The following is a 57,671-nucleotide window of genomic DNA, read 5'->3' as shown; positions in this document are numbered from 1 at the left end:
CCCTGACCGCGGTGCTGGGCGGCGTCGCGCTGGGCATGCGGCTGATGCTCCCGGACGTCTTCGACGTCTACCGGTTCTGGTCGGTCGGTTCGCTGGCGGGCCGTGAACAGGCGCCCCTGGCACTGCCGTTGACCGCGATCGCCGTGTCCCTGCTCGGTGCGCTGCTGCTGAGCCGGGCACTCAACGCCCTGATGCTGGGCGAGAGCGTGGCCCGGACACTGGGCGCGGGCGTGGGCCGGGTGCGGGCCGCGGCGCTGGTGCTGATCACCGTGCTCAGCGGGGCGGCGACGGCGGTGGCCGGGCCGATCCTGTTCGTCGGACTGATCGTGCCGCACCTGGTACGCAGACCGGCGGCGGGCTCGGTCCCGTGGCTGATCCTCTACACGATGGTGCTGGGCCCGATCCTGCTGCTGGCCGCCGACATCGGGTCGCGGGTGCTGCTGCCCACCGGTGAGGTGCCGGTGGCCGTCGTGACCGCGTTCCTCGGCGGCCCCATGCTGATCTGGGCCGTTCGCCGCTACGGGGCGGGGTCGCTGTGACCGCACTCGGACCGGGAGCCGGACGCCGCACGGTGCTGCTCGTCGCGGTGATGCTCACCCTGATGCTGGGCCTGGGACTGCTCGGGCTGTGCTACGGCGCCTCGTGGTCCTCCCCCGGAAGGGTGTTCGCCGTGCTGACCGGGGCGGAACACTCCGTGGTGATCCGCGACTGGCGGTTGCCGCGGGTGCTGGCCGGGCTCGTCTTCGGCGCCGCACTCGGGGTGGCGGGGGCGCTCTTCCAGAACCTCACCCGCAACCCGATGGGCAGCCCGGACGTCATCGGCCTCGACGCGGGCGCCTACACCGGCGCCCTGGTCGCCCTCACCGCGCTGTCGGGCACGTCCGCCCAACTGGCCGTCGGCTCGGTAGCCGGCGGGCTGGCCGTCGCGGCGGCGATCTACCTGCTGTCGTTCGAACGGGGCTTTTCCGGGATGCGGTTGGTGGTCATCGGAATCGCCGTCAACGCGATGGTGACCGCGGTCAACTCGTGGATCGTGCTGCGTGCCGAGCTGGAGGTGGCGATCGCCGCCGTCGGCTGGAACGCCGGATCGCTCAACGGCGTGGGCTGGGCCGACCTGGGGATTCCGTTCTCGGTGATCGCCGTGCTGCTGATCCTGATGACCACGAGGGCGCACGCCATGCACCAGGCATCGCTCGGTGACGCGATCGCGGTGACCACCGGGGTCGGGCTCGACCGGCTGCGGCTGCTCATGGTGCTCGTCGGCGTCGGCTGCACGGCCACGGTGACCGCGGTGGCCGGCCCGATCGCGTTCATCGCCCTGGCCGCCCCGCAGATCGGCCGCAGGCTAGCGGGCGCGGCCGGCGTACCCCTGCTCCCGGCCGCGCTGAGCGGAGCGGTGCTGCTCCAGGGCGCCGACCTGATCGCCCAGATGCTGCTGGCGCCCGTCGCACTGCCCGTCGGCGTGGTGAGCACCGCGATCGGCGGCTGCTATCTGATCTGGCTGCTGACCAAGGAGGTGAGGCGCGCGTGACCGCACGCCTGACGGCGCGGGAGATCACCCTGCGCCACGGAGACCGGACGGTGGCCACACGTCTGAGCCTCGACATCCCCGACGGCGCGTTCACCGCCGTCGTGGGCCCCAACGGCTGTGGCAAGTCGACCCTGTTGAGCGCGCTGGTCCGGCTGCTGCGCCCGGACTCCGGGCACGTGGAACTCGACGGCCGAGACCTCGGCGGCTACGCGGCCAAGGCACTGGCCAAGAGACTCGGCTTCCTGCCGCAGGACCCGCTGGCACCCGACGACATCAAGGTCCGGCAGTTGGTGGGCCGGGGTCGGTTCCCGCACCAGTCGATGCTGGCGCTGTGGTCGCGGGACGACGAGGCGGCCGTCGACGAGGCGATGGCCGCCGCCGGAGTCGAGGACCTGGCCGGCCGGCCGGTGCAGGAGCTGTCCGGCGGACAGCGGCAGCGGGTGTGGGTGGCCATGGTGCTCGCCCAGCAGACGCCCTGCCTGCTGCTCGACGAACCGACGTCGTTCCTCGACATCACTCATCAGTACCAACTGCTCGGCCTGCTGGCCGGACTGCGCAACGAGGGCCGCACGGTGGTCGCGGTCCTGCACGACATCAATCAGGCATGCCGGTTCGCCGATCACCTGGTCGCCATGAAGGACGGCCGGGTGGTCGCCGAGGGCGCCCCCGGGGACATCGTGGACGCCGCGCTGATCAAGGACGTGTTCGACCTGCCGAGCGTCATCGTCCCCGACCCGGTGACCGGCACACCGATGGTCGTTCCCACACTTCAAGGAGAGTAAGTTGAGCCCCACAAGCGTGCCCTCGGACGGCCTTCTCGCCCTGACCGGGGCCCAGTTGGGCATCTGGAACGCGCAGCGCCTCGAACCCGACTCGCCCTACTACGTGGTCGGCGACGTGGTGGAGATATCCGGCACCGAGCCGGTCGACGCGGCCGCGCTGGCGGAGTCGGTCCGGGCGACCACCGAAGAGGCCGAGACCCTGCGGCTGCGGGTGTACGACACCCCGGACGGGCCGCGCCAGGCGGTGAGCGGGGAACCGGTCGGGCTGCCCGAGGTGATCGACGTCAGCGGTGCGGCCGACCCCGTGGCCACGGCACGGGCGCTCGTCGAGGACGAGCGGGGGCGGGCCGCCGAGGCGTGCCGGGGGATGGTCGACCGGGCGCTCTGCTCACGTACCGTCATCAAGCTGTCGGACCACGAGGTCTGGTACACCCAGCTGGGCCACCACCTGGTCTTCGACGGCTACACCGCCTCCATGCTCGCCCGCCGCACCGCCGCCCACTACACCGCCCTGGTGCGCGGGACCGAGACGCCACCGTCGGCCTTCGGCCGCTTCGCCGACCTCGTCGCCGCCGACCGGGCCTACCGGGACAGCGACCGGTCCGCCGAGGACCGCGCCTACTGGGTCGAGCGGTTCACCCCGCTGCCCGACCTCGACGATCCCGGCACCGGCGCCTCCTCGCCCGGCCGCACCCTGACCGCCCGCGCCGTCGTCACCCCCGACGACACGGCCCGGCTGCGCGCCTTCGCCGACCGGGTCGGCGTCACCTGGGGCGAGGCTCTGATCGCCGCCTACGCCGCCTTCCTGCACCGCATGCTGGGCCGCACCGACGTGGTGTTCGCGCTGCCGCTGATGTGCCGGGCCGGCTCGACCGAACTGCGCACCCCCGCCATGGCGGTCAATGTGCTGCCGCTGCGGGTGACCGTGCGCGCCGGGGACGACCTCGTGGAACTGAGCCGGCGGGTCGCCCGCGCCATGCGCGAGATGCGCGACCACCAGCGGTACCGGGGCGAGGACCTGCCCCGGGACCTCGCGGCGCCCGGTGCGGGCGCGCTGCTGCACGGACGCGGGATCAACCTCAAGGCGTTCGACCTGGCGCTCGACTTCGCCGGAGCCGCAGGGGTGATGCGCAACGTCGCGGGCGGTCCGCCGGAGGACATGGGCCTCAGCGTCCTGCCGACCCGCGACGGCGGACTGCTGCTCGGCTTCGAGGTCGACGCCCGCTCCAAGGACCAGGACGCGGTCGACGGCCTGCTGTCCGGGCTCCGGGCACTGCTGTCCGGGCTGACCGAGGGCCTGCCCGTCGGACGGATCGCCCTGGCCGACGACGTGGACCGGCTGCTGGGCGACTGGTGCCCGCCCGCACTGCCCGGCACACCGGTGGACGTGCCGGCCGCCTTCGACGCGATGGCCGCCGCCGGCCCCGGGCGTACCGCCCTGGTCTGCGGGGACGACCGGCTGTCGGCGGCCGAACTGGCGGACCGGGTGCACCGGTCGGCCCGAGCCCTGCGGGCGCGCGGGATCGGGGCCGACGACGTGGTGGCGCTCGCGCTGCCGCGCTCCGCCGACTCGGTCGTCGCCCTGCTGGCGGTGCTGGACGCGGGCGCCGCGTTCCTGCCCCTGGACGTCGCACACCCGCCCGAGCGGCTGCGCGAGCTGATCGACGACACCCGCCCCGCACTGGTACTGACCGCCGGTGCGGTCGACGGACTGCCCTGGAGCACCCTGCGCGCAGAGGCCGCCGGGCTGTCCGGCGCGCCCCTGACCGCCGGCGAACTGGCCGCGCCCCGGCACCCCGAGCACCTCGCCTACGTCATCCACACCTCAGGGTCGACCGGACGGCCCAAGGGCGTGCTCGGCCGGGTCGGCGGCCTGGCCGCACTGCTGCACCACCAGCGGTCGACGGTCGTCGCCGAGGCCGAACGGGCCACGGGCGGACGGCTGCGCGCCGCCCACACCTACTCGTTCGCCTTCGACTCCGCCCTCGACCATCTGGTGTGGCTGCTGTGCGGGCACGAACTGCACGTCTACGACACCGAGACCACCCGCGACGCCGACGCCCTGCTCGCCGCGTACGCCCGCGACGGCATCGACATCGTGGACACCACACCGTCGATGGCCTCGCCCCTGGTCGACGCCGGCCTGCTGGACCTGAGGCCGGCACTGCTGGTCCTCGGCGGCGAAGCCACACCGTCCGCGCTGTGGCGGCGGGTCGCCGGCTCCGGGATCACCGCACGCAACATGTACGGGCCGACCGAGGCGACCGTGGACAGCACCACCGCGCGGATCGACGCCGGCGAACCGACCATCGGCCACCCGCTCGCGGGCACCCGGACCTACCTCCTGGACAGCGCACTGCAACCGGTGCCGCACGGCACGGCGGGCGAACTGTACCTGGCCGGACCGCACCTGGCCCGCGGCTACCTCGGCAGGCCCGGGGCGAGTGCCGAGCGCTTCGTCGCCGACCCGTTCGGCGCGCCGGGCGAGCGGATGTACCGCACCGGCGACCTGGCCCGCTGGGTGCCCGGACGGGGCCTGGAGTACCGCGGCCGGGGCGACGGACAGGTCAAGATCCGCGGCCACCGGGTGGAGACCGGCGAGGTCGAGGCGGCGCTCGCCGCGGTGCCCGGGGTCACCGCGGCGGCCGCCGCGGTGCGGGCGTCCGGACTGGTCGGCTACGTCGTGTCCGCCTCGGTCACCGGGGACGAGGCCCGTGCCCACCTGGCCGGGCGGCTGCCCGGGCACATGGTGCCCGGGGCGGTGGTGGTGCTGGACCGGCTGCCGGTCACACCCAACGGCAAGCTCGATCGCGCCGCCCTGCCCGCACCCGCGCTGCCCGGCGGCGGCCGGGAGCCGAGCACCGGGCGGGAGCGGCTGCTGTGCGCGGTCCTCGCCGAGGCGCTCGACGTCGAACGGGTCGGCGTGGACGACGACTTCTACGCACTCGGCGGGGACAGCATCACCGCGATCACCGTCAGCAGCAGACTGCGGGCTGCGGGCCTCGGACTGCGACCGAGGGACCTGCTGGCACGCCGCAGCTTCGCCGCCCTGGCAGCCTCCGCCGAACTGCTGGATGAGACCGCCGAGCCGGTGGACGACCCGGTCGGGTCCGTGCCCGCCCCGCCGATCGTGCGCGACCTGCTCGACCCGCATCCCGACGTGGACGTCGTCGCCGGGTACGCGCAGTGGACCGCTCTGCGGGTCGACGGACTCGACCACGACGACCTGGTCACGGGCGTGCAGGCCGTGCTCGACCACCACGACGCCCTGCGGCTGCGGGTGGCCGACGGCCTGGAGACGCTGCCCCGCGGCCTGGTACGGGCCGTCGTCGGCGAGGCCCACGGCGAGGACGTGCCGGACCTGGCCCGGCGACTGGCGGGTGAACTCGACCCGCGGTCGGGCGACCTGCTGAGGGCAGCCCTGCTCCGTACCGGCGACGACACCCCGGACCGGCTGGTCGTCGTCGTGCACCACCTCGCCATGGACGGTGTGTCCTGGCGGATCCTGCTGCCCGACCTCCACACGGCCTGCACGGGCGGCTCTCTCGCCCCGGTCGGGACGTCCTGGCGGCAGCACGCCCTGCTCCTCGCCGCCCAGGGGGAATCCGGCGCACGGCGCGGTGAACTCGCCCACTGGCGGACCGCCCTCGACTCCGCGTCCCGGCTGGGCGCCCGTCCGCTGGACCGGACGCGCGACACGGTGGCGACCGCCCACCGGTCGGTCACCGTGGCCTCGGCCGAGGCCACCGAGGCGCTGCTGACCACCCTGCCCGCGGCGTACCGCGCCGGTGTCGACGAGGTACTGCTGGCCGCGCTCGTGCTCGCCCTGCGGGGCTGGGGCGTGCGCGGCGACGCGGTGACCGTGTCGATGGAGGGCCACGGCCGCGAACACCTCGACCTGTCCCGCACCGTCGGCTGGTTCACCAGCGAGTACCCGGTGCGCGTCCCCGCCTCCGACGGCGTGCGGCAGGTGCTCCGCGCCGCCAAGGAGGCCCGGCGCGCGGTCCCCGACGGCGGTGTCGGCTACGGCGTCCTGCGTCACCTCGATCCGGAGGCCGGCAGTGAACTCGCGGCCACCCCGCCACCGGACGTGCTGCTCAACTACCTGGGCAGGTTCGCCCCGTTGACGGGAACCGGATGGCGCCTCCCGGAGCGCGACGCCTTCTCGGTGATCGAGCCCGACGCCAAGGCCCTGGAACAGGTGCTGGCGCTCAACTGCTTCGTCCACGAGGAGGACGAGCCGCGGCTCGCCGTCGAGTGGACCGCCGCGACCGGGGTGCTCGGCACCGACGCCGTGGAGGCCCTCCAGCAGTCCTGGGCCGCTGCCCTGGACGCGTTGGCCGCGCACGCGCTCCACACCCCGGGCGGGCTCACCCCGTCGGACCTGCCGCTGGTCGGCCTCGACCAGACCGCCATCGACGCCCTCGAACGCACCGGCCGCATCGCCGACGTACTGCCCGCCACACCCCTGCAGCTCGGGCTGTCCTTCCACACCCTGGCCCGCGACGACCACGACACCGACGTCTATGTCGTCCAGGCAGTGACGACCCTGGCCGGCGAGCTGGAGCCGGACCGGATGGCCGAGGCCGCGCGTGAACTGCTGCGCCGCCACCCCGCTCTGCGCGTGTACCTGGCCACGGCCGGGGACGACGTGGTGCAGGTGATCCCCGCCGAAGTCGCCCTGGACTGGCGGGAGGACGACCGGTTCCCCGAAGCGGCCCGCGCCGATCTGGAGCGCCCCTTCGACCCGGCCCGGCCGCCACTGATCCGCTTCCTGCTGTCCCGGTCCGGGCCCGCCGAACACAAGCTGGTGATCACCAATCACCACGCCCTGCTCGACGGCTGGTCGATGCCGCTGGTCGGCCGCACCCTGCTCGCCATCTACGCCGAGCTGAGCGGTGGCCCCGCCGCACCCGCCGCCCCACCGCCGGCGGAGTACTTCCGGTGGCTGGCGGGCCGGGACCGGGAGGCGTCGCTCGCCGTGTGGCGGGACGCGCTGGCCGGCATCGACGACGCGACACGGCTGGCACCCGCGAGCACCGGGACCGGCGTCGAACGCCCCGGCCGCGAGAGCGTCGCGCTGGGCCGCGAGTTCAGTGACCGGCTGCGGGCGTTCGCCCGCGAGCGGGGAGTCACCCTGACGACCGTGTTCCAGACGGCGTGGGGCCTGTTGCTGGGCAGGCTCACCGGACGCCGCGACGTCGTCTTCGGCTGCCCGGTGTCCGGGCGGCCCGCCGAGGTCGACGGCGTCGAGTCGATGATCGGCCAACTCGGCACCACGGTCCCGGTACGCGTCAGGCACACCCAGGACCAGACCGCGCTGGACCTGATGGCACAGGTGCACGCCGAGAGCGTCGTACTGGCCGAGCACCACCATGTCGGCCTGCCCGGGATCCAGCGGGCGGTGGGCATCGGCGAGCTGTTCGACACGATGCTGGTCATGGAGAACTTCCCGCTCTCCGGCCGGAAGCGCACTCCGCTCGCCCCCGGACTCGACCTGGCCGGGGTGGACATCACCGACGCCACGCACTACGCGCTGACCGTCGTCGTGATCCCCGACGAGGAGATCACCATCGGCCTCGGCCGCCAGCCGCGCGCCTTCGCCGCGGCGACCGTGCGCGACTACGGCCGCTGGCTCCACAACCTCCTGCGGGAGATCGTGGACGACCCGGACCGGCCCGCGATCCGGCTGCCCGCACTCGACGCCGACGAGCGGGCGCGGATGCTGCGGACCGGCACCGGAACCGTCCCCGCCAGGACCCGCGGTCACTGGCTGGAGGAGTTCGCCGCCTGGGTGCGGCGCAAGCCCGATGGCGAGGCCCTGGTCTGCCGGGACCGCAGCCTCGGCTACGCCGAGCTGGACCGGCGGGCCAACCAGGTGGCCCACGCGCTGATCGAGCGCGGGGTACGACCGCAGGACCCGGTCGCGGTCCTGCTCGGCCGCGACATCGAGATGACCGTGGCACTGTTCGGCGTGGCCAAGGCGGGCGCCGTGTACGTACCGATGGACGCGAGCTACCCGCGCGAGCGGCTGGCCTACATGTTCGACGACATCGCCCCGGCCGCGGCCGTGACGGCCGGCGCCGAACTGCCCGTCGACCGCGATGTCCCGGTCCTGCGGCTGGACGACCCGGCCGCCCTCGCGTCCGTACCGGACACCGACCCGGCCGAGGCCCGTGCCGGGCTCACCGAGGACGCGCTCGCCTACGTCATCTACACCTCCGGGACCACGGGGCGGCCCAAGGGCGTCGGCGTGACCCACCGGGGTGTGCCCGACCTGATCGCGCTGCAGGAGGAGGTCGTCGGGGTCACCGAGCACGACCGGTACCTGCACTTCGCGTCGACCGGCTTCGACGTCGCGTTCTGGCAGACCATGGTGCCCCTGCTCTCCGGCGGCACGTCCGTGATCGCGCCCGAGGAGGTGCGTGTCCCCGGCGACGAACTGCTCGACTACATCGTCGAGCACCGGGTGACCGGAGTGAACCTGCTCCCTTCGTTCCTGGCCGCGATGCCCGACGGCCGCACCGTCGGCCCAGACGTGTTCTTCGTCGTCGGCGCCGAGCGCCTCGACCCCGGACTGGCGCGACGCTGGGGCCGGGGCCGCCGGGCGCTCTTCAACGCCTACGGTCCCACCGAGGTCACGATCAACTCCACGACCTGGCACTACGACCCGGACGACGCCGGGCCCCTGCCGATCGGCCGCCCCGACCCCAACGTCCGCGCGTACGTCCTCGACGGCGGACTCCAGCCGGCCGGTGCCGGTGTGACGGGCGAGCTGTACCTCGGCGGGCCGAGCCTGGCCCGCGGCTACCTTGGCCGGCCCGCCCTGACCGCCGCCGCCTTCGTGGCCGACCCGTACGGCCCGCCGGGCGAACGGATGTACCGCACGGGCGACCTGGTGCGGTGGCGGCCGGACGGACAGCTGGTCTTCCTCGGCCGCGCCGACCACCAGGTCAAGATCCGTGGCTTCCGCGTCGAGCTCGGCGAGATCGAGTCCGCTCTGACCGGCCACCCCGATGTGCGCGCCTGCGCCGTGATCATGCGGGAGGGCAGGCTCGTCGGCTATGTCATCCCGACCGACGACGCCCGCCTGGACCCCGCAGGGCTGCGCGAGTATTTGGCCGGGGAACTGCCCGACCACATGGTGCCGACGGCGCTCGTGCCGATCGACCGGCTGCCGCTGAGCCCCGGCGGCAAACTCGACTCCGCCGCGCTCCCGGCCCCCGGGACCGCGGCCACCGCGCGGCGCGAACCCGCCACCGAGGCGGAGGCGGTGCTGCTCGGGGTGTTCCGCGACGTCCTGGGCACCGACGACATCGGCCCCGACGACAGCTTCTTCGACATCGGCGGGGACAGCATCGTGTCGCTGCAACTCGTCTCGCGGGTCCGGCGCCAGGGGCTCGGCCTGACCCCGCGGGACGTCTTCGAGGGAGCGACGGTCGCCGGGATAGCGGCGCGGGCGCGCGCCCTCGACGGCGGTGCGGCACCCGCGGTCGGGGACGCACCGCTGACCCCGGTCATGCGGGACCTGCTGCGCCGGGCGGGGGCCGCCGCGGACGGATTCTGCCAGTGGGTGGAGATCTGCGTCCCGCCGGGCGGGGACGAGACGACCTGGCAGGCCGTGCTCGACGGCCTGCTGGCCCGTCACGACGTGCTGCGCGCCCGCCTGTCCGGCGACATGCTGCACATCCCGCCGGCCGGCGCGGTGACCGGTGCCGAGGTGCTGACCCGCGTACGCGCGGCGGACGACCTGCGAACCACCGTCGACTCCGCGATCGCCGCCGCCCGGGAGTCGATCGACCCGCGCACCGGCCCCGTGCTGCGGGTGATCTGGGTGGACGCGGGACCGGACCGGCCGGGCCGGCTCGCCCTCGTCGCCCACCACCTGGTCGTCGACGGTGTGTCCTGGCGCATCCTGCTGGACGACCTGGAGCACGCCCACTCCGGCGGATCACTGACCCGGCACGGCCAGTCGTTCCTCGGCCGGGCGCGCTCGCTGCGCGACGCCGACCGGCGGGCCGAACTGCCGCACTGGCGGCGGATGAGCGCCACACCGGCCCTCACCCGTCCCCTCGACCCCGCCCGGGACACCGTGGCCACGGCGACGCACCACGAGATCGCGCTCGACGCCGAGTCGACCCGTGCCCTGATCACGACCCTGCCTGCCGCCCACCGCACCACCCCGGACGCCGTGCTGCTGACGGCGCTCGCCCGGGCCGTGCGGGCCTGGCGCGGGACGCCGGAGGTACTGGTCGCGCTGGAGAGCCACGGCCGCCCGCGGGAGGTCGACCTGTCCCAGACCGTCGGCTGGTTCACCGCCGTCCATCCTCTGCGGCTCGACGCGGGCGACGACGTGATGGCCGTCAGGGAGCGGCTGCGCGCGCAGGGCGACGGCCTCGGCCACGGCATTCTCACCGCGGCGGGCCTCCTGGACCCCGTGGAACCGGAGATCGCCTGGAACTACCTCGGCCAGTACCCCGGCGCCCCGGACCGGGAGACGCCGTGGCAGGCGCCCCCGGACGCCGACCCGCTCGGTTCGGGCGGCTCCGACGCGATGCCCCTGCCGTACAGCCTGATGATCAACGCTCTCGTGCGCGACGACGCGCTCGGGGTCCGGATCACCTGGCCGTCCGCGCTGTTCACCGCCACCGAGGTCGAGGACCTGGCCGGGCACCTGCGGACCGCCCTGCTGCGGATCGCCGCCGCACCGGAGATCGGGCCGCTCGGCCGGGACCGCCCGGTCGCCGGCGTACAGCCGCTCACCCCGCTGCAGGAGGTGATGCTGCGGCACTCGCGCACCGAGCACCCGGACCCGTACACCGTGCAGTCGGCGTTCTCCCTCGCCGGCCGGCTCGACACCGACGCCCTGCGGGCCGCGGGCGACGACCTGCTGGCCCGTCACCCGAACCTGGGCGCCGTGTTCCCCGCCTCCCTGGCGGTGATCCCCACGTCGCCCCGGCCCGACTTCCGCGTCTGCGACGGGTCGGCCGACGAGGTGCTGGCGGCCGACCTCGCCGAACCCTTCGATCTCGCCCGGGGCCCGCTCCTGCGCCTCACCGTGATCCGGCGCGGCCCCGAGCGTGCCGACCTGGTCCTGACCAGCCACCACGCGCTCTCCGACGGCTGGTCGGCCCCGCGCATCCTCACCGAGCTGTTCGCCCTCTACACGGCGCGGGTGCGCGGCGGAGCCCCGGACCTGCCCGCCCCCGTGCCGTTCGCCGACTACCTGAGCTGGTGCGCCGAGCACGAGCCCGACCTCGGCGCCTGGGCGGCCGAGCTCGACGGCCTGCCCGAGGGCGACTACCTGGGCGGCGGCGAACCCGGTCCGGCCTGGCAGGAACCCGAGGTCATCGAGTTCGACGCGGCGCTGGTGGCCGGCCTCACGCGCCTCGCCTCCGGGCGCGGTCTGACCCGGAACACCCTGGTGCAGGGCGCATGGGCGGTGCTGCTCGCGCGGCGGTCCGGCCGTGCCGACGTCTGCTTCGGCGCCATGGTCTCCTGCCGGCCCCCGGAGCTGGAGGGCGTCGAGGAGATCATCGGGCTGCTGGCCAACACCGTGCCGGTCCGGGCACGGCTCGACGGCACACTCGCCGACACCCTCGGCGAACTCCAGTCCCGGCAGCGGGCGCTGATCGAGCACCACCACGTGGCCCTGCCCGACCTGGAACGGCTGACCGGGCGGCGCAGGCTGTTCGACAGCCTGGTGGTGTTCGAGAACTACCCGGTCGATCCGGACCGGCTCCGTGCGCCCGCCCCCGGGCTCACGGTCGTCGGCACCCGCTTCCGGGAGTCCACGCACCACCCCGCGACCCTGACCGTCATGCCGGACGGCGACGGCTGGACCGGCGTGTTCGCCCACCGGGCCGGTACGGACACCGACGGGCTCGCCGAGGAACTGCTCGACCTGCTCCGCACCCTGGACAAGCACCTCGACAACGACGTGCGCGAGCTGCTGGAGGGCCGATGAGCGGGAATACCGCGCCACCGGCCGGGCGCGTGGACAAGCAGCTGCTGAGGACCGCGTTCATTCTGGTGCTCGGCACCTTCATGGCCACACTGGACGCCACGATCGTCAGCGTCGGCATCGACGGCCTGGCCCACGAGTTCGGTGCCTCCGTCGCCGGGATCCAGTGGGTCACCACGGCCTACCTGCTGGCCGTGGTCGCCGCCGTGCCCGCGTCCGGCTGGCTGGCCGACCGGTTCGGCGGCCGGCGGACATGGCTCGTCGCCGTGGGCGTCTTCCTCCTCGGCTCGGTCCTGTGCGCGTCCGCCTGGTCGGTGACCAGCCTGATCGTGTTCCGGGTGATCCAGGGGCTCGGTGGCGGGCTGCTGCCCGCCACCGGGCAGGCACTGCTGGCCCGGATCGCGGGCCCCGGCCGCACCGGGCGGGTGATCAGTGTCGTCGCGGTCGTCCCGCTGCTGTCACCGGTGCTCGGCCCGCTGGCCGGCGGCTCCATCCTCGCGGTGGCGCCATGGCCGTGGCTCTTCCTGGTCAACCTGCCGATCGGCGCCGTCGCGGTCCTGCTCGCCCGCCGCCATGTGCCCGCGGTCCCGCCGTCGACCCGGCGGACGGCGTTCGACCTGCGAGGAGCCCTGCTGCTCTCACCCGGCCTGGCCGTGCTGGTGTTCGGGCTGACCGAGGTGGCCCACGGCCGGACCCTCCCGGCCGCGGCCGGCGTGACCGGGGGGCTGGCGATGCTGGCCGGCTTCACCGTGCACGGGCTGCGGACCCGCCGCACACCGCTGGTCGACCCCCGGCTGTTCGCCCGGCCGCCCTTCGGAGCGGCCGCCGTCGCGCTGCTCGTCCTGGGTGCTTCGGTGTTCGGCACGATGTTCCTGCTGCCGTTGTACTTCCAGACCGGCCGTGGCATGTCGGCGTGGGAGGCCGGACTGCTCCTGGCTCCCCAGGGGCTCGGTGCGGCGGCCGGATCGGTGCTGGTCAACCGCACCGTCGACAAGGTCGCGCCACGGACCCTCGTGGTCACCGGCATCGTGCTGATTCTCGCGGGTACGGTTCCGTTCACCCAGCTCGGCCACGAGGTCCCGGACGTCGTGATCGCCCTGGCCCTCGCGGTCCGTGGCATCGGAATGGCCATGGTCGGCGCGCCCGTGATGAACATCGTCTACAGCCGCATCGAACCCGAATACCTCCCGCGCGCGTCCGGGGCGCTCAACCTGCTGAACACCGTGGGCGGTTCGGTCGGCACCGCTGCCCTCGCCGTGGTCCTGCAGAACCGGCTGTCCGCCCGCGGCCCGGACATCTCCGGGGCGTTCGGCGACACCTTCTGGTGGGTGCTGGGCTTCTGCCTGCTGGCCGCCGCCGGAGCCACGAGGCTGCCCCGGACCCGGGCCACCAAGCCATGACGTGGCCGCCTGCCGGGGCGGTCGCCGGCCGTGGGAAGCCACGGCTCTGATAGGTTCCGGACCTTGATCCGCCGGATCGGTCGATCCCGGCAGTGGTACTGGGGGAGGGGGCTCCGTGGACCGGGTGCCGTCATGGCTGCGCAAGCCGCTGTTCATAGGGGTGCCGCTCGTGCTGGTGGTCACCGGCGCGGTGTTCCTCGCCGGTGCCGGCCGGTCGGGCGACGGTGGTCATGCGGCGGCGAACCGGGCGCAGTTGAAGCGTGCCTGTGCGGGACTGCTGCCGTACGAGGAGCTGCGGGGCCTCGTGCCCGACGAGGTGGCGGGCGTGGTGCGCCAGTACGGCACCGTGCTCGATCCCGGTGAGGAGAGCCGCTCCCTGGTGAACTGCTCCGTCGCCTGGCCTGGGCACGGGTCGGTGCGGGTACGGGCCGTCGCGCTCGTCTCCCGGATGCCGATGACGGTGCGGGCCGAGGACATCCTGCCCGGCGGTGACGACGAGGGGTACGAGGCGCCCGGAGTCACCGGCCGGGTGGACAGGAACGGCCGGACATGGGTGGTGGCCGAGTGCCCCGGAGGGCTGGAGGGGCGGGTCCGTGAGGTGTCCGGGATGTATGTGACGGCAGATGTCGATCTGCCCGTGCCGGGCAAGGGCGAGCCGGCCGGGTACCTCGCCGATTTCCGTACCGCCGTCCAGGTCGCCAACGGGATCACCGCCGCTCAGAAGTGCGGTGGTCCGCCGCTGCGGATGCCCACCCGGGTCGTCGATACGTACGAGACCCATGTCACCACGGACGCGGACGGCGGCAGCATGAAGGTCGAGAGGATCGACATGCCGGGCCTGGGGGTGAAGAAGTGCCGGGGGCTCGGCGAGCGCGCGGGCTTTCCCGGAAGGTGGACCGTCGCGGGCGATCTGCAGAACTCACGGTTGCTGAACGTCTGTGACGCCACCGTCCTGGACCGCAGGGATGTGACGGACACCGATCCGACACCGTCCGACGGCGCGGTCGTCGATGTCTCGGCGGCGAGTTGGGCCGGGCCGCTCGGTGAGTCCGCCAACGGCCAGTACTACCGCACCGGCGACAGCTTCGGCTTCCGTGAAGGGGAGCGCACAAAGGTCATCCCCGACTCGAAGCCGCACGAACTCGCCCTGTGGGCAAGGTCGGAGTGCGCGGCGGGCGCGACGTACCACCGGGTCACCGTCCGCACGGAGACCCGCGACATCAGCTCGCGCACGCTCAGCGAGTCGGAGCGGACCAGGTTCTCCGAGGACGCCCGCACGATGATGGACAGCTACCTCGCCGACCCCGACGGCTGGCCGGGACAGCAGCGGTGCCACAGCACGGAGATCCTCGGAGAGGTGGAGGGATGGCGGTGAGGCGGATCGTCCTGCGGACGGTCGCGGCCGTGGTCGCCGCGTCCGTCGCCGTTGCCGGGTACCTCCTGGTGCACGGCGACTTCCAGCGCTGGAGCGACGATTCGGCGCTCGACGGAGCCTGCGACGGCCTGCTCGACCGGACCGTGGTGCGAGACGTCCTCGGGCCGGGAGCCGTCGAGGTGGAGGACGGGACGAGCGGTCCGGGCCCGGTGAGCTGCGAGGTGCGCGTCAAGGACGGCGGCACCGCCGAGATCCGCGTCCTCGACACCGCCCACGTCGGACGGAACCAGGACTCCCTCCCCATGAGTTCGTCGAATGAGCTCGCCGTACCGGTCGGCCACGGATGGACGGGACTCTTCGGAGCGGTCCCCGATCGCTTCGGAGCGAGAGACCTCTTCGAGGCCGGCCGGGAGGAGAGGGCGACGACGGGCCTGGTCCTCGAATGCGCCGGGGGAAAAAGCGCCGGCAGCCTGTCCGTCACCGTTCGGACCACTCTCGACAAGTCCCCGGACGACCCGGCCGTACGACCGGAGTTCGCCAGGATCGCCACCTCCACGGCGGCCAGGGTCTCGAAGGCCCGGCACTGCGGGGCCAGGCTCGGAAAGCCTGTCAGCAGCCTCGGCCTGCCGGTGCGCGAGGACGAGTACGAGCCGCTCGGCACGGCCGACGGAACCTGTGCCGGCATTCCCGCCGCACGCGGCGTGACCATCGCCACCGAGACCGCCCGCGGGGGAGCGCCGCACGAGACGTGCCGGCTCGGCGACGCCGACCGCAGGACACGCTACGTACTCGAAGCGGACTACGGTCCTTATGCGCGGGAGCGGTTGCGCGGCTACGAGGAGGATTCCTACGAGGACGCACCGAACAGCGACACACCCGCGCACCACCGCGACCGCGACGGCCGGATGAGCTGGACGACGGCCGCGTGCCCGGGCGGCCGGGCCCTGTTCACCCTGCACCCCGCGAACGGGAACGGGCCGAGCCGCAGGCCCCCGAGCAGTGATGCGGACCTGGCGTACGAACGTGCCGTGCTGAAGGCCTTCGCCGAGCGCTCGGCGAAGGCCCGTGGCGGCTGCTCCGTTCCGGTCGGCCCGTGAGCCGTTTCGCGGGTGAGGCCGTCGCCCCGGTCACCGCGCTCAGAGCCCGGTGACCCTGGCGCTCGCCGACAGCTCGTAGACCAGGGTGACGGTGCGGAAACCGCCGGGCGGGAGAGGCACGTCCCAGCGGGCGATGCCCTCGGCGTCGACCGCGTCGGGCACCGGGGAGCACGCGTCCTCGCGCAGCCGTGTCTCCACCGCCGAGACCTCGGAGACCGGCATCCGCTCCCGCAGGACGACGACCCGCTCGCCCTGCTCCCCGGGAGCGGAGAACCGCGACAGGTGCAGCCGGACCGTGCGGGTGATCACGTTCCGCTGGGTGAGGCCGGCGGTGTCGCGGGACTCCGCGGTCTGCCGGACCACCCGGTGGTCGTCGCAACTGCCGAAGGCCAGCTCGGCAGGGGCGCCGGGAGCGGTGAAGTCCAGCGTTCCCCGGCCGCTGAATCCGCTGCCCCGGACCAGGTCCACGGGACCGGCGAGCAGCGCGTGGCCGGACAGGTTGTCGAACCGCACGACCCGGGTGACCAGCGGCGACAACTCCGGTGAGCAGGCGTACTCACTGGGCGCGGCCGTGGTGAACGCGGAGAGCCGCACCCGGTGGGCGCGGCCGTCAGCGGGCACCGAGACCGGCGCAGGCGATCTCAGGACCCGCGCCTCGCCGCCGTCGTCCACGCCCGGCAGACCGAGCACCGGGGCCGGGCCGAGAGCCCCGATCTCCTCCTCGCGGAGCTCGACATCGACCGTGCGGCGCTCCGCCGCGGAGCGCTCCTTGAGCGTCAGCCGGTCCTCGCCCAGCCGCGGTGGATCGGTGGCCAGTGCCGAGCGGGCCGTCGACAGGGTCAGCCGTACGTCCGACCAGTCCTCACCGGTGCGCTGCCAGACCATCGCGTCGGTCTCCAGCGTCAGCGAGTCCCCGTCGAGCACGGCCCGGTAGGCGGGCCGCCACAGCGCACACGGGGTGAGGTGGCTCAGGCGCAGCCCGACCGGCCCGGCGGCCGAGGCCTCCACGGTCAGCTCGACATGGCCGGTCAGCTCGTCGGGCTTCTCCTCGGCGAGGTCCAGGGCCCGCTGGGCTTCGCCGAGTTCGGCGGCGAGGGCGGTCAACTGGGCCTCCACGGCGCGGAGTTGCTCGCCGTGCGCCTCGCGCTCCGCGTCGACCCGGTCCAGTTCCCGGGCCCAGCGGGCCCGTTCGGTCTCACCGGCACCGGCGCCCTCGCCGATCTCCCGCAGCAGATCGGCGGCGAGGCGGCCGAGCAGGCCGACGCGTGCCCGCAGCCGGTCACGCCGTTGTTCCAGGGCCGGCTGCTCCTCCTCAAGAGCGTGTACGCGCCGGCGCAGGGCGGAGTCGTCGTCGGTGGACCGCTGCGGAGCGCGCGGCGTCCAGCTGCGGACGATCCGCACGTCGAGAACGGTCGCGGGGTGATCCGCGGTCAGCTCGGCACGCAGGGTCCGGTCGACGGCCAGTGCGCTGACCGGTCCGAGGCGGAGCCGCTGGACCCCGGCCTCCAGGTCGAGCACGGCGGCGCGCTCGACCTGGGCGCGGTCCTCCAGACATGTGACGGCGGTGACGGGGAGGGTGATCGGCTTGGGGACCGTGGACATGATGTGTGTCAGCTCCTGCGGTTGCCGCCGACCAGGGCCTTGCCGGTCGGGATGCGGATCTCGTAGCCGCCGTCGAGGGCGGCAGTGGCTCCTGCGGGCAGGTCCAGTCGCCAGACACGGGTGCCCGGCGCATGCCGATCGGGCCCGGCGCCCTCCTCCGGGGTCGTCCAGTCGGCCCGTTCGTCGATCCGGACGTCCGGATCGGAGGTGACCGGCACCCGCTCCAGGACCTCCACGGCGACGGGCCTCGCGAACCCATTGGCCAGCTCCACGTGGACGCGGTGGTCGAGCACCGTGGTGTTGTTGCGCAGGCCCGAGGTCGACTCGTGCAGGTTCGTACGGCGGGTGACCCGGATACCCTCGGCCGGCCCGAGTCCCACCCGGCGCACACCGCCGGGGGCGAGCGTGGGCAGTGCGGCGGTCAGCAGGTATTCGTCGTCGACGGTGACCTCCACCGGGCCGGCCAGCAGCGCCTGACCGGTGGCGTTGGAGAGCACCAGCGTCGCGTACACGGTCTGCTCCACGGACGGCACACAGAGGTACTCGGTACGCAGTCCGACCGGGATCTCGCCGACGGTGATGGTGTGCCAGGTGCCGTCCGACGGAATGTCGGCGCGGGCGGTGGCGTCGAAGCGGTGGTCGAAGGAACCCGCCGACTCGCGGGGCCGTACGGCATGTCCGGGCAACGGCAGCGCGGCCACCGCCTCGGCGCGGCGGCGGTACTCGGTCGCCACCGGGTCGAAGGCGGTGCCGGGGAACAGCCGTCCCCTGCGACCGCCCTGCTCGTCGGGGCCGCACAGGACGAGGGCGGCGTAGTCGAGCTCGGCGCCGCTCGGCTGCGGCGGACCGGTCACCGGTGCCGGGGGCGGAGGCGGCGCGGCCCGGCCGGGAGCCGCGGGCGCCATGGGGGCGGGGGTGCCCGCGAAGGGCATGGCGCCGCCGAAGGCCCCCGGCGGGGCACCGTATCCGTCGCCGGGAGCCGTCCCGGCGGCCGGCGCGGCACTGTAGCCGCGCGGTGCCGGCGACGAAGGAGGCGGTGGTGGCGGAAGCGGGCCGGACACGGCGCCGGCTCCGACCGCGAGGGGCGCGGAGGCCGGGACCGGGGCGGGTCCTGCCGCGTCGTACCCGGAGAACAGACCGACGAGCCCGGCCGGGGGCTCGCGCCAGCCGGAAGGCGCGGGGGCGGGCTGACTTCGTCCGATCCGGATCGAGCGGAGCCTCGGCAGGTCGGTGCGGCGCCGGAGATCCGCGGTGGCCAGGGCGATGCGTACGCCGGTCCAGTCCTCGCCGGTCCGCTGGGCGACCGAGGCGCGCAGCACCAGGCGGCCGCTGTCGTCGCCCTGACGGTGGGTGAGGCGGTAGGCCGGCACCCAGACGGCGCCCGGCACCCCGTATTCCAGCTCCAGCTCCACCTCGGCGTCACCGGCGCCGTCCAGCGACAGGACCGCGCAGACCATGGCATCCACCTGCGCCGGAGGCGCGTCGGTGGAGGCGCGGGCGAGCCGGTCGGCGGCGACGGCGAGTTCGTGCTCGGCGCTGCGCAGCGCCTCCTCCAGCTCGATGAGGCGCCTGTGCAGTCCCGCCAGCCGCTCGTCGACGAAATCGGCGAGCTCCAGCCATGCGCCGACCGGGGTGCGCCGGTGCGGGTCGTCGCGCCTGCGGGCCGGCGGGACGGGGTGGAGAGCCCTGATCTCCTCGATCAGGCTCAGCTGCCGGTCCCGGCGCCCCCGCGCCGCCGCGCACGCGTCGCGCAGCCGCTCGAACTCGTGCCGCAGCCCGTCGGGCGTGCCCGCGCCGAGCGGCTCGGCCTCGACCTCCACCCGGGCCTCGCCGACGCGCACGCCGGTCGCGCCCAGGACCCGGGCCCGCAGCGAGTCCGGGTCCAGCGAACGCGGCAGTCCCGTCACCCGCACCCGGCCGTCGGGCGACACCCTGCCCCGGGCCAGGCGCCGGCAGAGCGCGCCCTGCGCGTACACCACGACCGAATCCAGGGTCGATCCCCACCTCTGCACCGGCTCAGCCGTCATGTCCTCCGCCCCCGTCGTGTCCATGCTGTGCGAAGCCTACGCCCGGGCGGTCCGCGCCGCGGCCCGGTGGCAATGCGGCGCTGCGGTACGGCGGTTGTCGCGCCCGAGGGTGTGGTTGGGTACGGAGCATGGGTCTCAGGAGAGTCTTCCCGGGGTGGGTGCGGGCACGGTCTCGCGGCGAGAACACCGCGCGGTTTCCCGGCTTCCTTCCGGGAGGCGTCGCATGAGCGTCGGCCGCGGCACACCGCCCGGTTCCGGCCGTGTCCCGGCACCGAGGGCGGCGCCTCCGTTCGACCCCGAACTGGGCGTCGCGCTGGCCGCCCTGGGCCGGGCGGCGAGGGAGCCGGTCACCCCGGCCGGGCTTGAGGACCGGCAGCGGCGGGACGCGGCGGCCCGGCCCAGGCCTACGGCCGAGGACCTTCGCGCGGACGGCCTGTTCGAGGTGGCGGAGCTCCGTGTGCCGGGGCCGTCCGGCGGACCGGACGTCACACTCGTGAGTGCACGGCCGTCCGGGCTCGTCGGGCCGCTGCCCCTGCTGTACTACATGCACGGCGGCGCGATGATCATGGGCAACGCGTGGTCCGTGCTGCCTCGGATTCTCCGCGAATGGGCCCTCCCGCTGGGCATGGCCGTCATCTCGGTCGAGTACCGGCTGGCGCCGCGGGCGCGCCACCCGGAGCCGCTCGCGGACTGCTACGCCGGACTCCTCTGGGCAGCCGGGCACGCGGCCGAACTGGACATCGACGCAGGCCGCATCGTCATCGGAGGCAAGAGCGCCGGCGGCGGGCTCGCCGCGGCCCTCGCCCTGCTGGCCCGTGACCGCGGCGGCCCCCGGGCCCTGGGGCAGCTCCTGCTGAGCCCGATGCTCGACGACCGCGGCAGCACCTTCTCCAGCCACCAGATGACGGGCCTGGACACATGGGACCTCACCTCGAACACCACCGCCTGGCAGGCACTGCTGGGTGACCGCCGCGGCGCCGCGGACCTGCCGCCCTACGCGGCTCCGGCCCGGGCCACGGACCTTTCCGGGCTGCCCCCGGCCTATGTCGAGGTCGGGTCGGCCGAGATGTTCCGGGACGAGGACGTGGCCTATGCCGATGCCATCTGGCAGGCGGGCGGCCGGGCCGAACTGCATGTGTGGCCCGGCGCCTGCCACGGCTTCGACAACCTGGCACCCCGGGCGGCCCTCAGCCGGGACGCACGCGAGGCCCGCACCCGCTGGCTCCGGCGCCTCCTCGCGCAGTCCGGCGCCGGGAACCGGACCGACGGACAGCACACGTAGACGCCCGCTCCCGCCCGGGCGCGACAATGCCCGATTCGTCCGCCGACCCTACGGTGGAGGGATGGCGGTGATCAACGGTTGGAGGCCCGGAGCGCCGGCCCGGATCCGTGCGGCGGACTGGGCGGGCGCTGCCGTGCTGTTCGTGCTGTCGGTCGTGGCCGCCTCGATCGAACCGCACAAGCACGAGTTCCTGCTGCGCTGGCCCGCGGTGCTGGTGGCCGCCGTCGGCTGCGGCTCGCTCGTCCGGCGGCGCCATCACCCGTTCGGCGTACTGGTCGTCACCGTCGCCTGCGGGGTGGCCTTCCAACTGCTCGGGGTCCGGGACAGCCCACTGGTGGTGAGCCCGGTCCTGGTCGCCGTCTACAACGTGGCCGTGCGGACCGACCGGCGTACCGCCTGGACCTCGGCGGCTGTCTCGGCCTCCGTCCTGGCGAGCACCGCCGCCATGTTCACCCCGCAGACCTGGCTGGAACCGGACACGGTCGCGATGGTGGCCTGGACGGCGCTGCCGGCCGCGATCGGGGACGGGGTGCGCTCACGCCGTGCCTATGTGGTGGCCGTGGAGGAACGGGCGGAGCACGCGGAACACACCCGCGAGCAGGAGGCACGCCAGCGAGTGGCGGCCGAACGCGTCCGGATCGCACGCGAACTGCACGACATCGTCGCGCACCACATCGCCCTGATCAACGCGCAGGCGGGCGTCGCCGTCCACCTGGTGGACCAGCGGCCGGAACAGATCCTCACCGCGCTGGAGGACATCAGGGACACCAGCCGCTCCGCACTGGACGAGCTGCGGGTCACCGTGGGCCTGCTCCGGCAGTCCGACGAGCCGGTGGCGCCGCGCGACCCGATGCCGGGCCTGGCACAGGTGCCGGCTCTGCTGGCGTCGTTCGAGCGCGCCGGGCTGGCCGTGAGACACACCCGGTGCGGCGACACCGAACCGCTGGATCCGGCGGTCGACCTGGCCGCGTACCGCATCGTGCAGGAGTCCCTGACCAATGTGCGCAAACACGCCGGTGCCGATCACGCCCGGCTCTACCTGCACTACCACCAGGAGCGGCTGACGATCACCATCGAGGACGACGGGTCCGCCGGACCCCACCGTCCCGACCCCGGGGCCGGTCACGGGCTGATCGGCATGCGTGAGCGGGCTGCCACGATCGGCGGCCGGCTGTACGCGGGGCCACGCCCCGAGGGCGGCTTCACCGTGACGGCCGAACTTCCGCTGCGCCCCGGCCGCCCCGGCACGGCACGGGATCGGAGAGACGGACATGACGATTCGTGTACTGCTTGCCGATGACCAGGCCCTGCTGCGGGGCACCTTCAGAATGCTGTTCGACGCCACGGACGACATGGAGACCGTGGCCGAGGCCTCCGACGGGCGCGAGGCCGTCGAGCTGGCCGGCACACAGCACCCGGACGTCGTCCTGATGGACATCCGCATGCCGGAGATGGACGGCCTGGAGGCGACCCGGCTCATCAGCGAGTCCGAGGACCTCGCGGGCGTGAAGGTGCTCATCCTGACCACCTTCGAGGACGACGAGCACGTCGCCGAGGCGCTGAGGGCGGGTGCCAGCGGCTTCCTCGGCAAGGGGGCGAGGCCCGAGGAGCTCCTCGACGCCGTCCGCACGGTCGCGGACGGGGAGGCGCTGCTGTCCCCGACGGCGACGCGAGCGCTGATCACCCGGTTCCTGGCCCAGCCGGACCCGTGCCCGGTCGCCGTGCACGAGCGGCTGGAGTGCCTGACGCCGCGCGAGCGCGACGTCACGATCCTCGCCGCGCTGGGCCTGTCCAACGAGCAGATCGCCGATCGTCTGTTCGTCAGCCCGCTGACCGCGAAGACCCACGTCAACCGGGCGATGACCAAGCTGGCGGCCCGGGACCGCGCCCAGCTCGTGGTCGTCGCCTATCAGTGCGGGCTGGTCACCGCGACGGGGGAGCCGAGCACCCCCGAGCTGCCCGCATGACGGCCGGCGCGGGGTTCCGGAGCTGGTCCCGGCAGTAGTCCGGCGTACCGGATACCGCATCCGTGGTAGTCGGGAATCACTGTGCGGGGACGATGTGCCGGGGGGTGCCGACGGGCGATGGTGGGTCCATGAACGGAGGTTTCGCCATGACCGAAGCCCACTGCCCGACCCAGACGTCCGGCGAGAAGACTGTTCCCGCACACCTGATCCTGCTGCGCGACGCCCTTGCCCACGGGCAGGGCCGGAACAACCGGGCCTGCGCGGCCGGCCGCGGCCACACGTCCCCCCGCCGCGGCGCGGACCGGACGGCCCCGACGACGCAGATCACCCTGGCCCAGTGGGTCAGCAGGACCACCTCGTGCATCGGCTGAGCCGCGCAACGGGTCGGGGGACCCGGCGGGGCTCTCCACAGGACCGGGGCGGCCCGCTCATGCAGGCCATGGGCGGGCCGCGCCCGGCTCAGCCGGCGGTGAGGACGCGCCAGTCGCGCGTGCCGATGTCGGCGGGCGTGCCGTCGAGGACCCGGGCGGTGCGCGTCGCCGGTTCGAGGGCGACGGTCGCGAGGCTCGCCCAGCGCTGGCCGAGCGGCTTGTCGAGATCGGGCAGGCAGGTCACCGGCGGCTCGCCGTCCCCCGTCACGAGCTGGCCCACGAGCTCGTCGAGCGTGGCCGGCGGCTGCGCCCCCGCGAGACGCGCGCGCACGAAGTCGTAGCGCTCGCCCGAGTCGGGCTGGTAGAGCCAGCTCTTCTCCTCGGCCGCCGGGGCCGGCGTCAGGAAGTGGTTGGTGCGCACCAGCGTGCCGTGTTCGGGCCGCATCGGGAACACCCCGACCGGGCTCAGGTCCAGGAGGACCGCGTCCGCCCCGTCGAACAGGGCGAACGAGCCGGACGACCCGAGGGGCGCGCCGCGGACGATCTCCACGGCCTCGGCGACACTGCCCGCCTCTTCGAGGACGATCGCCGCGAGCACATGCACCGGGATGCCGCCGATGCCGTCGCGGACGTGGCCGAGGATGTTGAAGTGCAGGGCGAGTCCGGCACTGTTGACGCCGATCTTGCCGAGGATGCCGTCCTCGGTGATGCCGACGAAGTCGTGCCGGCCGCCGCGTACCTCCAGCGTGTGCCACATGGCGCTGAGCTCGACGTGCCAGTCCCAGGTCTGGACACCGAAGGTGCGTGTTGCCGCACCATCGGAACCGGTGACACGGCGCACGATCGTGGTGCATTCGCCGGGCGGCACGGTGGCGCTGCGGGCCAGGATCTCGGTGCGCGCGTTGAGGGCACCGATGCGCCACGCCTCCGTGCCGGAGCCGTGGGCGATGCCCTCGATCTCGGCGCGTGCACCCGGACGGAACCGCCCGATGACGTCCAGGGCGCACTCGGCGTCCTCGCGTACCCGGGCCGGGGAGACGGCCCCGAGGGCGAAGAGCCGGTCGTACGCTTCGATCGCGGCGGGGATGCCGTCGCGCAGCTGCTCGCCGCGCGCGATGCCGCGGGCGTGCGGGTCGGCGCCGGCCACCTCGACGTGGCGGCGGTGTTCGGGGCGGGGGATCGACGTCGCGGTCACGAGCGTCCTTTCGCTGTGTTCGGGTGGAGCTGTACGGCACCGCCGACGATCGTCGCGAGGACGGCGTTGCCGGGCTGTGCTTCGGGGGCGAGGTCGAGCGGGTTGGCCGCGAACACGGTGAGGTCGGCGAGGCAGCCCGGCGCGATCCGTCCGAGTTCGTCGGACACGCCGGCGGCGTACGCGGCCGCGGCCGTCATACCGGCGTACGCCTCACGCGCGGTGACTGCCTGACCGGGCTGCACGGGCGCCGCGTCGGACTCCTCGACCGGGCGGCGCAACTGGCAGTCGGCCAGGCCGATCCGCGGGTCCCCGGGGCCGATGGGCCAGTCGGAACCCAGTGCCACGACGGCGCCGTGGTCCAGGAGATCGCGTGTGCGCCAGCCGTGGGCGACACGGTCGGGCCCGATGCGCCGCGACCAGTTGTCGGTGCCGTCGGCGCGGGTGTGCCGGGTCGCGTGCACGGGCTGGAGGCTTGCCACGACGTCGAGTTCGGCGAATCTGCCCAGCAGGTCGTCCGGGATGGACTCGATGTGTTCGATGCGGTGCGGTGCGCGGCCGGCCGGGCCGACCTCCTCGATGACGTCGAGGGCGAAGCGGACGGCCCGGTCACCGATGGCGTGGGTGGCGGTCGGGATGCCGCGCTCGGCGAAGAAGCGCATCGCCGCGCGGTACGCGTCGGTGTCACGCCACAACGGCTCGCGGTTCTCGCCGTGGATGTCCGGGCGGTCGAACCACGCGGTGCCGTTGTCCGCCGTGCCGTCGAGCATGAACTTCGCGCCCTCGACGTGCCAGCGCCGTCCGTGCCGGCCCTGGAGACCGGCGACGTGCCGCCAGACCTCCGGCGGGGAGTCGGCCGGTACCAGCGGGGAGCAGCGGATCCGCAACGGCAGGTCCCCGTGCTCCTCGATGTGCCGGTACACCTCCTCCGAAGGGTCGGAGAAGTCGAGCGCGTGCAGACCGGTGAGCCCGCTGCCGGCGAGCTGGTGGAGCTGGTGGCGTACGTACTCGGCGGCCGTCTCCACGGGCACTTCGGGATAGTGGTCGAAGACCAGGTCCATCGCCTGGAGTTCGACGACGAAGCCGGTCGGGCGGCCGTCCGGGCCGACCTCGATCGACGAGGCGTCGGTGAACGTCTCGTCGCCGGTCAGGCGGACGAGTTCCACGGCACGGGGGCTCACGACGAGAGCGTGCGCGTCGCGGGTCATCAGCGAGATCGGCCGCCCCGGGAAGTGCTCCGCGAACACCAGACCGGCCGGGTCGCCGTCGAACACGTTCACATCGAGGTCGTAGCCGGTGATCCACTCGTCCGTCGCCCGCCCGTCCGCCGCCTCGGCCAGGCGGGCGAACACCTGCTCCAGGGTCGCCGCACCGGACAGGTCCACGCCGCTGCCGATGGAGATCGACCCCCACACGGGGTGGGCGTGGACATCGGTGAGGCCGGGCAGGACCGCGGCGCCCGGGAACTCGTGGACGGCCGTACCGGGTCCCCGCAGCGGTTCGAGGTCCGAGGCGTCGCCGACGGCCAGCACCCGGCCGTCCGCGATCGCGACCGCGTTCGCGGACGGCGCGACGGCCTCCCCGGCCAGATGTTCGATGTGACGGGCGAGCACTATGACGTCGGCGTGCACAGGGTTTCCTTCGGGTGGTGCGGGGTTCGGTCTCTTGCTGCGTTCGACGCGCGGGCGTCAGGTGCGCGGGATGCTGCGCAGGGCGCGGGCCATGGCCCCGTACACGGCGGCGGCGGTGATCATCCCGGACGGGATCGCCAGGTCGATGTCGCCGAGCGCCCCGGCGATCGGGCCGGTCCAGAAGCTGGTGTTCACCCACAGCGCGGAGGTGAGGCCGCCGACGACGAGGGCGGCGAAGCCGGCCCAGTGGATGCCGCGGTGGTACCAGAACGGTCCGCCGCGCCGCTGTTCGAGAAGGTCGGGCCCGTTGTAGCGGTTGCGCCGCAGGACCAGGTCGGTCACGGCCACCGCCATGGCCGGGCCGGTCACGACGACCACGAGCTGGAGCATGGTGTTGACACTGGTCAGGAAGTCGAAGACGAGGATCGCGTACAGCGTCATGACCGTGCCCAGCACCCCGATGATCAGCACTGCCGGGATGCGCGCCAGCCGGACGCCGACCGACTGGATGGACAGGCTGGCACTGTAGGCCGTCATGCCGTTGTTCGTCATGGTGTTGACGACGACCGCGATGACGAAGACGGGGATGAACCAGCCCGGCAGGATGCTCTCCAGCGCGGCTTCCGGATCGCTCATGTCGAGACTGGTGGCCGCGAGCGCGCCGACCATGGTGAACACGGTGCTCGGCAGGTACGCCCCGAGCGCGGTCCACCCCGCGATGGCGACCGGGCTGCTCTCGCGGGGGAGGTAGCGGGCGAGGTCCGGGCTGTTGCTGTACGAGAGCGGGGTGGAGGCGATGATGGTGAACCCCGTGCCGAGCGCCACGGCGAGCCCGGCTCCCTTGAGCGGCTCGGCCGGAGCGTAGGACCAGTCGGTCCCGGTGAGCACGTACCCCGTGACGACGATGAACACCACGGTCAGAAGAACGCTCAGGGCGGTGTAGAGGCGGACGATCGTCGCGTGGCCGAAGATCGCGATCAGCAGAGTCCCGCCGGCGATCAGGCAGATGACGGTCGCGTCCACGGCCGAGTTGTCCGGCAGGCCGAACCGGCCCGCCAGGCCGATGCCGGCGACGGAGGCGGCCGACCAGTTCAGGGCCAGGTAGGCGGCGGCTATGAGCCAGCCGGTCAGGACGAGCACGATCTTGTTGCCCACGATGCCGTACATCGCGCGTGAGATGACCGACCCGCTGGTGCCGGCGGCCGGGCCGCTCGCCGCGACGACGCCGGTACAGATCCACAGCAGGTTTCCGGTGAGGACCACGCCGAGGGCCTGCGGGAGCGTGAGGCCCATGAGGATCAGCGTGGCGCCGACGACGAAGCTCAGATAGCTCACGTTCGGGGCCGCCCAGACCGCGAACAGCTGGCGCGGCCGGCCGCCGCGTTCGTCCGCCGGGACCAGGTCGATCCCCCTTGTCTCCATATGCCCGGCGCGCTCGGAGCCGTGTTCGTCGAGGGGGCTCGCGGAGGAGCCGGGGTTCGTCGTCGTCATCGGGGCCTCTCGGATCCGCCGGCCGTCCGGCCCCTATTGGGCAAATGGCCAACTGCCTGTTGGGCACACATCCAATAGCGTGTCCCCCATGACGTCAAGAGCTCAGCCGATACGAACCCGGAAGCTGCCCGGCGAGCGCCGCGCGGAAATCGTGCGGACCGCGGCGCACATCGCGCTGGAGGAGGGCCTGGAGCGCATCACGCTCCGGCGCGTCGCCGACGAGCTGGGCGTCCGTCCCGGGCTCATCGGCCACTACTTCCCGGCCGTGGAGAACCTCGTGAGCGAGGCGTTCTCCCACGCCGCGACGGAGGAACGGGCATCGCTGATGCCGTGCGAGGAGCGCGGGCTTCCGGCGGATGCGCGGCTCGCGCGCTTCCTCGTGCGCCTCACCGACGGCGAGTACCGCGACCTCAGCCGGCTGTGGCTCAACGCGCGGCACCTCAGCAGATTCAAACCGGGGCTGCGCTCGGCGGTACGCGCGCAGGAGTCCGAGACGCGTACCGCCCTCACGGACCTCATCGAGGAGGGGCGCCTCGCCGGGGTCTTCACGACCGGCGACGCGCCCGGAGCGGCCCTGCACATCCTGGTCACCGTCGACGGTCTCGGGGCGTACGCCAACGACGACGCGCAGGTGGAGCATCCGGCGCTCGACGACATGGCCATCGCGACGGCGGAACGGCTGCTCGGCCTCGCCGGGGGCAGCCTCCGGCGTGCGAGCAGCTGTGCGGACCGATGATCCGCCGCGGAACGGAAACCGGGTGGTGAACACCGTATGTGCCCCGTTGTGTGCCCCGTTCGCGCGGCGGGCCTCACCCTGGACCGGGCGCCGGACGACCGCCCGGAGCAGACGTTCCCGGTCGTACGGACGTACCTGGACCCGGCCGTGGTGGAGTCGCACGAGGCCGACGACGCGGAGGCGGGCGGACTCCGGCCTGCGGAGGCCGGTCCGCCTGGACTCGCCGCCGCCGGGCAGCGGGCCCACCGGCTCCTGGAGCGGTTCGCCCGGTGTCGGTGACCGGGCCGCCGGGCGCGGTGCCGCCGGTACGCGCCCCGCTCAGGCCGCGGGGACGATGGTGACCTTGACGTGCTTCATGATCGGCTGGTCGCTCTGGGTGCTGTAGTCGTCCAGCGCGCACAGCACGTTCATCTCCGGCATGTAACCCGCCGCACAGCCGCGGGGGATGTCGTAGGGGATCGCCAGATAGCCGTTGAGGGAGCGTCGGCTGCCGTCCTTGGCGGTGCTGGTGATGTCCACGGGGCCGAGGTCGGCGATCCCGCGCTCACGCATGTCGGCCCGGTTCATGAAGACCAGCGTGCGCAGGTTCTTGACGCCGCGGTAGCGGTCGTTGTCCGAGTAGATGGTGGTGTTCCACTGGTCGTGGGAGCGCATGGTGCCCAGCGCCAGCGTGCCGGGGGCCGGAACGACGTCGGGCAGGGCGGCGGTGGAGAACTCGGCACGTCCGGACGGGGTGAGGAAGACCAGTTCACGCGCGGGCTGCTTGATGCGGAAGCCCAGTGGCAGCCGCACCCGGCGGTTGAAGTCCTCGAAACCGTCGAGGACCCGGGCCATGGTGTCGCGGATCCGGTCGTAGTCCTCGACGTACCACTGCCAGGGTGTGTCGCTGCCGGGCAGGGCGGCGCGGGCCATGCCCGCGACGATGGCCGGCTCGGACAGCAGGTGTGGTGAGGCGGGGCGCTTCATGCCCACGGACAGGTGGACCATGCTCATCGAGTCCTCGACGGACGTGCTCTGCACGCCCTTGCGCTGATGGTCCTTCTCGGTACGGCCGAGGCACGGCAGGATGAGGGCCCGCCGGCCGTGGACGAGGTGGCTGCGGTTGAGCTTGGTGCTCACCTGGACGGTGAGTTCACAGGTGCGCAGTGCCGCGTACGTGGCCGGGGTGTCGGGCGCCGCGAGGGCGAAGTTGCCGCCCATGCCGACGAACACCTTCACGTCCCCGCGCCGCATCGCCTTGATCGTTTGGACGGTGTCCAGGCCGTGCGCACGCGGCGGCTCGATCCCGCAGACCTCGGCGAGGCGGTCCAGGAACGCGTCGCCGGGCCGGTGGTCGATGCCGCAGGTGCGGTTGCCCTGGACGTTGCTGTGTCCCCGCACAGGGGAGGGGCCCGCGCCCTCCCGGCCCAGATTGCCGCGGAGCAGCAGCAGGTTGACGATCTCCCGGACGGTGTCCACGCCGTGCTCGTGCTGGGTGAGCCCCAGGCACCAGGTGACGATGGTGCGGTCTGCCTCGCCGTACACCCGCGCCGCCTCGAGGACATCGGCGCGGCCGAGCCCGGACTGGGTCTCGATCTCCTCCCACGACGTGGCCTCGCACCGTGCGCGGTACTCCTCGAAGCCCGCGGTATGACGCTCGATGAACTCCCGGTCCAGCGCCCTGGGATCGGATGCGGACCGCTCCAGGACCGCCTTGGCCATGCCGCGCAGCAGTGCCATGTCGCCGCCGATGCGCGGCTGCAGGTTGAGGGTGCTGGTCCGGGTCGTCCTGAAGAGCGCCATGTCCGTGAAGTCGTGGGGGACGATGGTGCGGGTGGCCGCCGCCTCGACGAGCGGGTTGATGTGCACGATCTGTGCGCCACGACGGTGGGCCCCGGCGAGGGCGGTGAGCATCCGGGGCGCGTTGGAAGCGGCGTTGACCCCCAGGATGAACAGCGCGTCGGCCGACTCCCAGTCCTTGAGGTCGACGGTCCCCTTGCCGGTGCCCAGGGACGCCTGAAGGGCGCGGCCACTGGCCTCGTGACACATGTTGGAGCAGTCCGGCAGATTGTTGGTGCCCAGCTCGCGAGCCATCAACTGGTAGAGGAAGGTGGCCTCGTTGCCGAGCCGGCCCGAGGTGTAGAACGACGCCTGGTCCGGGTCGTCGAGCTCGCGCAGCGCACGGCCGACCACCTCGAACGCGTCCTTCCAGCTGATCGGGACGTAGTGGTCCGACTCGGGGTCGTAGACCATCGGTTCGGTCAGCCGGCCCTGGTTCTCCAGGTCGTGGTCGCTCCACCCGGACAGCTCGGTCACCGAGTGGGCGGCGAAGAACTCGCGCCCGACCCGCTTGCGGGTCATCTCCCAGGTGACGTGCTTGATCCCGTTCTCGCAGATGTCCAGATGCAGGCCCTTGGTGTCGTCCGGCCACGCGCACCCGGGGCAGTCGAACCCGCCGTTCTCGTGGTTCATCCGCATGATCGCCCGTGGACCGTCGACCGGAGCGCCCTCACGCGTCAGGAACCGGCTCACGCTTGCGGCCGCGCCCCAGCCCGCGGCGGGATGGTGGTACGGGTGGAACTCCGGATCGCCCTCGGGGGCCGGACCGACCGCGGGTTCCAGGGGCTGCTGCTCGTCGTCGTCGGTGCTCAAGGCCTTCAACCCTTCCGCCGTTCGGGCGCGAGGTGGGGGGATCCCGGGGGAACGCGATTCCGGGGTGGAAACGGTCCTTACCGGGCACGCTAACCGCGCCCGCTCCGGGCTGCACCCGGGTGCGGTCCCGGCTAGCGTGGACGTACCCGTCCCGGCCGGGCACGGTGATCCACCGAGCCGTCGAGGCGGTCACCCTTGATGTCCAGGAAGCACTGGCCGACGCTCTCCGCGGTGCCCCGGCTCGTCGCCGCGGTGGTCGCCGGCGCGCTGATCGGCGTGGTCACCGCCGTACCGGCCAACGGGCCGCTGGGCGTCCTCGCCGGAATCGCCGCGGCGGAGACGCTCTTCGTCGTGACGGGATGGATCGTGCTGTGGCCCATGGACGCGGCCACCACCCATCTCAACGTCCGGCGCGAGGAGTTCCGGCCCGTCGTCGAGGAACTCGTCGTCGTCGCGGCGTCCCTGTGCGGACTGGTCGGCATCGTGGTGCTGCTCCTGGTCGGCCATTCGGACCTGAGCCACGCGGCGGCCGCGACGGCTCTGTGCGGTGTGTTCATGGCGTGGGCGTCGCTCCATCTGATGTACGCCACCCGCTACGCGTACCTCTACTACGAGCCGCCCGAGGGCGGGATCGACTTCAACTCCCACGACCCACCGAGGTACGTCGACTTCCTCTACTTCAGCTACAACCTCGGGATGACCTACCAGGTCTCCGACACCGGCGTCTCCAGCTCCGCCATCCGCGCGGTCGTCCTGCGGCACTGCCTGCTGTCCTATGTGTTCGGCGCCAGCATCCTGGCCACCACGATCAACCTCGTCGCCGGAATCGTCACCACCTGAACCGGGACTCACCCGATACGTCTTCCCTTCCCGTCCGAGGACCGGTACCGGACAGCGCTTAGACTCCGCGAATGGCGAAGTACTTCGATGTGCACCCCGAGAACCCTCAACGGCGCACCATCAGCAGCGTGGCCGACAGCATCCGGTCCGGGGCGCTCGTCGCGTACCCGACGGACTCCTGCTACGCACTGGGGTGCCGACTGGGCAGCCGCGACGGCATCGGCCGGATCCGGTCGATCCGCAACCTCGACGACCGTCACCACTTCACGCTCGTCTGCGAGAACTTCGCCCAGCTCGGGCAGTTCGTGCAGGTCGACAACGACGTGTTCCGGGCGATCAAGGCGGCGACGCCCGGCAGTTACACCTTCATCCTTCCCGCGACGAAGGAGGTGCCGCGCCAGCTGCTGCACCCGAAGAAGAAGACGGTCGGAGTCCGCATTCCCGACCACGTGGTCACTCAGGCGCTCCTCGCCGAACTCGGTGAACCGCTGCTCTCCAGCACCCTGCTCCTGCCCGACGAGGACGAGCCGATGACCCAGGGCTGGGAGATCAAGGAACGGCTCGACCATGTGGTGGACGCCGTCGTCGACTCGGGCGACTGCGGCACCGAGCCGACCACGGTCATCGACTTCTCCGGCGGTGAACCCGAGATCGTCCGCCGGGGAGCCGGTGACGTCACACGGTTCGAGTAGCCGCCTCGGCCGGACCCCGCGCCGTCTCCACGGCCGCCTCGTCGAACCGCTTCGGCACCAGGCGCGCCACGTCGGGGTGCGCGCCGAGCGGGGCCGATACGAGGCAGCCGCCGGCCTCCTGTGCACGGCGGGCGACATGGCCGGGGGCCATCAGACGCCGGGCCACCGCGACCCGGCGATGGCCCGCGGCCCGCAGGGCCCGTACCGCCTCGGCCGGTGCCGGCGTGTTCGGGCAGAGGCAGGCGGCGACGACCGGGCGCCCGATCCGCTGCCGGAGCAGGGCGTCGCGGGTCCACCGATCCGGCGGCCGGCTCGGACACCGAGGTAGACGTTCCTCGGGTGCTACGGCCTGTGCCTGGTGTTGGCCTGCGCCCGCTGTCTGCGCCGCTCGGCGCACCGGCTGCCGGGCGTGTGAACTCACCACGTCCCTCCGGACAGCGGGCAGGCGCATACTGGGAGAAGCCGCACGATTGGAGGACGCCATGATCGTCCTCGGAGTCATTCTGCTGGTCATCGGCCTGGTGGCCGGAATCTCGATCCTGTGGACCATCGGGGTCGTTCTCGTCGTGATCGGCGTCATTCTGTGGATCCTGGGCGCCGTCGGGCACGCTGTGGGCGGCCGGCGCCACTACTGGTAGCGCCGTCGCACCGGCTGTCCGGGGTACGGGTCGCAGCCCGGGGAACCGCCGCCTGCGTACGTCGCAGTAGGCACGCGGCCCGTCGACCAGGGCATGGATTGGCCGCGTCGCTGCGCGAGAAAGTGTCGAAGACCTTGCCGGGGTCCTCCTGGGTGGCGTAGCGCAGCGTGGCACCCGCTCTGCCGCCGCCCGCCATGAAAGGGGCCGGCAGGCAGGCGACGGTGGAGGGGGCGGTCACCACCGTGAGTGCGGCCTGCTCTCCCTGCCCCATCGCGGACATCGTCTCGGCGGCCTGTTCGGCCTGGCGCACCAGGTCCTGGGCGATGGTACGGAAGCGCGGCCGGCCGCGTTCGAGCCGGCATCTGCTCGTTCACCGCGACGACGGACCGGGCGCGACGGTAAGTCCGTCACCGGTTCTCTGCCGCCCGAGCAGTGCGATGGCGTCACCAGGGGCGCCACGGCGTCCTTCCGGGATCCCTTCCCCGAACAGGTACGCAGCCGGGTCGAGGAGAACCGGAATGCGTACGGCTTCCCCGCGACGGGGCTCGCGCCCCGCTGAGCGCGCGGGCCCGACGGGCGCCCGGTCCGGGCCGGCTCAACCTCACCGCCATTTCGGTATACCATTTCTGGCCGGGGTGTCGGACGAGGAGGGGTGCGTTGTCGCAGGAAAAGCAGGCGGAGGCGTCGTCGGGCCCCGTGTCGTACGGGGCGCTGGTCGCAGGGGGACTGGCGATCGGTCTGGCGCAGTCCCCGTCGCAGCCGGCCCGCGGCTCGCTGGTGCTGGATCTCGTCGGGCGGGAGAACCTCAGCAACGCCAATGCGCTGAACGCGCTGGCGATGAACATGACGCAGGTCATCGGTCCCGCGGTCGGAGGGGCGATGATCAGCGCCTTCGGGGCGCCCGCGGCCCTCTGGATATCGACCACCTGGTACGCGGTGTCGTTCGTGGCGCTCTGGCCCCTGCGTGGTGTCGGACGGACCGCACCGGGCCGGCCGGAGCCGGTGCTGCGGATGCTCGCGAGCGGATTCCGTACGGTACTGACCAGCCGGCTCACCTCGGCCGTGCTGCTCGTCACCCTCGCCGCGAACGTCCTGCTGTGGCCCGTCCACCAGGCGTTCATGCCGGTGTTCGCCAAGGAGGTCCTCGGTCTCGACGCCGCGGGCCTGGGCCGGCTCCTGACCTGCGGGGGACTGGGCGGCCTCGCCGGTTCGCTCGCCATCGCCGTACTCGGCGACTTCAAGTTCAAGGGCGGGCTGTTCGTGCTCGGTACGGCGGCCTGGGGCGTCCTGTGGTCGCTGTTCGCGCTGTCCCGGACGGTTCCGCTCTCGTTCGCGCTGATGGCCTGCATCGGATTGATGAGCGCTTCGTTCGGCGTGCTGCAGACCACCTTGCTGCTGATGACGACCGCGCCGGAGGTGCAGGGGCGCGCCCTCGGTCTCCAGGAACTCGCCATCGGTGTGATGCCTTTCGCCTCGCTGGGGCTCGGCGCGGCGGCCCAGCGGCTGGGGGTCGGCCCCACCGCGTTCCTCAGCGCACTCCTGCTGGTCGTGATCCTGCTGACGCTCGCGGCCCGCGTGCCCCAACTGCTCCGGTACAGCGGCGTACACGCCCGGTAGCGAGGCGGAACCGGCCGGCAGGTGTGGAGCCGGCGTACGAGTACGGCCGCGGCGGAGCATCTCCGCCGCGGCCGCGTCCGTCACGGACCGGGCATCAGACCCGGAGCTCACCGTCCTGGACCACCACACGTCCCCCCGCGACCACCAGGTGCCGGCGCGGCGAGCGGACCAGGGCGTCCTGGACGTTCTCGGCGTCCACCAGCACGATGTCCGCCCGCGCGCCCGCCACGATGTCGTGGACCTCGCGGTGCACGAAGCCCGCCGCGCGTGTGGAGGCCAGCTCCACCGCGTAGGCGAGCTCCTCATCGGTACGCAGACCGTGGAGCCGGGCGAAGTTGAGCGCGACGCGCAGGAGGTCGCCGTCACCGTAGGGCGACCACAGGTCCCGGATCCCGTCCGTGCCGAGGCCGATCGGAACGCCGTGGTCCCGCATCCCGCGCCAGGGCAGCGGTGCGGTACGGACCGGGGCCACGGTCGCCCAGGAGACGCCGGCCTCCTCGCAGGCCTCGATCAGGCTCTGCTGCCGGTTCGCCGGCAACTCGCCCAGGGCGAAGCCGTGCGAGACCGTCACCTTGCCGTTCAGGCCCGTGCGCAGCGTGCGGTCGATGATGAGCTCGATCTGGAAGGCGCCGAGATCCCCGCCGTCGTGCAGATGGATGTCGAGCCCGACGCCGCGCCGCTCCGCGATGCCGAAGAGGCCGTCGAGCTGTGCCACGGGGTCGCGGTCGATCGAGGCCGGGTCGAGCCCGCCGATGGCGGTCGCGCCCGCCGCGGCCGCCTGATCGAGGAGTTCCAGCACACCGGGGCGACGCATGACGCCGTCCTGCGGAAACGCGACGATCTCCACCTCGACCGCACCGCCGAACGAGGCGACCGCCTCGCGGACGACATCGATCCCGCGCAGACCGACACCGAGGTCGACATCCACGTGGCTGCGGACCGCCGTGGTGCCGTGCCGGAGGAACTCGCCCAGCACGGCGGTGGCCGAGGAGGGGCTCGGGATGCCGAGTCCGTCACGCTCCGCGCGTTCGTGGGAGATGCGTCCCTGTGTCGTGGCCTCGCCCCCGTAGGAGACCCATGGCTGCCCCCACCAGCTCTTGTCGAGATGGGCGTGCGCGTTGATGAAGCCGGGCAGGGCGAGGAGACCGCCGCCGTCGAGGTGATCGCCGTCACCGGGCGCCGTTTCGGCGGGCGCGACGGAGAGGATCTCGGCGCCGGACATCACGATGTCCACGGGCGCCGCACCCCAGGGGCGGACGTTCGTCAGTGTCACATGAGCCATGAATGAATGGTATACCAAACGTCAATGCGTGGGTCGGTCAGATGGCGGGACCGGCGGCGCGCCGGCGTGCGAAGGCGAGCGGCAGCGTGGCGAGGGAGAGCGCCGCCGCGGCCAGGAGCGCCGTGGAGAACGAGGTCCCCGTCGCCAGGAAGCCGACGAGAAGCGCTCCCAGTCCCGTTCCGGCATCGAAGCCGATGTTCCACACGGCGCTCGCGACACCGCTGGAACGGTGGTCGACGGCGGCGAAGGCGTCCACCAGGGTCAGGTTCTGGAGCCCGCCGTAACTCACGCCGACCAGCGCCGTTCCGGCCAGCAGCGGAACCATGCCCGTCGCCTCCGGCGAGGTCACCGCCCAGGCGGTCAGGGCGAGCCCGAGCACCGTGACGAGCACCAGCGGCCAGCGGAACGGCCGGGTGCCGTACCGGTCGGCCAGCGACCCGAACCGCCAGCGCGAGACGGCCGCCGTGCCCGTCAGGAGCAGCAGCCCGGCCAGCGTCGCGGTGGGATCGCTGCTCATCTGCGGGGCGAAGGTGATCAGGGCGCCCCCGGCCGTCGTGACCCCCAGCAGGAGCAGCATCGGCGGGAGCAGCGGAAGGTGCCCGGCGCGCCCGCCGGTCACGGCGTCCCGGTGCGGCGGGTCCTCGACGGCCCCGGCCGGATGTCCGCCCAGCCGGCGGGCGAGCCGCAGCGCGGGCAGTACACCGAGCAGCGGCAGCGCGCCGACCGCGAACACGCACCCGAACCCGAGGTTCTCCGCGACCCAGGGCGCCGTCGAGACCAGGATGAACTGGGGCCCCGCGATCGCCAGGCCGTACGCCCCGACCGCCTTCCCGCGCCGCGCCGGCTCGACGAGCTCGGCGACGGCGGTGGCGCCGCAGACCGTGAGCACCCCGAACCCGAGTCCGCGCACCGCGGAGAGCGCGAGCACCGCGCCGAGGTCCGTCGTGAGCAGATGAGGCAGCGCGGGGGCGCCGAGCAGGATCACCCCGCAGACCAGGGTGGTCCGCCAGCCGAGGCGGCGGATCGCCGTCGGGACCAGGGTCTGGGCGAGCACGGTGCAGAGCATCAGGACCGCGTTGACCGAACCGGCGCCGGCTGCGTCGGCCCCGCCGCGCACCGCCCAGAGCGGCGCGGTGGGCAGCAGTGCCGCGAACCCCGAGAATCCCGTGGCCGTCAGGAGCAGCAGTGCGGGCATGCCCGGTGCGCTCCAGACCGTCTGCCGCACGGTGCTGTCCGCCGGAGCGTTCGTCACTGGCTCGTGCCTCCGTGTCGCCGTCGGCGGACCGGCCGTCGCGGCCGGTCGGCATGCGAGGGTGGGCCGCAGCGTGCCGCCCATCGTGAGGCGAATGGTATACCGGACATGGCGAGGCTGTCAGTCTGGAAAAATGGACACAGAGAGTGACGGGAATATGGTGAACGAGTCACATGCGGTCACGGTGGAAGACCGTGAATTCCTCCGTCGTTGCGTCGGCCTTGCACGCGAGGCGCTCACGGCCGGTGACGCGCCGTTCGGCTCGCTCCTCGTGGACGAGCACGGCACGGTCCGGTTCGAGGACCGCAACAGGGTCAAGGGCGGCGATGCGACCCGCCACCCGGAGTTCGAGATCGCGCGCTGGGCGGCCGCGAACATGTCCCCGCGGGAGCGGAGTGCGAGCGTCGTGTACACCTCCGGGGAGCACTGCCCGATGTGCAGTGCGGCCCACGCCTGGGTCGGCCTGGGCCGCATCGTGTACGCGTCGAGCAGCGAGCAACTCGTGGCATGGCGCAGGAGTTGGGGCTTGGACGCGGGGCCGGTCGCGGCCCTCCCCGTCAACGCCGTCGCCCCGGGCGTACCGGTGGCAGGCCCCGACCCGGCGCTCGCCGACGAGGTCCGCGCCCTGCACGCCCGGATGCTGGGCGCCGCCGTCGACGGCCAGGACCTGTCCGGCGGATCGGGGCCGGACGGACGCTAGGGCCTTCGTGTGCGGATCAGGCCTGGCGGTCGTCGCGCGCCGCGTTCTTCTCCTTGATGCGCACCGCTTCCTTGCGGACCTCCGCCTGGGTGGCGCGTTCCTGCCGGAGCCACTCGGGGGCTTCCTGCTTCAGGGCGTCGATCTGCTCCGTCGTGAGGGCCTCGGTGACTCCGCCACGGGCGAGGCCCGAGATCGAGACACCCAGCTTCGCGGCGACCACCGGCCGGGGGTGCGGGCCGTTGCGTCGCAGCTCCTGCAGCCACTCGGGCGGATCGGTCTGCAGTGCGTTGAGCTCGGAGCGCGAGACGACACCCTCCCGGAATTCGGCGGGGGTGGCCTCGAGGTACACACCCAGCTTCTTCGCCGCGGTCGCGGGCTTCATTGTCTGGGCGGTCTTGTGCGACGTCATGAGGACAAGGGTATCGAGCATGTGCGCTACCTCTGACCAGGGCCGGTAACCTGGCGGAGTGACAAGCTCGGAAGAAACCCCTTCGTTCCGGCTCGCGTACGTCCCGGGGGTGACACCCGGAAAGTGGGTGCGGATCTGGAACGAGCGGCTGCCCGACATCCCGCTGACCCTCGTGGGGGTGTCGGCCGCCGAGGCGCCCGATGCGCTGCGGGGGCGCGACGCCGACGCCGGACTGGTGCGGTTGCCGATCGACCGGACGGCGCTCAGCGCCATTCCCCTCTACACCGAGACGACCGTGGTCGTGGTCCCGAAGGACCATGTCATGGCGACGGTCGACGAGGTCTCCGTGGCCGACCTGGCCGATGACATCGTGCTGCACCCCCTCGACGAGACTCTCGACTGGGAGCAGCGTCCGGGCCGGCCGGCCGTGGAGCGTCCCGCCACCACGGCGGACGCCGTCGAGCTGGTGGCGGCGGGGGTGGGGCTGCTCGTCGTACCGCAGTCGCTCGCCCGTCTCCACCACCGCAAGGACCTCACGTACCGGCCGGTGCCGGACGCCCCCGAGTCGCGGGTCGCGCTGTCCTGGCCGGAGGACGAGACCACCGATCTGGTGGAGGAGTTCATCGGGATCGTCCGCGGACGGACCGTCAACAGTACGAGGGGCCGCCCCAAGCCCCCGGCGCAGCCCAAGGGCAGGCGGACCGAATCGGACGGTGCGCGGCGAAAGCCCGCGGCGGGCAGGGCGACCGGGCGGGCAGGCGGCAAGCCGACCGGCAAATCGGCCGGCAAGGGCGCGCGGGGCGGCTCCGGCGCTCCCAAGCGGGGCAAGCCCCGGCGTCGGCCGTAGGGCGTCTTCGCGAGCACCCGGCCCCGGCCGCACGCTCGGGGGATGACGATGCCGGCGCACCGGGGAGTGCCGACGGGACCTTCCCGGTGCGCCGTCCGCACGCGCCGTCTCAGCGCCTGCGCCGCGCCTTCGGCTCCGGTACGAGACGCACGACGCCGTTGAGCAGATGGTCGATCAGGTCGTGCGAGGGCTTGTCCGTGAGGTTGGTGAGCAGCCGGGCCAGGGTGTTCAGCAGAAACGGCGACCCCATGACGTAACGGTTGAGGACGGGCTGGAAGCCGGACCGGCTGAAGACGAGGTCGGCGGCCGTGTTGCCGAGGCGGTAGTAGCGCCCCCAGCGGCGGTTCATCTCGACGGGGTAGCCGCGCAGCACCTGCTCGCGCCGGGGCCCCGGGGGAAGGGCGAGGGCCAGCGTGGCGGTCTCGGCGGCGACCTCGCCGGCCTCCATGGCCTGGCCGATGCCCTCGCCGTTCCAGGGACTGATCATGCCTCCGGAGTCCCCTACGAGCAGGAGTCCGCGGGTGTAGAGCGGATGGCGGTTGAAGCCGAGCGGAAGGGCCGCGCTGCGGACCGGGCCCTCGGCGTTCTCCTCGCGCAGGCCCCAGGCCTCGGGGGTACGGGCCAGCCACTCGTCCAGGGTGGCGCGCAGGTCGGCCTTTCCGTGCCGCCGGTGCGGCAGCGCACCGAGGCCGACGTTGACGCGGCCGTCACCCATGGGGAAGATCCAGCCGTAGCCGGGCAGGAACCGGTCGCTGCCGGGGAACCGGAGGTCGGCCCACAGCTCCAGATACTCCTCCCGGGAGCGCTCGGGGCTGCGGTAGTACCGGCGGGCGGCCGTCGCGATCTGCCTGTTCCTGTCCCGCTGGAGACCCATGGCGAGGGCGAGGCGGGCGGAGGCGCCGTCCGCGGCGATCACGATCGGCGCGTGGAAGGCCAGGGGTTCCTTCTCCGCGGTCGTGGCGGTGACACCGGTGATGCGGCCGGCCCGGTCGGTCAGGGGCTCGGTCACCTTCACGCCACTGCGCAGCCGCGCTCCGGCGGCGACGGCGTGCCGCGCGAGGATGTCGTCGAAATCGTGCCGGCTGCGTGAGAGGCCGAAGTCCGGATAGCGGCCGAGAGCGGGCCAGTCGATGTGCACCTGATGGTCCCCGGCCACCCAGCGCATGCCGCGCGAACGGGTCCACCCCGGAGCCTTGATGTCGACGCCCATCCTGATGAGCTGGTGCACCGCACGCGGAGTCAGGCCGTCCCCGCACACCTTCTCCCGGGGGAAGCGGGACTTCTCCAGCAGCAGGACATCGACACCCGCCCTGGCGAGGTGAAAGGCCGTGGCCGATCCCGCGGGCCCCGCCCCCACCACGACCACCTGGGCCTCCTCGTCCGGGCCGCGGCCGGACGAGACGTCCGACAAAGACCGGTCCGGCGTCGTTTCCCGCATATGGAACCCCTTCCTGGAACCGGTGCCGTACCGGGGACGGCAGCCATCCGCTTCATCATCGATCAAGGGCGGCCGACGCGGGAGCGGGTCCGGAAATCCGGCCCCTTCCGGGTGGAAGCCCAAGATGCGAACATGCTGAAACCGTGACAATTTACCCTTGCTGGCCAGCTGCTCGGGTGAAAGGGACGGTCTGATGGAGTGTCGTACGGCGAGTCGAAGGCCCTTACGCGATCCCGGCCTTCCCGAGGGCACGCCGGTGGAGCCGCACCGGCCGACGCCGCGTCACCCGGCCCCGCCGGGCCGCCGTACGCCCGGGCCCCGCGGTGCCCGGCCGCCCGCGTGCCGCACGAGTTCCGTCGCCCCTTCCCGCCAGTACCGTTCTGCCGCCGCAAGGAGTGCCGTATGAGCACCATGGACGTCCCCTCGGAAGCCGAGTCGGAGATCCCCGCACCGCAGCCGCAGTCCGGCAGGGCCGCGGCGCCGGCGATGACCTGGGTGACCCTGGCGCTGATGACCACCGCCTCGGTGGCCAGCCTGCGCTCCGCCCCGACGATGGCCGTGTACGGACTGGCCTGCGTCTTTCTCTACCTCGTCCCGGCGATCGTGTTCCTGATGCCGACGGCGCTGGTCTCCGCCGAGCTGGCGTCGGGGTGGAACGGCGGTGTCTACCGATGGGTGAGCGAGGGGCTGTCGAAGCCGCTCGGATTCCTCGCCGTGTGGTGCCAGTTCGCGATGACGATCTTCTACTACCCGAGCCTGCTCGCGTACGTCGCCGGCACCATCGCCTATGTCATCGATCCGAGACTCGCCGGCAGCGGTCTGTACACCGCGATCGTGATCATGGTCCTGTACTGGACCGGGGTGTGGGTCTCCGCCCGGGGCACGAAGGCCGTCGCGGGCCTCTCGTCCTGGGGCCTGATCATCGGGACGCTGGTGCCGGGCACCGTCCTCGTGGTCCTCGGGCTCGTCTTCCTGGGCCAGGGCAACGGCTCCGCCGCTCCGATGACGGGCGGTCATCTGCTTCCGCAGTGGACGGGGCTCGCCAGCCTCGTCCTGATCGTCAACAACTTCCTCAGCTACTCCGGCATGGAGATGAACGCCGTCCACGTCTCGTCGCTGAAGAACCCGGCCAGGGAGTACCCGCGGTCGATGTTCCTCGCCATGGGACTGGTCCTGCTGATCTTCATCCTTCCGGCGCTGGCCATCAGCTGGGTCGTCCCGGCCGACCAACTGAGCCTCACCGCAGGTGTGATGCAGGCGTTCGACGCGTTCTTCTCGCACTTCCACGTCGGCTGGCTCACCCCGGTCGTGGCCGTCGCCCTCGTCGCGGCGGCGCTCGGCGGGATGCTCACCTGGCTGGCCGGGCCCTCCAAGGGTCTGCTGCTGATCTCCCGGGAGGAGGGCTATCTGCCACCGTTCCTGCAGAGGCTCAACAAGCACGGCATCCAGCAGAACATTCTCGTCACCCAGGGGGTCGTGACCACCGCCATCGCCCTCATGTACGCGCTGATCCCCAATGTCTCCAGCGCCTACTGGATCTTCTCCGTGATCACCACGCAGGTGTATCTCATCGTCTACCTGCTGATGTTCGCAGCCGCGATCCGGCTCCGCAGGACCCGGCCCGACCACCCGCGCGGCTACCGCGCACCCGCCCTCGTCCCCCTGTGCGTCCTCGGACTGCTCGCCTCGCTCGCCGCCCTGGCCATCGGCTTCGTCCCGTCCTCGCAGTTCGGCGGCGGCAGCGTCTGGTCGTACATCGCACTGGTCGGCGGCGGGCTCGTCGTCCTCGGTCTGCTCGTGCCGTACCTCTTCCTCCGGCTCCGCAGGCCCGATTGGCGCGTTCCGGCCGCGGAGCCCGAGGCCGGGGCGGCAGCGGGCGGTGACGCATGAGCCCGACGCGCATGGCCTCGGAGCACCGCTGGATCCACCTCGGTGCGATCGTGCTGCTGCTCGCCCTCGTCGTCATCGGCATCGTCCAGTACACGAGCGTCAGGGCCACCAACGAGTCCCACGGAAAGGCCACCGAGCTCAGCGACCAGCTGGTGGAGGCCGGATACCCGGCACCCGACACCGGCACCGTCCAGCGACTGCTCGGCACCGACGGCGGCATCGTGTGCGATTCCCCCGACGACGCGCTCAGGACCGCCCTGTGGAAGATCCAGCTGTCCAACGGCGCGGGCGGGCCCGGCCAGCGGCCCGTCATCGCCGACACCAGGGCGGTCGGAGCCGAGCGCATCGTCCTCCAGGTCTACTGCCCGGACCAGGCCGAAGCGTTCGACAGGACCGTGGACCGGCTCAGGACCGACAGCACGGTCCGGCGCTGAGCCCGGACCCCCGCAGGACGACGCCCGAAGGACCACGAGAACCGGACCGCCCGGTCCGGACCCGACGACCGGGAGACAACCATGAGCGAGCACGAACTGGCCCACCGGATCGCCGCCCTGATGCCCCGGGCCAAGGCGGATCTCACCGAACTGGTCTCGATCCCCTCCGTCGCCGACCCCCGCCAGTACCCGCCCGAGGAATGCCGGAGGGCGGCCCAGTGGGTGGCCGACGCCTTCACCGAGGCGGGCCTCCACGACGTGCACCTCGCCGAGACGCCCGACGGCAGCGCCGCGGTGCTCGGCCACCGCCCGCCGCCGCCCGGGGCGCCGACCGTGCTGCTCTACTGCCACTACGACGTCCAGCCGCCGCTCGACGACGCCGCCTGGACCTCGCCGCCCTTCACGCTCACCGAGCGGGACGGCCGCTGGTACGGACGCGGCACCGCGGACTGCAAGGGCAACATCGTCATGCACCTCACCGCACTGCGGGCCCTCGGTGACGACCTGCCCGTCGGACTGCGCTTCGTCGCCGAGGGATCGGAGGAACAGGGCACCGGCGGAATGGAGGCGTACGTCCAGCAGCACCGCGAGCAGTTCCTGGCCGACGCCCTGCTGATCTGCGACACGGGCAACGCCGCCGTGGGACAGCCGACCGTGACCACCTCCCTGCGGGGCCTGGCCGGCCTGGTGGTGACCGTGTCCACGCTCCGGGGAGAGGTGCACTCCGGGATGTTCGGCGGGCCGGCCCCGGACGCCCTGGCCGCGCTCGTCCAGCTCCTGTCCACCCTGCGCGACGAGGACGGCGGAACACGCATCGACGGCCTCGACGCCTCCGGCACCTGGTCCGGGGCGCCCTACGACGAGGAGCAGTTCCGGCGCGACGCCGATGTGCTGGACGGGGTGTCGCTCACCGGTTCCGGCACGGTCTCCGACCGGCTCTGGGCCCGCCCCGCCGTCACCGTCCTCGGCATCGACTGCCCGCCGGTCGTCGGCTCCTCCGCCGCGATCCAGGGCACCGCACGGGCCCGGGTGAGCCTGCGCGTCCCGCCGGGAACGGACGCGGACGCCGCGCTGGTGGCCCTGACCGCCCATCTGGAGAAGGCCGCACCCTGGGGCGCACACGTCTCGGTCGAACCGGAGGGGACCGGGGCGCCGTTCCGGGCCGCCACCGACGGACCCGCCTACGCGACCCTGGGCCGCGCCATGGCGGACGTCTACGGAAAGCCGATGGCCGCCCTCGGCCAGGGCGGCTCCATCCCGCTGTGCAACGTCTTCACCGGCGCGTACCCCCGGGCCGAGATCGTCCTGATGGGCGTGGAGGAACCGCAGTGCCTCATCCACGCCCCCAACGAGAGCGTCGACCCCACCGAGATCCAGCACATGGCCCATGTCGAGGCCCTCTTCCTGAGCCGGTACGCCGCCGCCCGGCGGAGCTGAGCGCGCCCGCGACGGCCGGGGGAGTCCCGGTCACGACTCCAGATAGCGCAGGACCGCGAGCACCCGTCTGCTGTATCCGGTGGCGCGCGGCAGACCGAGCTTCTCGAACACCGAGTTGAGGTTCTTCTCGACCGAACTGAGCGAGATGTGCAGCTGCTGGGCGATGGCCGCGTTGCTGCGGCCCTGCGCCAGCTCCTGCAGGACACTGCGCTCCCGGGGAGTCAGCCCGGCCAACGGGTCGACGTGCGTGGTCCGGACCACCAACTGCCTGACGACCTCCGCGTCGATGGACGCCCCGCCCGCGTGGATCCGCTCCAGCGATTCCAGGAACTCGTCGACCTGCGCAACCCGGTCCTTGAGCAGATAGCCGACCCGCTCGGCGCTCTGCGACAGCAGCCGGACCGCGTAGTTGCGCTCCACGTGCTGGGAGAGCACCAGCACACCGACCAGCGGCCAGCGCTCACGGATCTCCAGCGCGGCCCGCAGCCCCTCGTCGGTGTGGGTGGGAGGCATCCGGATGTCGACGACGACGAGGTCCGGCGGGTCCGCCTCGACCGCCCGGACGAGGGCGGTGCCGTCCCCCACCGAGGCGAGGACCTCGTGCCCCTCCTCCGCGAGCAGCAGGGCCAGGCCCTCTCTGAGCAGGGTCGAGTCCTCGGCGAGCATTACGCGCACGGCAACTCCGCGGTGATCGTGGTGGGGCCCCCGCAGGGGCTGTCGATGTGCAGCCGGCCGTCCAGCGCGTCGACCCGGCTGCGCAGCCCGGACAGCCCGCCGCCCGACGGGTCCGCGCCACCGCTGCCGTTGTCCCGCACGGACACGGACACCCGGCCCCCGCCTCCCCCGACGGCCACCCGGATGAGGGTGGCCCCGGAGTGCTTGGCCGCGTTGGTCACGGCCTCGCAGACCACGAAGTAGGCGGCGGTCTCCACCGGGCGGGGCAGTGGCAGCGGCAGCGCGAACTCCATGTGCAGGGGTATGCCGCAGCGTTGGGCCACCCCGCCGAGAGCCTCTTCGAGTCCCAGATCGTCCAGGGCCGACGGGTAGACGCGCCAGGCCACCTCGCGCAGTTCGGTGAGGACCTCCCGGGAGGCCTGGTGGGCCTGCCGGAGCAGTGCCTCGGCCTGCTCGGGCGTCCGGTTGCGGCGGGCCCGGCCCAGCAGCATGGCCAGCGCCACCAGTCGTTGCTGCACACCGTCGTGGAGGTCGCGTTCGATGCGCCTGCGTTCCGCGTCGACCGCCCGGAGGACTCCGGCCCGGCTGTCGGCCAGTTCGGCGATCCGCCGCTCCAGCAACTCCCGCTCCGAGGGCCCGAAATGATCGCGTGCCAGCCGGGTGTCGAGTGCGTTCAGCGAGAAGAGCCCCTGGAGGTCCAGGAAGAGCAGGAGACCACCGAGTGCCGCCTGGGGCAGCAGACGCAGCCAGTCGGCGGGGTCGTGGGCCATCCCCGCGGCCAGGAGTACGGCCAGCACGGCCCCGTACCCCAGCAGTGCGACCACCCCGGCGAACAGGATCCCCGCGCCGGTGCGGGCGGCCAGATAGCGCAGGACGTCCCGGTCGCAGGCGTGGTGCGCGGGGAACACGTCACCGTGGAAGACACTGCGCCGGACCCGTTCCACACCGGTGAGCCGGCGCGCCCCGGCGCTCAGCAGGGCCAGGGCGCGCGGCCGGGTACGCGGCCACAGCGCGAACGGCAGCGCCGGCAGGCCCGGTACGGTGAAGTACAGCAGCCCGGCCAGGGCGGTGAAGCAGCCGAGCAGCGCGCCCGCGGCTCTCCGGGGCCATGGACACGGGTGTGCCACGGCGTCCCCCGCCTCCCCGCGCCACGGGCCGGTCGGCGCCGGAACACGACCGGTCGTACCGTCCGAGAAGTCCCCCTCCACGCCTGCCGACCCTAGCCGCGCGGCATGACCACGGCAAGATCGTTCCGGCCGGGCGGAGAAGACCGCCGGAGCGGGGTCCCCGGAGCTCACGGGACCCGGCGGTGCTGTGCCCGGCCACGGGGCCGCAACCGCATCGCCACGTACCCGGCGAACGCCACCAGGACCAGGACGACAACCGCCTTGGACAGCACTCCGACATAGGACTCCACCAGATCCCACCGGTCCCCGAGCCAGTAACCGGCCATCACCAGTACGGAGTTCCACACCAGGCTGCCCGCGGCGGTCAGTGCCACGAAGAGCGGCAGCGACATGCGTTCCACGCCCGCGGGCACGGAGATGAGACTGCGGAAGACCGGCACCATGCGGCCGAGGAGGACGGCCTTGGTGCCGTGCCGGGCGAACCACTGCTCCGTACGCTCCAGATCGGAAGCCCTCACCAGCGGAAGCCGCGCCCAGATCGCATGCATGCGGTCGCGGCCGAAGAGCACGCCGATCCAGTACAGAACCACCGCGCCCACCACCGAACCGAGCGTGGTCCAGAAGAGCGCGGAGGCCAGACCGATGACACCCTGCCCCGCCGCGAATCCGGTCAGCGGGAGAATCACCTCGCTGGGCAGCGGAGGAAAGAGATTCTCCAGGGCGATGGCGAGGCCCGCTCCCGGACCCCCCATGCTGTCGACGAGGCCGGCTGCCCAGCCCGCCACACCGCCCGCGGGTTCCTGGGGGAGACCCAGAACGACGAAATCCATGAACCGACTCCCGGCCGTTGTGATGAGGCACGGGAAGTCCGCCGCGCCCCACCGGAAACGCTAGGAACCGGCGACCGGCACCGGTACGGGGATTGCCGCCGGACCGGATGCTGTTCTCCGCACCGGTCACCCTGAGGTTTCCCGTAACTCCGGTACCCCGCCGACGGGGCGGCCCGGCCCGCGGGCCGCCTCACTTCTGGGCGAGGACGACCCAGACCTGGCCCGGAGCGAAGGTCATCCGCCCGCCGTCCCGGGTGGTGAACGAGGTCGTGGAGCCGGCCGTGGGCCGCGACCAGCGGACGTCGTACTCCTTGCCGTCACGCAGCACCAGGGCGGAGCCGGAGCCCACGGTCTCGGTGTACGGGGAAGTGCTGCCCCACCGGTCCTGGAACCGCGAGGGGCGCACCGTCACGTACTGCACCACCACATCGGCCGCGCCGAGCCGGGCTCCCCCGGCCGTGAGGGCCGGGGCGCCGTCCATGGACACGAGCCACCGGCCCCGTCCGGCGGACCAGGTGAACGCGAAGCTCGCCGCCGGGTAGCGGACCGTACGGGTGGCGACGGATCTGCCGCCCGGCACGGCTCCGGCGAAACGCAGTCCGATGTCCTCGGCCGCGTTCACCCCGGTGGCGGTGTGCGAGGCCCTGGCGGGGCGCAGGTAGAGGTTGTGCGGGGCCGCGTGGTCGTTGCCGCGGAAGAAGGCGTCGGGGTCCGTCGCGGGGGACAAGGGGTCCAGCGGGGCCGCCGCGATGGCCGGGAGAAGCTTGGACTGGGCCCCGGAGAAGGCGAGCGTCGGCCGGTCGAACTGACGGAGCAGCTCCAGGTCCGACTCCCGGGCGCTGCGCACCGGGCCGACCACCGACGGCAGCCGGGACGAATAGGCGGCGAGTATGCGGCTGAGACCGGCCTCGACCTGCTCCACATAGACGATGTCCGCCTTGTCGAGCCCGGTCTGCGGGCGGGCCGGGCCGACGTTGTCGACCTTCACGGCGAGCACGTGGGCGCGTGCTGCGGCGGACGTGGGCGGCACGGCGCTGCCGGGCGAGGAGGCCGTGCCCCCGCAGCCGGCCACCGCCCCGATGAACAGCGCGAGCGCGAGCGCCGGCACGGCGGCCGGTCTCCTCGTCCGGGATGCGTGCATGGCGGCAGTCCCTTCCGCGTCATCGGCCGACGCGGGGCCTTCGGCTGCTGCCGCCCGCCGCGACGACTTCCTGCCCCATCATCACGCAGAAGGGGGACCCGGGCGCTCCGGGGAGCGGGGCGGGAGATCCTGAGCCCCGGATGGCGGACGGGCCCGCGCTCAGTACGGCAGCGGGCGGCCGGACGGGGTCCTCAGGTCGAGGGGCGGCGGCCGGGACGGCAGCTGCGGTCGTCGGACGATCCTGATGCGGCCCACTGCCACCACCCCCTGTCGGTCATCCGTCATATGCCCGGCGGACGACCCGTTCATGCGGCTCCCGGGGGAATCATCCGGGACACGGAGGCGCACAGGGCAGGAACGCCCCATCTCGGGTGCGGTCGACGGGACATGACGGATCGTCGGCAGACCCGGTGGAGCAGTGGAACGGGAGGGAACGGGAAGGCGCCATCTTGCCGTCGCACAGGGGACAGCGCGCACACGGGCTCGCTATCCTCCCGGCCATGAGCCATGAGCGCGGCACGGGCGGAGCCCCCGGCGGGGCCCCGCGGAGTTCCGGGTGACCGAGTTCCGGGTGACCGAGGGCATGGGGCCCGCGCCGGAGGCCCGCACCGCGGAGGCATGGCGAGCCTTCGGCACCCGGTTGCGTCAGTGGCGCCGGCGCGCCGGGCTCACCCAGGTCCAGGTGGGTGCCCGCGTCGGATACGACCACACCGCCATCAGCAAACTGGAACACGGCACCCGCCGGACACCGCTGCCGCTGGCCCGCAGGCTGGACGACCTGATGTCGGCGGGCGGCGCCCTCCTCGCCGCCTGTGAGCAGGCGGAGGCCGCGGGCGAGGGCGGTCCGGGCGAGGAGAGCGCGGGCGCACGCCCCGCGCAGCAGGCCCCGCTGCCCGGCGAGCCCGCCGGGGGCGATCTGCTCGCGATGCTGCCGCCGGACACCGTCCTGCCCGGCCGTCTGCCCAGCTACGGGCTGGTGTGCCCGGTGCACGGCAGGGACGGCTGCACCGTCCCGGTACTCGCCGATGTCGTCGCCCTGCACACGGACTTCTGCTCCCTCGGCCCGGCCACCGTGTCGTGCCCGCCGCTGGACATCGACACGGTGCACGCCCTGACGGCGCTGCTCGCCGTCTGCCTGCGGGCCGACGAGGAGCGTGCCTGGCCCGGAGCGACCGTCGTGGTCGAGCGCACCCTGCACGCGATGCTCCGCTGGATGGCCCTGCCCGCGGCGCCCTACCAACGCCAACTCGCCCCGCTGGCAGCCGAGTACGCGCAGTCCGCCGGCTGCCTGCGACTGCTGTGGGGCCGCAACGCGACGGCGATGGCCTGGCTCGACCGCTCGCTGCTCTGGGCCGGGCTGGCCGGCCACGTCGGAACGGAGGTGGCCGCGCTCAGCGACATGAGCACGCTGGCCCGGCTGGAGGGCGACGGCCCGTCCGCCCTCGCCTACGGGGGCGCGATCCGGCAGGCCGCCGCCGGCCGGTACTGGGCCGGCGCGATGAGCGATCTGTACCTGGCGCGCGGACACGCCGTCCGGGGCGACGCGCGGCAGACCCTGGGCCACATCGACCGTGCCTGGTCGCAGCTGGACCGGGTCGGCGAGCAGGACGAGACGGAGGCGCCCTGGCTGTCCGTCGCCTCCGTGCGCCTGCGGGTGGAGTCCGGTGCCGCCGGGGCGCTGCGGGACCTCGCAGCGGCGACCGGGGACCGCCGGCTGGCGCTGCGCGCGGTCGGGGCGGCCCGCACCGCCCTGGGGATGCTCCCTCCCGGGATGCACTCGGCACGGACGCTGTTCCTGGTACGGATGGCGGACGCCCATGCCTGCGCCCAGGACCCACAGGCGGCGATCGCCATCGCCGGGCCGGTCCTGGACACCACCGAGGTGACCGCGTCGACCCTGCTCGGGCAGGAACTGCGGGGCCTGCACAGCCGGTTGGCGGCCCGGCACGACAACCGGCCGGAGACCGACGAGTTCACCCGCAGGCTGGCCGCTGTCATCCGCTGAGATGCCGGAGGCGGGACGTGTGTGCACACGTCCCGCCCCGGATCACGCACGTGCGGAGAATCAGCCGGCGTTCAGCGTCACGTCGTCGACGACGAAGCTGGTCTGCAGATAGGCGTCCTCACTGCTGGTGAATCCGAGCGTGACCGTCTGGCCGGCGAACTCGCCGACGTCGAAGGTCTTCTGGACATAGGCACTCGTGGCGTCCGTGTTGGAGTACGTCGCGAGCGTCTTGGTGCCCAGCTTCACGGTGAATGTGTCGTACGCGGTCGGGTCGCCCGCCGACTCGTCCGTGTCGGTGCGCAGATAGAACGAGAGCTTGTACGACGAGCAGCCCGACGGAACCGTCAGCGACTGCGAGACCGTGTCCGAGTGGGTGGATCCCCAGCCACCGAGCCAGGCCGTGTACGAGCCCGAGTGGGCCGGCTTCTCCGACGTCCGGTTGTTGATCACACCGTCCGTCTGGGTCCACGGGGTCACACCGTTCTCGAAGCCGCCGTTGACGACGGCCTGACGGGCCTGGCAGGTGCCGCCGCCACCGACGACGAGCGAGTACGTGGTGGAGTGGGTGGCCGTGCCGGTCCCGGTCACCGTGATGGTGTACGTGCCCGCCGCGGCCTGGGCCCCGGCGCTGACGGTCATCGTCGAGGAGGAACCCGACTGCACGGACGCCGGGGCGAACGAGACGGTGACCCCGCTCGGCGCGCCGGACGCCGTCAGCTTCACGGTCTGCGCGGAGCCGGCGGTCGTCGCGGTGGACACACTCGCGGTGACCGAGCCGCCCGGCTGGACGTTGCCCGAGACCGGCTTCACCGAGACGGAGAAGTCGTCGGCCGGTGCGGTGGTGCCGACCGAGGTCTTCCAGATGGTGTACGCGACGCCGTCGGCGCTGCGGTCGAGCGCGGTCGCGTTGATGTTGGCCGTGGTGTCGCAGGACGAGTGGTAGCAGGAGTCGTAGGAACGGCCTGCCGTGCCGCCCCACTTGGCGGCCTGCGCCGACGTCTTGGTGTCGCTGGCGCCCGTCGCGTAGCCGGAGGTGGGGATGCCGCCCTGCTGGAAGGAGTAGTCGTCGGACCGGCCCTGGCCCTCCACGTTCTCCTCCGGAGCGAGGTTCAGCGAGTCCCAGTACTCCTTCATCGGCGCCGAGGCGGCCGAGTTGACGTTGTTGATGAAGTAGCCGCCGTTGGTCGAGGCCACCATGTCGAAGTTGTAGTACGCCTTGATGGCACTGCGCTCGGCCGAGCCGAGCTGGCCGACGTAGTACTCGGACCCCTGCAGGCCCTGCTCCTCGCCGTTCCACCAGGCGAAGCGGACATGCTTGGTCATGGTCGGGTTGCGCTGGGCCAGCGTGAGGGCGTTCTCCAGCAGGGTCGCCGAACCGGAACCGTTGTCATTGATGCCGGGACCGGCCGCCACGCCGTCCAGATGGGCACCGAACATGATCGTCTGGTCCGACGGGCCGCCCGGCCAGTCGGCGATCAGGTTGTTGCCCCGGTAGGTGCAGCTGGTGCAGGTCTGCTCGCTGACGGTGTAGCCGGCGGCCTGCAGCTTGCTCTTCACATAGGCGACGGAGGCCGTGTAACCGGCGCTGCCGGCCCGGCGGTTGCCGCCGTTCTGGGTGGCGATGGTGTTCAGCTGCGTCAGGTGCGCCTGCACATTGGCGACGCTGATGTCCGGTGCGCCGCCGCCGGGATTGCCGCCCCCGTTGTCGACGGTCAGGGTGTACTGCGCGGTGTGGCTCTGGGTGCCGTCACCCTTCACCGTGAAGGTGTACGAGCCGGGCGCGGCGCTCGCGGACGCCGACACGGTCATCGCCGAGGAGGCTCCGGCCTGCACCGACGAGGGGCTGAAGGCCGCAGTGACACCGCTCGGCAGACCGCTCGCCGTCAGGGCGACGGTCTGCGCGCTCCCGGAGCTGACCGTCGTCCGCACCGTGGCCGTCACCGAACTGCCCGGCTTCACGGAGCCCGACGCCGGGTCCAGGGACATCGTGAAGTCGTTGGTGCCGCTGGGCGTGCAGGTCGGGTCGCCGCTCTGCGCGGGGACGCTGACGGCGTCCCAGGCGGCCTTGGCCCGGTCGAAGAGCGTACAGCCCGGGTCGAGGTTCTTCGCCGCGGTCAGCGTGGCCGTGCGGTAGCGCTTGTACGTCATCCCGCTCGTCTTCAGCAGCATTCCGCCGTAGAAGACCTTGCCCGCGCTCTGGATGCCGACACCGGTGACCGAGGAGCTGTTGCAGGTGGGGCTGGTGGGCTTGCCGCCGCCGGGGTTCGAGCCCTCGGCCAGCAGATAGAACCAGTGGTTGAGCGGACCGGCCGCCGCGTGCTCCTCGGTGTTGGGTATCGAGGAGCTGTAGCAGTTCGGGTCGCCGATCTGCCCCGGGTTGTACATGATCCGGATCGGCCCGTTGCCGACCAGGTTGATCTTCTCGCCGACGGTGTAGTCGGGGTCGTCGTACGGGGCCGGCTCATTGGTGTACGCCTCGGTCAGGGCGCCCATGATGTCGCCGGTGGCCTCACCGAGACCGGACTCGTTGTTGGCGCCGCCGGGCGTGTACTGGTCGATGCCGTGGCCGAACTCGTGGCCCACCACGTCCATCGCGCCGATCCACTGATTGGCGTTGTTGTGGCCGATGGAGACCGAGGAGCCGTCCCAGTAGGCGTTGACGTCGTTCAGTCCGACCTTGACCGGCCAGCTGCCGCCGTTGCCGTTGTGCCCGTTGCGGCCGAGCCAGTCCTTGAGCATGTTCCACTCGTGCTGCGCCGCCCACATGACATCGACGCAGCCGGTCTCCTTGCTGGAGGCGTTGCCGGTGCCCCAGGAGTCGCTGGACTTGGTGAAGACACTGCCCGTGCTGTAGTCGGCGCAGCTCAGACCGGGCCGGTTCGGGTCGCGCAGCGAGTAGCTGCTGCCCGAGGCGGTGGTGTCGATGGCCAGCGGTGACGGGCCGTTCCACTGGCTGTTGCCGGTGCCCGCCTTGACGTCGTCGTAGCTGTCGAGCACCTTGCCGGTGCCCGCGTCGACGAAGACGTGCAGCCGGCTGGGTGCCTTGGCGGTACGCCCGGTCAGCACCGTCTCCCACGCCAGCCGGGAGGACTTGTCCGTGGCGCGGACGACGAGCCGGTGCGATTCCACCCGCTGTACCGTGCGCAGCTTCTTGCGGGCGGTGGTCTCGGCCGCCCGGGCGGAAACGCTCGGCGTGGTCGGGACGTTGATCCGCCGGGACACCGCGGACTGGGTGCCGCGGACCCGGCCCTCGGAGTCGGCCACCACGACCGCGTCCCCGCCGACGACCGGCAGGCCGCGGTAGGTGCGCTGGTACGCGACGGAGTACATCCCCTTGACCCAAGGGGTCACCATCTGTCGCTCGTACCGCTCCTCGGGCCCCTTCGCCAGGGTGTCGAGACCACTGGCGGCGGCCCGGTCGGCCGCCGAAACGGCGGCCGAGAGCGCGCTCGGGGCGGGCGGGGAGGGTTCGGCGGATGCCGACTGCCCGCCGGTGAAAACCAGCATTCCGGCGAGGACGGCCAGGGTCGTCCCGGCCGTCATCGGTCTGTATTTCATCGAGGCTCCTTGATTGGGGGGCCTCGATCACGGGCAGCCGCGTACCCTGACGCACTTGCCCCGGCCGTCGTCGGCCGCCCGCGCCCCCGGTGTCCGTGATCGAGCGACCGAACACTCACACGTCGCCATGGACTCGTCAACGAAGTGCGGTCGCTGTGAGGGGACTTGGCAAGTTTGGTCAAGGCGCGGTGGTGGGATCGCACAACGTCGGGAGCGTGGGGGCCGTCAATCCAGCCCGGAGATCGTGAACACCGTGCGCGCGTGCCTGCGGTCGATGCGGTCGGCCAGCTGCCGCAGTGCGGTCACTCCGCACCGCAGCGTCCCGCGCTCCACGCAGCCGCGGGCGTCCTCGTCCAGTCGGTGCCACAGTGCCGGGTTCGCGAGGAACACCGCCGGGTCGACCTCGACCCGGCGGCCGTCGGCGTCGCGGAGCACCATGCGCTGGGCCACGCCGTCCGACCAGCGCACCGAGACGAGCCGGTCGGTGCGCACGGTCCGCTCGCGCAGCAGGCCCCGGGAGGACAGCCATCCGGTACCCGCGCGGACCCGTGGTGGTACCAGGACCGCGCACAACAGGGCGGCCAGCCCGGTCCACAGCAGGACGCGCGGCCAGCCGAGACGGCCGGCCGCCGTGTCGACGGCCAGCAGCAGCCCGAGCAGCACCACGGAGCAGTGGACCGCGAACCGCAGTTCGGTGGTCCAGCCCTGATCGTGGGTGGCCGTGCCGGGGGAGGGCGGGCGCGGGCCGGTGTGGTGGCCGGGGGTGCTGCGGGTGATGTGGCGTCGCATGGCAGTGACGCTATGTGCGACCACCGGTCCCGTCGGTGCCGTTGACGAAGTGCTGACGCCGGGGCGGAGGGTCCTGACGGTTGCTTGACACACGGATCGCGGGCCGGCACGGGGTTGTGCGGGGCGGACCGCTGCCGTTACCCTGCAAGGATGGCAAGAGCTGATGATAAAACAGATCTCACAACCAACGTACCAGTAGAGAAGATTGATTGCAAGTCTGCCTCGTGGGCGGAGCTCGCCCGCCGCGACGGAGCCCGCTGCACGATACGGACGGAAAGGCTCGGATCATGACCACGCAGACCCTTGCGGCAGCGGCGGCGGGCACCTGGCGGCTCGGCGACCTCACCGTCAACCGCATCGGATTCGGCGCCATGCGCCTGACGCAGCAGGGTGCGGTGTTCGACGACGGAGCGGCCCCGAGCGACCGCGACCGGGCCATCGCCGTGCTGCGCCGCGCGGTGGAGCTCGGCGTCGACCACATCGACACGGCGGCCTTCTACTTCTCGTCGCTGCGCTCCGCGAACGAGCTGATCAACCGGGCGCTGGGGCCCTACCCCGACGGCCTGGTCATCGCCACCAAGGTCGGCCCCAGGCGTGACGCGTCCGGTGACTGGCAGCCCTGGTCCCGGCCCGAACAGCTGCGGGGGCAGGTCGAGGAGAATCTCCGTCAGCTGGGCCGTGACCACCTGGACGTGGTGAACCTGCGCACCCAGGGGTCCGCCCCGATCGCCGAGCACTTCGGCGTGCTCGCCGAGCTGCGCGAGAAGGGGCTCATCCGTCACCTCGGCCTCTCCAACGTCCGGCCGGCACAGCTCGCCGAGGCGCGGGCGATCGCCCCCGTCGTCTGTGTGCAGAACCGGTTCGCGGTCGACTCGGCCCTTCCCGGCTCGGCGGAGATGCTCCGGATCTGCGAAGAGGAGGGAATCGCCTTCGTGCCCTTCTTCGCCATCGCGGGGGAGGGGCGCGAGGCGGGAGCCGTCGGGTCGGAACGGCCGGAGATCCTCGCGGTGGCCCGCGCCCACGGAGTCTCGCCCGTCCAGGTCCGGCTGGCGTGGACACTGCATCAGGGCCCCCATGTGCTGGCCATCCCGGGCACCGGGAATCCGGCCCATCTGGAGGCCAATGTGGCCGCCGGAGCGCTCCGGCTCACGCCGGAGGAACTGTCCCTGCTGGGCCAGGGCCCGGCCGCCGGACGGCCGTCGGCCGGCTGACGGGTCAGTCCTCCTCGTCGCCCTCCTCGTCCTGCGCCTGCTGGGCCGGCTGTTCCGGCTGCTCCGGTGCGGAGGAGGGGGCGGTCGACTGTGGCCCGGTGGACGCGGTCGGGCCGGAGTCCGGGGTGCCGGAAGGGCCGGAGTCCGGCGAGAACAGGGTCATCCCCAGGTACACGGCGGCGATGAAGGCGGCCGTACCGGCGATGGCGCTCGCCACCCTGGGCCGGCGCCGGATCGCCTCCCGGGCGCCGGTACGCCGCCGGGCGGGTGCGGACCGGTCCGCCGCACGACGTCTGCGGCCACCGGACTGCGGCAGCCGGTACGTCGTCGTGCCCGCGCCCTGCTCGGCGGAGCCGGGCGCCGGCGCGGCGCCGTACGCGGGTGCGCCCGCCGGGGTGCGCGGCATGCCCGTCCTCGCCGGGGCGGGTGCGGGAGCGCGCGGCACACCGTTCGCCGGCGGCGGCGCCGGGGCGTACAGCGGCAGGGGCTCCGGCTGCCCGCGCCAGGCATCGCTCTGGAACCACTCGGCGACCTGCTGGGCGCCGGGCCGGTCTTCGGGCTGCTTCGCGAGCAGCCCCAGCAGATAGGAGTCGAAGGCCGGGGACAGGTCCACCCCCCGCTGTCTGAGCGGCACGGGAGCTGTGTCGACATGTTGATAGAGCGTGGCGGTCGCCGTGTCCGAGCGGAACGGCGGGTCTCCCAACAGGAGTTGGTATATGACGCAGCCGAGGGAGTACATGTCGGAGGCGGCACCGGCGGTACGGCCCAGAGCACGCTCCGGGGCGAGATAGAGGCTGGTGCCGACGATCTGCCCGGTGGTGGTCAGCGCGGCGGAAGGGTCGTCGACGAACTGGGCGATCCCGAAGTCGCCGATCTTGACGGACCCCTCGGCGTCCAGCATCAGGTTCCCGGGCTTGATGTCGCGGTGCACGACGCCCTGGCGGTGGGCGGCGGCGAGCCCCGCGGCCGCCTGCCCGGCGATCCGGGCGACCTGTTCGGCGCCGAGCCGCTCCTCGGCCGCGAGGAGAGCGCCCAGACTCCTGCCTTCGACCAGCTCCATCACGAGATAGAAGCGGTCCTCCCAGGCCCCGAAGTCGAACACCGCCACCAGATGAGGGTGGCTCAGGCGGGCCGCGGTCTGCGCCTCCAGCCGGAACCGGGCGGTGGCCGACTCGTCCGCGTGGTCGCCGAGCAGCAGCTTCACGGCGACCGCTCTGCCGAGCACTTCGTCCGCGGCACGCCACACCTCACCCATGCCGCCGCGGCCGATGGGGGAAATCAACCGGTACCGACCAGCTACCAGCACCTGTGCACCAATCTCGAATTGTGGGCCGCTTCTGCTGCCACGGGCGGCGACCCGACCGGGATCGGGGCGAGGTGGGGGGCGCGCGGCAAGATCAGGATATCGGGCCGTCGGACCTCGTGGCTCCGGGCTCCGGCGGATGGCCGCCGATCGCGTACCGGGCCCCCGGGTCCGAGCCGGTCGAGGCCTTGCCGACGGCCGCCACCGGAAGGATCAGGAGGACGGATCTCGCCGGGCGGGCGCGGGCCGGCATCCCGGCTCCGGGAACAGCCAGGCGTACGCGGCCTGCGCGGTGAATTCGCCCTGCCCACCCGGAAAGACGAGTCCGGCCGTCCGGAACGCCGGATCGCCGGCCGTCGCGGGCACATAGGGAATCGCGATGCAGCGCATGCCCGCCGCGTGCGCCGCCGCCGCGCCCGGGGCGGAGTCCTCCAGCACCACACAGTGGGCGGGCGCCGCCCCCAGACGCCGGGCCGC

General features: G+C 72.8%; 43 protein-coding genes (2 of these 43 only partly in view). 24 read left to right on the top strand and 19 right to left on the bottom strand.

Annotation, left to right across the window (positions count from 1 at the left end; genetic code table 11):
• From AB0D53_RS33460 to AB0D53_RS33430, 7 genes are all read left to right on the top strand, one after another.
• On the top strand, positions 1 to 539 hold the 3' portion of the coding sequence (locus AB0D53_RS33460; protein ID WP_362452982.1) for an iron chelate uptake ABC transporter family permease subunit. 484 nt of this gene lie to the left of the window's left edge; 539 of the gene's 1,023 nt are visible here — the last part of the coding sequence; its start codon lies beyond the left edge, outside the window; it ends in the stop codon at positions 537 to 539.
• 50 nt (positions 540 to 589) lie between these two features.
• Complete coding sequence (locus AB0D53_RS33455) at positions 590 to 1,531, top strand: iron chelate uptake ABC transporter family permease subunit (protein ID WP_362453012.1); 942 nt, start codon at positions 590 to 592, stop codon at positions 1,529 to 1,531.
• A complete protein-coding gene (locus AB0D53_RS33450) occupies positions 1,528 to 2,313 on the top strand; it encodes an ABC transporter ATP-binding protein (protein WP_362452981.1) in 786 nt (261 codons plus the stop codon). Before AB0D53_RS33455 ends, AB0D53_RS33450 begins: the two co-directional genes overlap by 4 nt.
• Before the next feature lies 1 nt (position 2,314).
• Entirely contained in the window at positions 2,315 to 12,280 is a 9,966-nt protein-coding gene (locus tag AB0D53_RS33445; protein WP_362452980.1) for an amino acid adenylation domain-containing protein, read from the top strand.
• Complete coding sequence (locus AB0D53_RS33440; protein ID WP_362452979.1) at positions 12,277 to 13,677, top strand: DHA2 family efflux MFS transporter permease subunit; 1,401 nt, start codon at positions 12,277 to 12,279, stop codon at positions 13,675 to 13,677. The genes AB0D53_RS33445 and AB0D53_RS33440 overlap by 4 nt, the downstream gene beginning before the upstream one ends.
• Positions 13,678 to 13,792: 115 nt before the next feature.
• On the top strand, positions 13,793 to 15,052 hold the full coding sequence (locus AB0D53_RS33435) for a hypothetical protein (RefSeq protein ID WP_362452978.1): 1,260 nt from the start codon (positions 13,793 to 13,795) through the stop codon (positions 15,050 to 15,052).
• Positions 15,043 to 16,149 carry a hypothetical protein gene (locus AB0D53_RS33430; RefSeq protein ID WP_362452977.1) on the top strand — a complete coding sequence of 369 codons (1,107 nt, stop codon included), beginning with the start codon at positions 15,043 to 15,045 and terminating at the stop codon, positions 16,147 to 16,149. Before AB0D53_RS33435 ends, AB0D53_RS33430 begins: the two co-directional genes overlap by 10 nt.
• Before the next feature lie 39 nt (positions 16,150 to 16,188).
• On the opposite strand, the gene AB0D53_RS33425 is transcribed toward AB0D53_RS33430, so the two are convergent.
• Positions 16,189 to 17,751, bottom strand: coding sequence for a mucoidy inhibitor MuiA family protein (locus AB0D53_RS33425; RefSeq protein ID WP_362452976.1), 1,563 nt, complete (start codon positions 17,749 to 17,751; stop codon positions 16,189 to 16,191).
• A gap of 8 nt (positions 17,752 to 17,759) precedes the next feature.
• Complete coding sequence (locus tag AB0D53_RS33420; RefSeq protein WP_362453011.1) at positions 17,760 to 19,778, bottom strand: DUF4139 domain-containing protein; 2,019 nt, start codon at positions 19,776 to 19,778, stop codon at positions 17,760 to 17,762.
• 223 nt (positions 19,779 to 20,001) lie between these two features.
• Here AB0D53_RS33420 and AB0D53_RS33415 point away from each other — a divergent pair, with 223 nt between their 5' ends.
• The 4 genes from AB0D53_RS33415 to AB0D53_RS33400 all read left to right on the top strand — a co-directional run bounded on the left by AB0D53_RS33415 (position 20,002) and on the right by AB0D53_RS33400 (position 23,398).
• Positions 20,002 to 21,060 (top strand): alpha/beta hydrolase, encoded by a 1,059-nt coding sequence (locus AB0D53_RS33415; protein WP_362452975.1) that lies wholly within the window; start codon positions 20,002 to 20,004, stop codon positions 21,058 to 21,060.
• A gap of 61 nt (positions 21,061 to 21,121) precedes the next feature.
• Positions 21,122 to 22,360: a sensor histidine kinase gene (locus AB0D53_RS33410; RefSeq protein WP_362452974.1), complete on the top strand. Its 1,239-nt coding sequence runs from the start codon at positions 21,122 to 21,124 to the stop codon at positions 22,358 to 22,360.
• Positions 22,332 to 23,027: a response regulator transcription factor gene (locus AB0D53_RS33405; RefSeq protein WP_362452973.1), complete on the top strand. Its 696-nt coding sequence runs from the start codon at positions 22,332 to 22,334 to the stop codon at positions 23,025 to 23,027. The genes AB0D53_RS33410 and AB0D53_RS33405 overlap by 29 nt, the downstream gene beginning before the upstream one ends.
• Positions 23,028 to 23,173: 146 nt before the next feature.
• Complete coding sequence (locus AB0D53_RS33400; RefSeq protein ID WP_362452972.1) at positions 23,174 to 23,398, top strand: hypothetical protein; 225 nt, start codon at positions 23,174 to 23,176, stop codon at positions 23,396 to 23,398.
• Positions 23,399 to 23,486: 88 nt separating this feature from the next.
• Here the strand turns inward: AB0D53_RS33400 and AB0D53_RS33395 are convergent, their stop codons facing one another.
• The 3 genes from AB0D53_RS33395 to AB0D53_RS33385 are packed head-to-tail and all read right to left on the bottom strand — an operon-like array spanning position 23,487 to position 27,712.
• Complete coding sequence (locus AB0D53_RS33395) at positions 23,487 to 24,593, bottom strand: C45 family peptidase (RefSeq protein WP_362452971.1); 1,107 nt, start codon at positions 24,591 to 24,593, stop codon at positions 23,487 to 23,489.
• Positions 24,590 to 26,221 carry an amidohydrolase family protein gene (locus AB0D53_RS33390; protein WP_362452969.1) on the bottom strand — a complete coding sequence of 544 codons (1,632 nt, stop codon included), beginning with the start codon at positions 26,219 to 26,221 and terminating at the stop codon, positions 24,590 to 24,592. Before AB0D53_RS33390 ends, AB0D53_RS33395 begins: the two co-directional genes overlap by 4 nt.
• Before the next feature lie 57 nt (positions 26,222 to 26,278).
• Positions 26,279 to 27,712, bottom strand: coding sequence for a cytosine permease (locus AB0D53_RS33385; protein WP_362452968.1), 1,434 nt, complete (start codon positions 27,710 to 27,712; stop codon positions 26,279 to 26,281).
• A gap of 88 nt (positions 27,713 to 27,800) precedes the next feature.
• On the opposite strand from AB0D53_RS33385, the gene AB0D53_RS33380 reads away from it, so the two are divergent.
• Positions 27,801 to 28,448, top strand: coding sequence for a TetR family transcriptional regulator C-terminal domain-containing protein (locus AB0D53_RS33380; RefSeq protein WP_362452966.1), 648 nt, complete (start codon positions 27,801 to 27,803; stop codon positions 28,446 to 28,448).
• A 36-nt stretch (positions 28,449 to 28,484) separates the two neighbouring features.
• A complete protein-coding gene (locus tag AB0D53_RS33375) occupies positions 28,485 to 28,727 on the top strand; it encodes a hypothetical protein (RefSeq protein ID WP_362452965.1) in 243 nt (80 codons plus the stop codon).
• A gap of 39 nt (positions 28,728 to 28,766) precedes the next feature.
• On the opposite strand, the gene AB0D53_RS33370 is transcribed toward AB0D53_RS33375, so the two are convergent.
• Positions 28,767 to 31,079, bottom strand: coding sequence for an FdhF/YdeP family oxidoreductase (locus tag AB0D53_RS33370; protein ID WP_362452964.1), 2,313 nt, complete (start codon positions 31,077 to 31,079; stop codon positions 28,767 to 28,769).
• Positions 31,080 to 31,277: 198 nt separating this feature from the next.
• On the opposite strand from AB0D53_RS33370, the gene AB0D53_RS33365 reads away from it, so the two are divergent.
• Together AB0D53_RS33365 and AB0D53_RS33360 are read left to right on the top strand one after the other, a co-directional pair.
• Positions 31,278 to 31,919 (top strand): DUF1345 domain-containing protein, encoded by a 642-nt coding sequence (locus tag AB0D53_RS33365; protein WP_362452963.1) that lies wholly within the window; start codon positions 31,278 to 31,280, stop codon positions 31,917 to 31,919.
• A gap of 71 nt (positions 31,920 to 31,990) precedes the next feature.
• Positions 31,991 to 32,611 (top strand): L-threonylcarbamoyladenylate synthase, encoded by a 621-nt coding sequence (locus AB0D53_RS33360; protein WP_362452962.1) that lies wholly within the window; start codon positions 31,991 to 31,993, stop codon positions 32,609 to 32,611.
• On the opposite strand, the gene AB0D53_RS33355 is transcribed toward AB0D53_RS33360, so the two are convergent.
• On the bottom strand, positions 32,595 to 33,032 hold the full coding sequence (locus AB0D53_RS33355) for a hypothetical protein (protein ID WP_362452961.1): 438 nt from the start codon (positions 33,030 to 33,032) through the stop codon (positions 32,595 to 32,597). The genes AB0D53_RS33360 and AB0D53_RS33355 overlap by 17 nt on opposite strands.
• Positions 33,033 to 33,093: 61 nt before the next feature.
• Here AB0D53_RS33355 and AB0D53_RS33350 point away from each other — a divergent pair, with 61 nt between their 5' ends.
• Together AB0D53_RS33350 and AB0D53_RS33345 are read left to right on the top strand one after the other, a co-directional pair.
• Positions 33,094 to 33,249, top strand: coding sequence for a DUF6131 family protein (locus AB0D53_RS33350; RefSeq protein ID WP_362452960.1), 156 nt, complete (start codon positions 33,094 to 33,096; stop codon positions 33,247 to 33,249).
• 657 nt (positions 33,250 to 33,906) lie between these two features.
• Positions 33,907 to 34,866, top strand: a complete 960-nt coding sequence (locus AB0D53_RS33345) for an MFS transporter (RefSeq protein ID WP_362452959.1) — start codon at positions 33,907 to 33,909, stop codon at positions 34,864 to 34,866.
• A 94-nt stretch (positions 34,867 to 34,960) separates the two neighbouring features.
• Here the strand turns inward: AB0D53_RS33345 and AB0D53_RS33340 are convergent, their stop codons facing one another.
• Positions 34,961 to 36,148, bottom strand: a complete 1,188-nt coding sequence (locus AB0D53_RS33340; protein WP_362452958.1) for an amidohydrolase — start codon at positions 36,146 to 36,148, stop codon at positions 34,961 to 34,963.
• A 37-nt stretch (positions 36,149 to 36,185) separates the two neighbouring features.
• Positions 36,186 to 37,400 carry an MFS transporter gene (locus AB0D53_RS33335; protein ID WP_362452957.1) on the bottom strand — a complete coding sequence of 405 codons (1,215 nt, stop codon included), beginning with the start codon at positions 37,398 to 37,400 and terminating at the stop codon, positions 36,186 to 36,188.
• Positions 37,401 to 37,557: 157 nt separating this feature from the next.
• On the opposite strand from AB0D53_RS33335, the gene AB0D53_RS33330 reads away from it, so the two are divergent.
• Positions 37,558 to 38,100, top strand: coding sequence for a nucleoside deaminase (locus AB0D53_RS33330; protein ID WP_362452955.1), 543 nt, complete (start codon positions 37,558 to 37,560; stop codon positions 38,098 to 38,100).
• A 16-nt stretch (positions 38,101 to 38,116) separates the two neighbouring features.
• On the opposite strand, the gene AB0D53_RS33325 is transcribed toward AB0D53_RS33330, so the two are convergent.
• Complete coding sequence (locus AB0D53_RS33325; protein WP_362452953.1) at positions 38,117 to 38,509, bottom strand: DUF5997 family protein; 393 nt, start codon at positions 38,507 to 38,509, stop codon at positions 38,117 to 38,119.
• A gap of 58 nt (positions 38,510 to 38,567) precedes the next feature.
• Between AB0D53_RS33325 and AB0D53_RS33320 the strand changes: the two genes are divergently transcribed.
• Positions 38,568 to 39,356, top strand: a complete 789-nt coding sequence (locus AB0D53_RS33320; protein ID WP_362452952.1) for a LysR family substrate-binding domain-containing protein — start codon at positions 38,568 to 38,570, stop codon at positions 39,354 to 39,356.
• 109 nt (positions 39,357 to 39,465) lie between these two features.
• Here the strand turns inward: AB0D53_RS33320 and AB0D53_RS33315 are convergent, their stop codons facing one another.
• Positions 39,466 to 40,794: a geranylgeranyl reductase family protein gene (locus AB0D53_RS33315; RefSeq protein WP_362452950.1), complete on the bottom strand. Its 1,329-nt coding sequence runs from the start codon at positions 40,792 to 40,794 to the stop codon at positions 39,466 to 39,468.
• 402 nt (positions 40,795 to 41,196) lie between these two features.
• On the opposite strand from AB0D53_RS33315, the gene AB0D53_RS33310 reads away from it, so the two are divergent.
• The 3 genes from AB0D53_RS33310 to AB0D53_RS33300 all read left to right on the top strand — a co-directional run bounded on the left by AB0D53_RS33310 (position 41,197) and on the right by AB0D53_RS33300 (position 44,555).
• Positions 41,197 to 42,684 carry an APC family permease gene (locus tag AB0D53_RS33310; RefSeq protein ID WP_362452949.1) on the top strand — a complete coding sequence of 496 codons (1,488 nt, stop codon included), beginning with the start codon at positions 41,197 to 41,199 and terminating at the stop codon, positions 42,682 to 42,684.
• Positions 42,681 to 43,118 (top strand): hypothetical protein, encoded by a 438-nt coding sequence (locus tag AB0D53_RS33305; protein WP_362452948.1) that lies wholly within the window; start codon positions 42,681 to 42,683, stop codon positions 43,116 to 43,118. The genes AB0D53_RS33310 and AB0D53_RS33305 overlap by 4 nt, the downstream gene beginning before the upstream one ends.
• A gap of 81 nt (positions 43,119 to 43,199) precedes the next feature.
• Positions 43,200 to 44,555, top strand: coding sequence for a dipeptidase (locus tag AB0D53_RS33300; protein ID WP_362452947.1), 1,356 nt, complete (start codon positions 43,200 to 43,202; stop codon positions 44,553 to 44,555).
• A gap of 30 nt (positions 44,556 to 44,585) precedes the next feature.
• Here the strand turns inward: AB0D53_RS33300 and AB0D53_RS33295 are convergent, their stop codons facing one another.
• The 4 genes from AB0D53_RS33295 to AB0D53_RS33280 all read right to left on the bottom strand — a co-directional run bounded on the left by AB0D53_RS33295 (position 44,586) and on the right by AB0D53_RS33280 (position 48,295).
• Positions 44,586 to 45,221: a response regulator transcription factor gene (locus tag AB0D53_RS33295; protein WP_329820836.1), complete on the bottom strand. Its 636-nt coding sequence runs from the start codon at positions 45,219 to 45,221 to the stop codon at positions 44,586 to 44,588.
• On the bottom strand, positions 45,221 to 46,357 hold the full coding sequence (locus tag AB0D53_RS33290; protein WP_362452946.1) for a histidine kinase: 1,137 nt from the start codon (positions 46,355 to 46,357) through the stop codon (positions 45,221 to 45,223). The genes AB0D53_RS33295 and AB0D53_RS33290 overlap by 1 nt, the downstream gene beginning before the upstream one ends.
• 167 nt (positions 46,358 to 46,524) lie before the next feature.
• Complete coding sequence (locus AB0D53_RS33285; RefSeq protein WP_362452945.1) at positions 46,525 to 47,187, bottom strand: DedA family protein; 663 nt, start codon at positions 47,185 to 47,187, stop codon at positions 46,525 to 46,527.
• Positions 47,188 to 47,377: 190 nt separating this feature from the next.
• Positions 47,378 to 48,295: a DUF3048 domain-containing protein gene (locus AB0D53_RS33280; RefSeq protein WP_362452944.1), complete on the bottom strand. Its 918-nt coding sequence runs from the start codon at positions 48,293 to 48,295 to the stop codon at positions 47,378 to 47,380.
• A 589-nt stretch (positions 48,296 to 48,884) separates the two neighbouring features.
• Between AB0D53_RS33280 and AB0D53_RS33275 the strand changes: the two genes are divergently transcribed.
• On the top strand, positions 48,885 to 50,333 hold the full coding sequence (locus AB0D53_RS33275) for a helix-turn-helix transcriptional regulator (RefSeq protein WP_362452943.1): 1,449 nt from the start codon (positions 48,885 to 48,887) through the stop codon (positions 50,331 to 50,333).
• A gap of 60 nt (positions 50,334 to 50,393) precedes the next feature.
• Here AB0D53_RS33275 and AB0D53_RS33270 read toward each other — a convergent pair whose 3' ends face one another.
• Positions 50,394 to 53,876: a M28 family peptidase gene (locus AB0D53_RS33270; protein WP_362453010.1), complete on the bottom strand. Its 3,483-nt coding sequence runs from the start codon at positions 53,874 to 53,876 to the stop codon at positions 50,394 to 50,396.
• Positions 53,877 to 54,116: 240 nt separating this feature from the next.
• Entirely contained in the window at positions 54,117 to 54,680 is a 564-nt protein-coding gene (locus AB0D53_RS33265) for a hypothetical protein (RefSeq protein ID WP_362452942.1), read from the bottom strand.
• 287 nt (positions 54,681 to 54,967) lie between these two features.
• Here AB0D53_RS33265 and AB0D53_RS33260 point away from each other — a divergent pair, with 287 nt between their 5' ends.
• Complete coding sequence (locus tag AB0D53_RS33260) at positions 54,968 to 55,891, top strand: aldo/keto reductase (RefSeq protein ID WP_362452941.1); 924 nt, start codon at positions 54,968 to 54,970, stop codon at positions 55,889 to 55,891.
• 4 nt (positions 55,892 to 55,895) lie between these two features.
• On the opposite strand, the gene AB0D53_RS33255 is transcribed toward AB0D53_RS33260, so the two are convergent.
• Complete coding sequence (locus tag AB0D53_RS33255; RefSeq protein WP_362453009.1) at positions 55,896 to 57,146, bottom strand: serine/threonine-protein kinase; 1,251 nt, start codon at positions 57,144 to 57,146, stop codon at positions 55,896 to 55,898.
• A gap of 261 nt (positions 57,147 to 57,407) precedes the next feature.
• Positions 57,408 to 57,671 carry the end of an HAD family phosphatase gene (locus tag AB0D53_RS33250; RefSeq protein ID WP_362452940.1) on the bottom strand. Its footprint extends 468 nt past the window's final position, so 264 of the gene's 732 nt are visible here — the last part of the coding sequence; its start codon lies beyond the right edge, outside the window — the gene reads right to left on this strand; its stop codon occupies positions 57,408 to 57,410.

It is taken from the genome of Streptomyces sp. NPDC048295, from assembly GCF_040652135.1.
Taxonomy (GTDB): domain Bacteria; phylum Actinomycetota; class Actinomycetes; order Streptomycetales; family Streptomycetaceae; genus Streptomyces.
This window is presented reverse-complemented; position numbering and strand designations above follow the sequence as displayed.

Bases quoted from the DNA above. Each gene is read 5' to 3' on its own strand.
- AB0D53_RS33420 (WP_362453011.1), bottom strand. From the start codon at position 19,778: ATGACGGCTGAGCCGGTGCAGAGGTGGGGATCGACCCTGGATTCGGTC.
- AB0D53_RS33330 (WP_362452955.1), top strand. From the start codon at position 37,558: ATGGTGAACGAGTCACATGCGGTCACGGTGGAAGACCGTGAATTCCTC.
- AB0D53_RS33360 (WP_362452962.1), top strand. From the start codon at position 31,991: ATGGCGAAGTACTTCGATGTGCACCCCGAGAACCCTCAACGGCGCACC.
- AB0D53_RS33430 (WP_362452977.1), top strand. From the start codon at position 15,043: ATGGCGGTGAGGCGGATCGTCCTGCGGACGGTCGCGGCCGTGGTCGCC.
- AB0D53_RS33300 (WP_362452947.1), top strand. From the start codon at position 43,200: ATGAGCGAGCACGAACTGGCCCACCGGATCGCCGCCCTGATGCCCCGG.
- AB0D53_RS33405 (WP_362452973.1), top strand. From the start codon at position 22,332: ATGACGATTCGTGTACTGCTTGCCGATGACCAGGCCCTGCTGCGGGGC.
- AB0D53_RS33365 (WP_362452963.1), top strand. From the start codon at position 31,278: ATGTCCAGGAAGCACTGGCCGACGCTCTCCGCGGTGCCCCGGCTCGTC.
- AB0D53_RS33270 (WP_362453010.1), bottom strand. From the start codon at position 53,876: ATGACGGCCGGGACGACCCTGGCCGTCCTCGCCGGAATGCTGGTTTTC.
- AB0D53_RS33425 (WP_362452976.1), bottom strand. From the start codon at position 17,751: ATGTCCACGGTCCCCAAGCCGATCACCCTCCCCGTCACCGCCGTCACA.
- AB0D53_RS33305 (WP_362452948.1), top strand. From the start codon at position 42,681: ATGAGCCCGACGCGCATGGCCTCGGAGCACCGCTGGATCCACCTCGGT.
- AB0D53_RS33410 (WP_362452974.1), top strand. From the start codon at position 21,122: ATGGCGGTGATCAACGGTTGGAGGCCCGGAGCGCCGGCCCGGATCCGT.
- AB0D53_RS33380 (WP_362452966.1), top strand. From the start codon at position 27,801: ATGACGTCAAGAGCTCAGCCGATACGAACCCGGAAGCTGCCCGGCGAG.
- AB0D53_RS33255 (WP_362453009.1), bottom strand. From the start codon at position 57,146: ATGGGTGAGGTGTGGCGTGCCGCGGACGAAGTGCTCGGCAGAGCGGTC.
- AB0D53_RS33415 (WP_362452975.1), top strand. From the start codon at position 20,002: ATGAGCGTCGGCCGCGGCACACCGCCCGGTTCCGGCCGTGTCCCGGCA.
- AB0D53_RS33265 (WP_362452942.1), bottom strand. From the start codon at position 54,680: ATGCGACGCCACATCACCCGCAGCACCCCCGGCCACCACACCGGCCCG.
- AB0D53_RS33260 (WP_362452941.1), top strand. From the start codon at position 54,968: ATGACCACGCAGACCCTTGCGGCAGCGGCGGCGGGCACCTGGCGGCTC.
- AB0D53_RS33325 (WP_362452953.1), bottom strand. From the start codon at position 38,509: ATGACGTCGCACAAGACCGCCCAGACAATGAAGCCCGCGACCGCGGCG.
- AB0D53_RS33350 (WP_362452960.1), top strand. From the start codon at position 33,094: ATGATCGTCCTCGGAGTCATTCTGCTGGTCATCGGCCTGGTGGCCGGA.
- AB0D53_RS33295 (WP_329820836.1), bottom strand. From the start codon at position 45,221: ATGCTCGCCGAGGACTCGACCCTGCTCAGAGAGGGCCTGGCCCTGCTG.
- AB0D53_RS33310 (WP_362452949.1), top strand. From the start codon at position 41,197: ATGAGCACCATGGACGTCCCCTCGGAAGCCGAGTCGGAGATCCCCGCA.
- AB0D53_RS33400 (WP_362452972.1), top strand. From the start codon at position 23,174: ATGACCGAAGCCCACTGCCCGACCCAGACGTCCGGCGAGAAGACTGTT.
- AB0D53_RS33315 (WP_362452950.1), bottom strand. From the start codon at position 40,794: ATGCGGGAAACGACGCCGGACCGGTCTTTGTCGGACGTCTCGTCCGGC.
- AB0D53_RS33375 (WP_362452965.1), top strand. From the start codon at position 28,485: ATGTGCCCCGTTGTGTGCCCCGTTCGCGCGGCGGGCCTCACCCTGGAC.
- AB0D53_RS33440 (WP_362452979.1), top strand. From the start codon at position 12,277: ATGAGCGGGAATACCGCGCCACCGGCCGGGCGCGTGGACAAGCAGCTG.
- AB0D53_RS33455 (WP_362453012.1), top strand. From the start codon at position 590: ATGCTCACCCTGATGCTGGGCCTGGGACTGCTCGGGCTGTGCTACGGC.
- AB0D53_RS33385 (WP_362452968.1), bottom strand. From the start codon at position 27,712: ATGACGACGACGAACCCCGGCTCCTCCGCGAGCCCCCTCGACGAACAC.
- AB0D53_RS33340 (WP_362452958.1), bottom strand. From the start codon at position 36,148: ATGGCTCATGTGACACTGACGAACGTCCGCCCCTGGGGTGCGGCGCCC.
- AB0D53_RS33285 (WP_362452945.1), bottom strand. From the start codon at position 47,187: ATGGATTTCGTCGTTCTGGGTCTCCCCCAGGAACCCGCGGGCGGTGTG.